Raw genomic sequence first — 54,513 nt, 5'->3', positions numbered from 1 at the left:
GCGGAGCACGACCCCATTCTGGGCCATCTCTGCCGTATGGGCGGTTCCACGCTTCGCGCGGGTCGAGCCGCGGACCTCGAACATGTCGCGGAAATCGGCTGCAAAACGCAGCGACAGCAGGATCGTCGAATGCTCCCGGCTGTAATTGGACAGCGTTATGCGCTCATAGAGCCTTTCCTCCCACAGCAGTCTGACGCGCTCGATGTGAATCGCACCTTGCGGAATCTGGCGACCCGCGGCGCTTTCAATCGGCAGATTGGTCAAATTGGTGGTGAACAGCACATTGTCCTGGCTAAGCGACGCGCCAAGCAACGACGTCGACCGCCCACCGACGGTGAGACGAAATTCAGAGAGCACGCGCGTGTCGTCGCGGAAGAACCCATCCCCGACACCGCGTATATCGCCATAGGCGTCGGCGACGACAAAGCAGTCGCCATGCTTGAGGGCGAACAGCCTGTGCGGCTCCCGTGGCGCGGTTTCGTCCAGGGAAGCCAGGGCTATTGCAGGATCAAGCGTGCGCTCGTCGAGTTGGGTGATGGTCAAGTGGCCTGTCCCTGTTCATTTCCGGAAGGAGTACCGCTACGAGGCCTTTACGTGACCGCCGGCGTCGACCAGCTCGGCATAGGCGGCGGCGTAGTCCTGAGCCATCCTGCGGGCTGAAAAGCGCCGCTCGAACACCGCCCGGACTCGCCGCCTGTCGAGTTGCAGGAGAGCCGGCATGGAGGCAACGGCATCCTCTATGGTCTCGACGACGAAACCGCTCACGCCGTGGTCGACGATCTCCGGCATGGCGCCACAACTCCAGGCCATGACAGGTGTCCCGCAGGCCATCGCCTCGATCACGGCAAGGCCGAATGGCTCCGGCCAATCGATCGGGAAAAGCAGGGCGGCGGCGTTTCCGAGGAACGCCGTCTTCTGCTGCTCATTGATCTCGCCGACATATTGGATCTGGTCGCCATCGATCATCGGTTGGACGACTTCCTCGAAATAGGCGCGATCGTCGTCACCGATCTTGGCCGCGAGCTTGAGCTTCAAGCCGGTGCGGCGAGCAATCTCGATCGCCCGGTCCGGGCGCTTGTCGCGCGACATCCTGCCGAGAAAAGCAAGATAGCCGCCATCCGAACCTGCCTCGAAATCGGGTTCGTAGAGATCGACCGGCAGGCCGTGGTGGATCGTCGCCAGCCAGTTCGCGGATGCGAACCGCGCCCGCTGGCTGCGCGATATCGAAATCATCGGGAAGCGTGGAAACCGATCATAGGCTTGTGCGAGATCCGCGTAGTCCAGCCTGCCATGTGGCGTCGTCACCGTGCGTTGCGGCATGTCGCGGAAAAACGGGAAATGCAGGAAATGGCTGAGATGGAAGTGAATGACGTCGAAATCGTCAGCCCGTTTCCTGACCTCATCGAGCATCGACAGATGCGCCGCGATCTCGGATTTCAACGGACGGGGATCAAGACGAAGCGCCCGCTCGCGGCAGGGCACGAGCCTGGCGGAGGTCTTGGTATCGCCGCTGGCGAACAGCGTCACGTCGTGGCCGAGGTCGACGAGAGCTTCGGTGAGGTAGGAGATGATGCGCTCCGTCCCGCCATAGAGCCTTGGCGGCACGGATTCGTACAATGGTGCGACATGGGCGATCTTCATGGCCCGGCCTTCCCTCAATGAGCTGGTCATGGAGCGAAATGCTTCAGCCGCAGGATCGTTCCGGCCTCATTGGCAGATGCGCCGAATGATCGAAGAGCGTTTGATGTCCGACCTGGCGGCCCTATTTCCTGTGGGCTGCTGAATTTGCACGCACGGCAGCCCAAGGAGGCCCCAAGTGCAGGAACCCAAGGATGTGCAGGAACCGAAGGATGCGCAAGAACCCAGGGATATTGCAGCCCGACGCCTGGGCATGATCATCGAGCAATATGTCGAGGCCAGAAAACGGCGGTATGACTTCGTGTCGACGGATCAGGCTGCCAGGGTGATCGGCAAGATCCTGAAACCCGCTGACCCAGCCCTCTCCGACCGTAAGCTCGACGATATGGTCGCCGCCCTCGCCGTCAAGAACGGCCTGGCAGTCGTCTTCGATCGCGGTGTCAGAGCACCGGCTGATGTTGACGAGGCCGGCCTGAACAGAAGGAACCGCCCATGCGAGCACCAACGGAGACCCCGGATGTTGCCGGCGCGGTGGATGCCATTCTGGGTGCCCAGCCCGCACCGCTTTCCCAAATCACCCCGCTGTCGATGAGCGCGGTGATCTCGCTGTTGCGCGAACGGACCGGCACCAAAAGGTCCGACGCGGATTTGGAAGGCCTGATCGCCAAGAAGGCCGCCGTTCTGGACGTGCATCTGTCGCGGAACGGCTGAGGGATAGCGAGCGTCTGTGGCTTCCAAAGGTTCATGGACGAAGGCGCTGGCATGTTCTTTGGCAATGGTGAGCGGATGGGATTCGAACGCACAAGACGTTGTGCTATTCGATGTAGGTCACCGCACCGGTTTGGAGGTCATAGATCGCCGCGACGATCTTCAGCTTTCCCGCTTTGGTGAGACCGGCCAATAGTTTGCTCGAAGCGGTCAGGCGCATCGCCGTCCTCCGCGCGCTCTCCTTGGCGGTGTTGTCGACGAAATCGCCCGCTTGGCTGCGAACTGCTATCGCCGCAGGCAGGATCGGCTCGATCATCGGGCCAATCGCGCCGGGATAGGTCGCGTTCTTGGTGACCACGTCGCACGCAGCCTTGACGGCTCCGCAACTTGTGTGCGCCAGAACGACAATCAAGGGTGAGCCGAGCACCGCCGCGCCGTATTCGACCGTGCCGAGCGTCGCGGTGTCGACGAGGTTGCCGGCATTCCGGGCGACGAACAGTTCTCCAACACCGTGGCCGCCGAAGATCAGCTCCGGCGGAACGCGACTGTCGGCGCAACTGATGATCGTGGCCCAGGGCGCCTGGTGTGCGGCGACAGCATTCCGTTGCGCGGCAAGGTCGATCGAGCAAAGTTCCGGGTGGCTGATATAGCGTTCATTGCCTGATTTCAGCGCAGCGAGTGATTCATCGAGGGTCTGCGGCGCCGCGCTCTCGTCCGCGCGCGCCGGCCATGACGCTCCACCAAGACCGAACGCAACGAGTCCCGCGCCGACTTTGAGGAAATCCCTCCGGCCAACCCCTTCACCGTCGCAGTTGCTGCACACTGTTTGGCTCCGCCGCCGAGACTTTGAGACTGCCTACGACAAGCATGCGCCTTCTCTAATATAGTCGCAAGGAGTTACGGAGCGCGGACGGTCAACAATGCCGTACGCCGCGGCCCGAAAACACTCCCTGATCAATGAAAAGCCCGCCGCAGGAGCGACCTGCGACGGGCTTTAGAGTGGCTACATCCCTGACGGAATCGACCGCTTGTAAGGTCACTATGAACTGCGCAATCGCGTTAGCCTATGGTGTGATCGCGGAAGCCTAATGCATGTTCCAAAAGTGGCCTCGGTTTTGGGAGGACGACGTGCATAAAACAAAGGCGGAGCTCGCAGCACCATAACCGCCAGCCAGAGAAGCACCCTTGCCGACCACAAGTGCTTTGCACCTCCGCGCCAGCGCGATAGCGAGCACAACCCAATAGTCTTAAAAAATGCAACAGCCCAGTTTACAACTAACATGTTAGTGAGTTATCACTGCTTGCAAGCTTCTTTTCGGAGACGTCCCGGTGACATCACGCTTTGGCCTTTCGGCCGCCCTCGCCACACCTTTTGATGCTTCGGGGCAGATCGCCATTGCCCCCATGATCGCCCAGGCCAGGCGTTGTCTGACCGAAGGTTGCGGCAGCGTCACGCTTTTCGGCACCACTGGTGAAGGCGCGTCGGTCGGCACCGCGGAACGACGGTCGGTGACCGATGCCATGCTGGCGGCCGGAATTCTGCCGCATCAATTCGTTGCCGGCGTGCTGGTCGATGCCGCCGAAGACGCCGCCGAACAGGCCCGGCATGCACTGCAGCGCGGCGCCCGCAACATTCTCCTTGCGCCACCGAGCTACTTCAAGAATGTCGGCGAGGACGGTCTTTTCGGCTGGTTTTCGGCGGTCTTTGCCGCGCTTGGTCCCCTCGCCCGTAACGTGCTGCTCTACAACATCCCCTCGGTCACCATGGTTCAGCTCTCGCTCGACCTGATCGGCCGGTTGCGCACCGCATTTCCGGATGTCGTTGCTGGCGTCAAGGATTCCGGCGGAAACTGGAGCTACAGCGAGGCCCTGCTTGGCGCCCATGGCGATCTGGTGATCCTGATCGGTGACGAGCGGCACCTGGCACGAGCGGTGCGGATGGGGGCTCAAGGCGCGATCTCCGGCATGGCCAATTTCGTTACCGGAGAAATCCGCGCCATGGCCGAGGACGGGCGTGACGATGCCCGCGTCGAGAATTTCGTGCTCGAATTGCTGAGATATCCGGTCACGCCGGCGGTGAAGGTCATGGTGGCGCGCAAGACCGGCGACGACCGCTGGCTGGCGGTTCGCCCACCGCTGGAGCCAATCGCTTTGCAGGGGCAGCAACAGCTTGCCGCGGCCTACGACAAATTGTTTGCGACGGAGCCGGCCTGACCGGCAAGGAAGCGCGATGAAATGGACGATAACAGCGAACCGGCGACCCTCAGGGAAAAGGCCTATGCCAGCTTCACGCGGCATTTGCTGGCCCGCGACCTGCGGCCGGGCCAGTTCGTATCGCAGCGCGAGCTGGTTGCCTTCACCGGCCTGCCGCTCGGCGCCATTCGCGAAATCGTGCCGCGTCTCGAGGCCGAAGGGCTTCTGACGACAATCCCACAGCGCGGCATGCAGATTGCTCATATCGACATCAGCCTGATCCGCGAGGCTTTTCAGTTTCGCCTGTTCATGGAGCGCGAAGCGGTGGCGCTGTTCACCGCCAGCGCTTCCGATGACGAACTGGCGCGGCTGCGGCACGAACACGAGGAGATGCTGGCGCAAGCCCTGTCGCAGACGCCAACGGCGGAGATGGAAGCCAGGGCGCAGAACATCGACTGGGCGATGCACGACACCTTCATCGATGCGCTGGGCAACGAGATCATCGCCAAGGCCTATCTGGTCAACTCGGTGAAGATCCGGCTGATCCATCAGGAGCGCTTCCGCATCGACGGGCGCGTCGTGCCGGTCATGCGCGAGCATCTCGCCGTCATCGAAGCCATGGAGAGCCGCGACCCGCAAAAGGCAGTCGAGGCGATCAGCCTGCATATCGACAAGGCGCGCCGGCTGGCGCTGCAAATTTGAGGAAGCATGAGCCGCGCCGCGGTCGCGACGCAATCGATTACGACAGCAATCGGGAGGAAGAAATGTCGTCCAATCTGTTCAACCCAACCAGGAGGCAACTGCTGCAAGGAACCGCGGCACTTGCCGCCGCCGGTATCGCCGGTATCCGCCCAGGCTTTGCCGCCGCCGTCGACTGGAAGCGCTTTGCCGGCACGACGCTCGACGTCAATCTGATCAAAAGCCCGCGCAGCGACACGCTCATAAAGTATCTCGCCGAATTCGAGGAGCTGACCGGGATCAAGGTCAATGCCGAGGCGACGCCCGAACAGCAGCAGCGCCAGAAGACGGTGATCGAGCTGAGCTCCGGCAAGCCGAGTTTCGACGTCGTGCATCTGAGCTACCATGTCCAGAAGCGGCAGTTCGAAAAGGGTAGCTGGCTGGCCGACATCTCCAGCTATATCACCGACCCCACACTTACCGATCCAGGGCTGGTCGAGAGCGATTTCGCCGATGCCGGCATGCTGTTCGCCAAGGATGGACAGGGCGTGCTGCGCTCGCTGCCGTTCTCGGTCGACTACTGGATCGTCTACTGGAACACGGAGCTGTTCGCGGCCAAGGGCCTCAAATATCCCGAAACGCTCGAGCAGCTGGTGGCCGCCGCCGAAGCGCTGACCGACCCGTCGACCAACACCTACGGCTTCGTCGCCCGCGGCCTCAAGAACGCCAACACCCCGGTGTGGACGTCGATCATGCTCGGCTACGACATGACGCCGCTCGACGACAAGGGCAAGCTGCGCACGACGTCACCCGAAGCGATCGAGGCCGCCGCTCTCTACCAAAGGCTGATGACCAAGTCCGCACCTCCAGGCGTCACCGGCTTCAATTGGGCCGAAGCGCAGTCCGCCTTCCTGCAAGGCAAGATCGGCATGTGGTTCGACGGCGTCGGCTTTGCGCCACCGATGGAAAATCCCGAAAAGTCACGGGTGGTCGGCAAGGTCGGCTACGGCGTCATGCCCAAGGGCCCCAAGGCACACGCGGCTGGGACCTTTGGCGACGGCATCGGCGTCACCGCCGCCAGTGAGAAGAAGGAGGCTGCCTATCTGTTCTGCCAGTGGGCAATCTCGCCCGCCATGGGCGCACGCCTGCTGCAGGCCGGCGCCGGCGTGCCGTTCCGCAAGTCGGTGCTGGAAGACCCCAAGGTGCGTGAAGGCGTCACCATGCCGGCCAGCTGGCTCGACGCGGTGGTCGGCTCCGGCAATGTCAGCCGGCTGTCGCTGCCGGTCATCATCCCGGTCACCGAGTTCCGCGACATCTACGGCGTGGCGCTGACCAATCTAATCGCCGGCGCCGATCCGGCCGAAGAACTGAGGAAGGCCACCGAACAGTTCCAGCCCGTCCTCGACAGGAGCGAGCAAGGCTGATGTCCGCCACCACCCCAGAACGCGCCGGGGTGACGACGCAAGCCATCGAAGGGAGCCAGGCGATCCGGCTGGCTCCCAACTACTGGCCTTTCGTCGTTCCGGCGCTCGTCGTCGTCGGCGCCGTGATCGTCTTCCCCTGGGCCTTTACGCTGTGGATGAGCGTCAACCGCTGGACGCTCGGCCAGTCGCGAAGCTTTGCCGGCATGGAGAACTATCTGCGGCTGGCGGGCGATCTGCGGTTCTGGGAATCTCTCTGGCACACGCTGACCTACACCTTCCTGTCGGTTGCGGCGCCGATGGTGCTTGGCACCATTGCCGCGCTGATCTTCGACGCCAAATTCCCGCTGCGCGGCCTGCTTCGTGGCGTCTTCGTGATGCCGATGATGGCAACGCCGGTCGCCGTGGCGCTGGTCTGGACGATGATGTTCCATCCCCAGCTCGGCGTCCTCAACTACCTCCTGTCGCTGGTCGGCATCCCGGCGCAGGAATGGATCTTCAACGCCAACACGGTCATCCCGTCGCTGGTTGCGGTCGAGACCTGGCAATGGACACCGCTGGTGATGCTGATCGTGCTGGGCGGGCTGGCGTCGGTGCCGCGCGAGCCGTTCGAGAGCGCCGAGATCGATGGCGCCAATGCCTGGCAGCAATTCCGCTATCTCACCTTGCCGATGATCGCGCCGTTCCTGATTGTCGCGGTGATCATCCGCACCATCGACGCGCTGAAGAGCTTCGACATCATCTACGCCATGACCCAGGGCGGACCCGGCACGGCCTCGGAAACCATCAACATCTATCTCTACAACACCGCCTTTTCCTACTACGACATCGGCTATGGCTCGGCCATGGCCGTGGTGTTCTTCATCGTCATCGTCGCCCTGTCCTTCATCCTGTTGATGTTGCGCCAGCGCTCCCAGTGGATCGGTGTGGAGGGCAAATAAATGAGTTCACGGCTGCTCAACCAGATCGGGCTGATTTTCGCGGCCCTGGTCTTCGTCTCGCCGGCGATCCTGTTCTTCCTCTGGATGATCTCGCTGTCGCTGAAATTCGAGATCGACAACGGCGCCTATCCGCCGATCTTGATCCCCGAACATCTTGCCTGGTCGAACTATGTGAAGGTGTTCGAGGAGAACAATTTCCTGCTCTATCTCTGGAATTCGGTCCTGGTCACCGGCACGGCGACGCTGCTGGCGCTGCTGATTGGCGTGCCGGCCGGCTATGGCATCGCCCGGCTCAAGGCCGAACGCTCGGCGGTTGTGATCATGATCGCCCGCATGACGCCGGGGCTTTCTTATCTCATCCCGCTGTTCCTGCTGTTCCAATGGGTCGGCATTCTCGGCACGCTGTGGCCGCAGATCATCATCCATCTGGTGGTGACGGTGCCGATCGTGGTCTGGGTGATGATCGGCTATTTCGAGACCACGCCGATGGAACTGGAAGAGGCAGCCAATATCGACGGCGCCAGTTCCTGGCAGGTGTTCCGCCTGGTTGCCTTGCCCATCGCCAAGCCGGGCATCGTCGTCGCCTTCATCCTCTCGGTCATCTTCTCGTGGAACAATTTCGTCTTCGGCGTGGTGCTCGCCAGCCGGGAGACGCGCACGCTGCCGGTGGCCGTCTACAACATGCTCTCCTACGAGCAGGTGAGCTGGGGGCCGCTCGCCGCCGCCGCACTGGTGGTGACGCTGCCGGTGCTGGTCCTGACCCTGTTTGCACAAAGGCAGATCGTCGCGGGATTGACCGCCGGCGCCGTCAAGGGCGGCTGAAGGCACGGTCCGGCATCACACTCTTTTCGAGGAAAACCCAATGGCATCGGTGACAATCAACAACGTGCAGAAGGCTTTCGGGGCCGCCAAGATCATCCACGATGTCAGCGTCGACATCGCCGACGGCGAGTTCGTCATCCTGGTCGGGCCATCAGGCTGCGGAAAGTCGACGCTGCTGCGCATGATCGCCGGGCTCGAAACCATCTCGGGCGGCAGGATCGCCATCGGCGATCGCATCGTCAACAATCTGCGGGCGCGCGACCGCAACATCGCCATGGTCTTCCAGAACTACGCGCTCTATCCGCACATGACGGTGGCCGACAATATGGGCTTTGCCCTGAAGATCAAGAAAGCCGATCCGGCCGACACCGCCAGCCGCGTCGGCAGGGCCGCCAATATTCTCGGCCTCGACAAGCTGCTCGACCGCTACCCGCGCCAGCTTTCCGGCGGCCAGCGCCAGCGTGTCGCCATGGGCCGCGCCATCGTGCGCGATCCGCAGGTTTTCCTGTTCGACGAGCCGCTCTCAAATCTCGACGCCAAATTGCGCGTCCAGATGCGCGGCGAGATCAAGGCGTTGCACCAGCGGCTGGGCACCACCACAATCTATGTCACGCACGACCAGATCGAGGCGATGACGATGGCCGACAAGATCGTCGTGCTGCATGACGGCCTTGTCGAGCAGATCGGCGCACCGCTCGACCTTTACGATCGTCCGGCCAATCTCTTCGTCGCCGGCTTCATCGGCTCGCCCGCCATGAACTTCATTGCCGGCCGCATCGAGGAAGGCATTTTCCGCAGCATCAGCGGACTGACCCTGCCGCTGCCGGAAGGCATCCATCCGGCGCATGCTTCAGGCGGCGACCTCGTCTACGGCATCCGCCCCGAACATATCCGTGCGACCGCCCAGGGCATCCCCGGCAAGGTCACGCTGCTGGAGGCGACGGGATCGGAAATCTTCGCCAAGGTGGATTGCGGCGGCGAGGAAATCTCCTGCCTTTTCCGCGAGCGGCTGGCGCTGAAGCAAGGTGAGCAAGTGCGCATCGAGATCGACCGCGCCTGCGCTCACCTGTTCGACGCCAAGACAGGTCGGCGGTTGTAGGGGGTCAGAATTTGATGGTGAGCGCGATGAGATTCGAACCCATGACCTACTGATTAAGTTATTTGATATATAAATAAAATCAATACGTTACAAAATCGGCCACGCAATGACACGCGATGATGTGTCGGATCATGGGTGCATGGGCGCGCTCGGCATTCTCGCCTATATGCCGGATCTCAAGATGTGCTCGTGTCGCGCCTTTTCTGCGCCCTCAAAGGCCGCGAACACTTCATCGACGATGTCGCCGAGCTCGCGCAGTGCATTCCTCGACAAAGGGACGCTGGCCATGCTTGTCTCCCCCGTGTGCGGGTGTGCAACGGTCGACGTCATCCGATCGCCCTCAATGACATTTGTGAGGGAATAGGAGGAGCCATCGGTGATCGTGATGTTTGGAGTTTCGAACTCACCTGCGTGTGTAATTCTTTCGGTTGCTGCTCTGTTGGAATGGCGCTCTGCGGCATGCCCAACTGCGTTTCGAGCCTGCTCATGGTTTCGGAAGGACTGTTTGAACCTGCTTCTCGCGCTACTTAGCCGCTTGCCGTCCACAGCGCGCGCCAAGGACGGAGATCCTTTGAAGCCGATTGCATCGAGTGTTTTGCCGAGGTGAAACACCGTCATCACAGCATCTCTACCTGCTATATTGACCCACCGGGCGTGGAGGTTCATTTCAGCAAGAATCTGATTTGCGTTATCTCGACCATCAGAGAATCCGATTCGAGCGGCTAGAGCAGCCTGCCGCTGTGGCAGCAATGTCTCGATGGATGCAGTTGACCTTTCGCCCAGGATCAATGCGGCTTCGTAGGCATCTAAATACAATGCAAGTTGACTTAACAGCCCAAGCTGGCTCCAGACGGCGGCCTGCTCGCTTTCTGTGTCGCCCAACCCTGCAAAACTTGGCGGAATTTTTGATGGCATTCTCCTAGTTAACTGAGAATTCATGGCTGCGAAAGCAGCGTGCCGATCATTCAGAAATGGTGCTTGGCGAAAATCACGCGGCCGCTTTCCTTCAAGACCGGCCCTCGAGGCCGGCCTTGGCTGCTCTTGCGGCCGGCAGCGTGAATCAGCAGAACAGTCTGTGCACCTTTTGCAGTCGCAAGGTTCCGCTCTACTCCAGAGGATTAAAGCCTAAGTATTTGGTATTTAAATGAAAAATGGTGAGCGCGATGGGATTCGAACCCATGACCTACTGATTAAAAGTCAGTTGCTCTACCGGCTGAGCTACGCGCTCCCGCGGGCGCGAAAGGCTGCCCTCGAAATTGCGCGAAACATAGGGAGAGTGCCTCGACCGGTCAACCGGAAAAACAGCGTCCGCGAGCCGGACTTCTCAAGCACTGCCACGCCCACTGCCACGCCGCCTCCCTGCCCGCTTCGATCGAGGGCGACACAGCCTTACGAAGCGATGGCACCGGGTCTCGTCGACACCGCCGACAAGCTGGAGAAACATTGCGAATCAGCAACTTGGTGTTTTGCGAGGAACCATCCTGTGTATCGCTCGTTGTCTCGCCACAAGGGACGTCAATCACCCTTTCGAAGGAGAAGACAATGAACAAGATCGTAACGGGTATACTGGCGACCACCCTGTCAGTTTCGTTTGCCGCTGCCGCCGCTATGCCGGCCAATGCTGCGCAGATGTTTGTGCCGCAGGCGCCAGACTTCTCGTCAAACATCATAAAGGTCGGAGAAGGTGGACTTCAATACCTCCGCCATTCGAACCGTAATTTCGGCAATCGCCACTTCAACCGTAACCGCAATTTCGGCGCTCGCAACTTTGCTCAAAACAATGACGGCGGCGGCTACTGGAACGGCCATCGCGGCTATCGCGACTACCATCGCGGTTATCGCCGTCACGGCGACTATTGGTTCCCGCTGGCAGCTTTCGCGACTGGTGCCTTGATCACCGGCGCGATCATCAACAACGAGAACAACCGCGTCTACGAAGGCAATTCGCACGTGCAGTGGTGCTATGACCACTATCGCAGCTACCGCTCTTCGGACAACACATTCCAGCCGAACTACGGTCCGCGTAAGGAATGCCGTTCGCCCTACTGATCCTGGATGAGTATCAGTAGCGGATAAGCTGGATGAGTATCAGTAGCGGATAAGTATGAGTAGACGACCCGCGTCGGAAACGGCGCGGGTCTTTTCCGTATGACTTTCAGCATCCCGATCAGCCGAATGAAGTTTCCGGTCAGTTCGCCCAGTCTACGCTTTTGAGGATCAGATAAAGACCGCCCCCTTCCCCGCGCGGAGAGCGGTAAGCCCCGAGTGCGTCGCATACACGCACCATCGCTGCCGTCAGTTCCCAGCCCAGCGCTTCCAGGTCGTCTTTCGTGTCGGTCACATAAGCCTGCTGAAGTTCGGCTATATCTTTCTCTTCGCCGAAGGAACGAACCCGTTTGGCGTCGGCGAGAAGTTCGGTGGGCAAGTTTGAATTCGACCATGCCCAAAGCCAGTTACCAGCTTTGGCGCTCGTCGAGCCTGCAATCTGGATCTCGGTAACGACTTTGACGGCACCTTGGTCCGAGAACAGAAGCCTGCCAGTCGTCAGGTCGTAGTCATAGCGCGGCCAGTGGCCGAGGCGAAACTCCTTCTCCAAACGAGCATTCTTGGCAGTTAGCTGTTCAAAAGCCTGGTCGCGCCAAGCAGGATACCAGTCCGGCTGCATGTCCCCCACCGTCAAATCTTTCTATAGCGACCGTTATGGCACGCTCAAGGTCCGGCGCACAGCATCGCGCCAGCCTGCCAGCTTGGCGGATCGTGTGGAGATATCCATCTCCGGCTTGAACCGCCGCTCGAGCGCCCAGCTCTTGGCGAATTCCTTCGCCTTCGGCCACACGCCGGCTTTCGAGCCGGCGAGCCAGGCCGCACCCAGCGCCGTCGTCTCCAGAATGGTCGGGCGATCGACCGGCGCGTCGAGAATGTCGGCCAGACGCTGCATGGTCCAGTCCGACGCCACCATGCCGCCATCGACACGGAGAACCGTTTTGGCCGAAGTGCCTTTCCAGTCCTTGCGCATGGCGTCGAGCAGGTCGCGGGTCTGGTAAGCGACGGATTCGAGCGCGGCGCGCGCGAACTCCGCCGGGCCGGAATTGCGGGTCAGCCCGAAGATGGCGCCTCGCGCTTCGGCGTCCCAATGCGGCGCGCCCAATCCGACAAAGGCCGGCACCAGATAGACGTTTTGCGAGGGATCAGCCTCAGCAGCCAGTTTGCCGCTCTGCTCGGCCTTGCCGATCACCTTGATGCCATCGCGCAGCCATTGCACGGCCGCCCCTGCGATGAAGATCGAACCTTCCAGCGCATAGGTGGTCTTGCCGTTCAGCCGATAGGCGATGGTGGTCAAAAGCCGGTTCTTCGAACGCACCAGATCGCTGCCGGTGTTGAGCAGCGCGAAGCAGCCGGTGCCATAGGTGGATTTCATCATGCCGGGCTCAAAGCAGGCCTGGCCGATGGTCGCGGCGTGCTGGTCGCCGGCGACACCGAGGATCTTTATCTCGGCGCCAAACAGATTTTTCTCGGTCACTCCATAATCATCGGCGCAATCTTTGACCTCCGGCAGCATTTTTGCCGGGATGTTGAGAATGGCCAAAAGCTCGTCATCCCAGACGTTTTTCTCGATGTTGTAGACCAGCGTGCGCGACGCATTGGTGGCATCGGTGGCGTGGACCTTGCCGCCGGTCAGCCGCCAGATCAAAAAGCTGTCGATGGTGCCGGCCAGCAATTCGCCTTTCTCGGCGCGCCTCCTCGCGCCCTTCACCTTGTCGAGCATCCAGGCGATCTTGGTGCCCGAGAAATAAGGATCGAGCAGCAAGCCGGTCTTGCGCGTGAACTTCTTCTCCAGCCCCAGCTTCTTCAGCTTCTGGCACAGCGGTGCGGTGCGCCGGTCCTGCCAGACGATGGCGTTGTGGATCGGCTTGCCCGTCTCCCTGTCCCAGATGACGACGGTTTCGCGCTGGTTGGTGATGCCGATCGCCGCCACTTCGGATGCTTCACAGCCTGCCTTTTTCAGCGCAGCCTTCACGGTCGTCACGACGCTTGCCCAGATCTCTTCCGGATCGTGCTCGACCCAGCCGGAGGCCGGATAGTGCTGGGTGAATTCCTTCTGCCCGCTGCCGGCGACTTTCATCTGGCCGTCGAACAGGATCGCCCGGGTTGATGTCGTTCCCTGGTCGATCGCCAGCACAAAACCGTTCATTCCCGCGTCCTCCACCTGGATACAAAGAAGGGAGACGGCAACGCGCCGCCTCCCCCAATTTCACACGGGCGCGAACGCCCGCATAGGCAGTCCTACTTCTGCCAGCTCTTCACCAGTTCATCGTAGTTGATGGTGATTGGCTTTTCCTTCTCGTTCTCGATCTTGAGCTGAGGCGCGAGATTGCCCTTCTTGACCGCGTCGGCGTTCCAGTAGGCAAGGTCATGCTCTTCGGCCATCTTCGGGCCGATATCGCCCTGGACGCCCGACTTCTCGATGCGGCTCATGACCTTTTCCTGCTCGCCGCAGAGCGAGTCCATCGCTTCCTGCGCCGTCTTGGCGCCCGACGACGCGTCGCCGATCGCCTGCCACCAGAGCTGTGCCAGCTTCGGATAATCAGGCACGTTGGTGCCTGTCGGCGACCACTGCACGCGGGCCGGCGAACGGTAGAACTCGATCAGACCGCCGAGCTTGGGCGCGCGTTCGGTGAAGCTCTTGTCGTGGATCGTGCTCTCGCGGATGAAGGTCAGGCCGACATGGCTCTTCTTCACGTCCACGGTCTTCGAGGTGACGAACTGCGCGTACAGCCAGGCGGCCTTGGCGCGATCGGTCGGCGTCGACTTCATCAGCGTCCAGGAACCGACGTCCTGATAGCCGAGCTTCATGCCGTCCTTCCAGTAGACACCATGCGGCGACGGCGCCATGCGCCACTTCGGCGTGCCGTCGTCGTTCAGCACCGCCTTGGCGCCGGCATCGACCATCGAGGCGGTGAAGGCGGTGTACCAGAAGATCTGCTGGGCAACCGCGCCCTGTGCCGGGACTGGTCCCGATTCGGAGAAGGTCATGCCCTGGGCTTCTGCCGGAGCGTAGGCCTTCAGCCAGTCGAGGTACTTCTGGATCGAGTAGACGGCAGCCGGACCATTTGTGTCGCCGCCGCGCGCGGTGCAGGAGCCGACGGGCCGTGAATTCTCGTCGACCTTGATGCCCCATTCGTCGACAGGCAGGCCGTTCGGCAGGCCCTTGTCGCCATTGCCGGCCATGGACAGCCAGGCATCGGTGAACCGCCAGCCGAGCGAGGGATCCTTTTTGCCGTAGTCCATGTGGCCATAGACTTTTTTGCCGTCGATCTCGCGGCCGGTGAAGAACTCGGCGATATCCTCATAGGCAGACCAGTTGACCGGCACGCCGAGGTCGTAGCCGTACTTGGCCTTGAAATCCGCCTTGTTCTTCTCGTCATTGAACCAGTCGTAGCGGAACCAGTAGAGGTTCGCGAACTGCTGGTCGGGAAGCTGGTAGAGCTTCTTGTCCGGAGCCGTCGTGAACGAGGTGCCGATAAAATCCTTCAGGTCGAGGTTCGGGTTGGTGACATCCTTGCCGTCGCCCGCCATCCAGTCGGTCAGGTTGCGCACCTGCTGGTAGCGCCAGTGCGTGCCGATCAGATCGGAATCGTTGACCCAGCCGTCATAGAGGTTCTGGCCGGTCTGCATCTGGGTCTGGATCTTCTCGACGACGTCGCCCTCCTGGATGACGTCATGCGTGATCTTGATGCCGGTGATGGCGGTAAAGGCCGGCGCCAGCACCTGCGATTCATACTGGTGCGTTGCGATGGTTTCGGAGACGACTTTGATGTCCATGCCGGCGAACGGCTTGGCTGCGTCGATAAACCACTGCATTTCGGCTTCCTGATCGGCGCGCGAAAGCGTCGAAAGCGGGCCTATCTCCTTGTCCAGAAAGGCTTTTGCTTCGTCCATCCCGGCGTAGGCATTGCCCGCGCCGAGCAATAGCACAAGGGCAGTTGTTGATGTTAAAAATTGCCGTCGCATTAGTTTCCTCCACTGTTTCAGGTTTCAAGTGCGATCTGGAGCGGTGGCCGGCACGCTGCCGCTCCAACAGTTTCCCCCTCTATACGTAGCGGAACACGCCAATGGCGTAGACCACGGAGAGAGCGAGAGCCCACCACAGGTTGGATCCGACAAGACCCAGCCAAGCGAGATGGATAAAGGCGCTGCCAAGCAGCGACAGGAAAAGACGGTCGCCGCGCGTCGTCTCGAAGCGCAGGATGCCGACGCGCGGATTGCCGCCCGGCGAGGCGTATTCCCAAACCGCCATACCGCACAGCAGCAGTAGAATAGTTGCGAAGAAGGCAGCCGTCGGCCACGTCCACGCCATCCAGGTGAGGTCGAAATTCATGATCACACCCTCCCCAGGGCAAAGCCCTTGGCGATATAATTTCGCACGAACCAGATGACGAGCGCGCCGGGGATCAGTGTCAGCACACCGGCGGCGGCGAGCAGACCCCAATCCATGCCGGCGGCCGAAACCGTGCGCGTCATGGTGGCGGCGATCGGCTTGGCATCGGTGGTCGTCAGCGTGCGCGCGATCAGCAGTTCGACCCACGAGAACATGAAGCAGAAGAAGCAGGCGACACCGATGCCGCTCGCAATCAGCGGCATGAAGATTTTGACGAAGAAGCGCGGGAACGAATAGCCATCGATATATGCCGTCTCGTCGATTTCCTTCGGCACGCCCGACATGAAGCCCTCGAGGATCCACACCGCCAGCGGCACGTTGAACAGGCAGTGCGCCAGCGCCACGGCGATATGCGTGTCGATCAGCCCGAAGGCCGAGTAAAGCTGGAAGAACGGCAGCGCGAACACCGCCGGCGGCGCCATGCGGTTGGTCAGCAGCCAGAAGAACAGATGCTTGTCGCCAAGGAAGCGATAGCGTGAGAAGGCGTAAGCCGCCGGCAGCGCCGCCGCCACCGAAATCACCATGTTCATCACCACATAGGTGATCGAGTTGATGTAGCCGGAATACCAGGACGCATCGGTGAAGATGGTGACGTAATTGGCGAGTGTCGGCGCGTGCGGGTAGAGCGTCAGCGACGAGACGATCTCGGCATTGGTCTTGAAGCTCATGTTGATGAGCCAGTAGATCGGCAGCAACAGCACGATGATGTAGAGCGTCGGCACGATCCACCACCAGCGCGATTCCTCGCCGCGCCGCCGCATGCGCCTGTCGAGATCGCTATGCGACAGCGTACTGGCGAGACCTTCCGCGGCAGAGGTCCCGTTCATCGCATTGCGCTCGGTTCGTTCATTGGCGCCGGCCATCTCAGCGCTCCGCGTCGTAATTGGTCATCACGGTGTAGAACACCCATGACAACAACAGGATGATGAGGAAGTAGACCAGCGACATCGCGGCCGCCGGACCGAGGTCGAATTGGCCGAGCGCCGTCTTGACCAGATCGATCGACAGGAACGTCGTCGAATTGCCCGGCCCGCCGCCGGTGACGACGAAGGGTTCGGTGTAGATCATGAAGGAGTCCATGAAGCGCAGCAGCACTGCGATCAAAAGCACCCGCTGCATCTTCGGCAGCTGGATGTAGCGGAACACCGCCCAGCGCGAGGCGCCGTCGATCTTGGCCGCCTGGTAGAAGGCATCGGGGATCGAGACCAGGCCGGCATAGCAGAGCAGCACGACGAGGCTGGTCCAGTGCCATACATCCATGACGATGATGGTCACCCAGGCATCGAGCGGATCCTGCACATAGTTGTAGTCGATGCCGATTGCGTTGACGTAGTAGCCGAGCAGGCCGATGTCGTTGCGGCCAAACACCTGCCAGATGGTGCCGACGACGTTCCACGGAATCAACAGCGGCAACGACATCAGCACGAGGCAGACCGGCACCCCCCAGCCCTTTTTCGGCATGTTGAGAGCGATGAAGATGCCGAGCGGCACTTCGATCGCCAGGATGATGAAGGAGAAGATCAGGTTGCGGCTCATCGCTTCCCAGAAGCGGCTCGACGACAGCAGTTCCTCGAACCACTCCGTGCCGGCCCAGAAGAAGACGTTGTTGCCGAATGTGTCCTGCACCGAATAGTTGACGACCGTCATCAGCGGGATGACGGCGGTGAAAGCCACCAGCACCAGCACCGGCAGCACCAGGAACCAGGCCTTGTTGTTCCAGGTCTTGTCCATCTATGCCCCCATCTCGACGCGCCAGGAATCGGCATAGATGTTGATGCCAGCCGGATCGAACCGCACCTTCGGTTCGGCGGGAACGGTCTCGTCCTCGCCGATGACGGCGGCGATATCGCGGCCTTCCAGCTTGGCGCGCACCACCTTGTGGCGGCCCAGATCCTCGACCTTGCTGATCGAAACGGCCATGCCGTCGCGGCCGAGCCTGATATATTCGGGCCGAATGCCGAGTTCGACGGCGCCGGCGGCTTTGGGTGCGCCCGGCAATTCGATCCGCTGCGAGCCGAGCGTCGCCGTCTTGCCTTCGATCACCACAGGCATGACGTTCATGCCCGGCGAGCCGATGAAGTAGCCGACGAAGGTATGGCGCGGCCGTTCGAACAGTTCCGCCGGCGTGCCGATCTGGACGATGCCGCCATCATACATGACCACGACCTGGTCGGCGAAGGTCAGCGCCTCGGTCTGGTCGTGCGTGACATAGACCATGGTGTAGCCGAAGCGGCGGTGCAGCTGCTTGAGCTGCGAACGCAGCACCCATTTCATGTGCGGGTCGATGACGGTCAGCGGCTCGTCGAAAAGGATGGCGTTGACGTCGGAGCGCACCAGCCCGCGGCCGAGCGAGATCTTCTGCTTCTGGTCGGCGGTCAGGCCCCTCGCCTTCTTCTTCGCCCAGGACGCCAGATCGATCATCTCCAGCGTCTCGCGCACCTTGCGGTCGACATCGGCCTCCGGCACGCCGCGATTGCGCAGCGGGAAGGCCAGATTGTCGTAGACGGTCATGGTGTCGTAGATGACCGGGAACTGGAACACCTGCGCGATGTTGCGCTCCTGCGTCGACAGATTGGTGATGTCCCTGCCGTTGAACAGCAACTGGCCGTGCGAGGGATGCAGCAGCCCCGAAATGATGTTGAGCAGCGTGGTCTTGCCGCAGCCGGACGGTCCGAGCAGCGCATAGGCGCCGCCATCCTCGAAGGTGTGATGCACTTCCCTGAGCGCGAAATCGGCATCCTTCTGCGGGTTCGGCAGGTAGGAATGCCTGACATGGTTGACGTCGATGCGCGCCATATCGCCCTCCTATGCCGCCAGCTTCGGTGCGGTCACGGCGCGGCCGTGCTCGTCGAAGACCATGATGTGACGCGGATCGATGAACACCTCGACCACTTCGTCGGTCTCGAAATCGCGGATGCCATGGGTCAGCATCACCCAGCGCACATCGGCGAAGTCGAGATGGATGAAGCTCTCGGACCCGGTGATCTCGGTGATGGTGACCTTGGCCCGCACCGGCACAGCCAAGGCGTTGGGCCGTTCGAGCGACAGATGATGCGGCTGAAAACCGATCGTGTAATTACCGTCGGCAATGCCGACGAGTTCGGACGGCACCGGCAGCTTCACCCCGCCTTCGAGCAGGAAGTCGCTGCCCTTCTTGGCCAAAACGATGGTGTTGAGCGGCGGATCGGCGAAGGTCCTCGCCGTCACCAGGTCGACCGGCTTGCGGAAGACGTCGATGGTCGGCCCGAACTGTGTGATGCGGCCTTCCGACAGCGTCGCGGTGTTGCCGCCGAGCAGCAGCGCCTCGTGCGGTTCTGTCGTGGCGTAGACGAAGATGGTGCCGGCGGCAGCAAAGATCCTCGGCAATTCGGCGCGCAATTCCTCACGCAGCTTGTAGTCGAGATTGGCCAATGGCTCGTCGAGCAGGACCAGGCTGGCATTCTTGACGATCGCACGCGCCAGCGCGGTGCGTTGCTGCTGGCCGCCCGACAGGCTGAGCGGCGTGCGGTCGAGATACGGCGTCAGCTTGAGCAACCCTGCGGCCTCGCGAACCTGGCTGTCGATCTTGGCTTGCTCGACACCCGCCACCCTGAGCGGCGAAGCGATGTTCTCATAGACGGTCATCGCCGGATAGTTGATGAACTGCTGGTAGACCATGGCGATCTTGCGCTTCTGCACCGGCGTGCCGGTAACGTTCTGGCCATCGAACCAGACCGAGCCGGAGGTCGGCACATCGAGGCCGGCCATCAGCCGCATCAGGCTGGTCTTGCCGGAAAGCGTCGGCCCGAGCAGAACGTTGAGCGAGCCATGCTGAAGCGTCAGCGACACGTCGCGTATGTGCTCGACCGCACCGACCGTCTTGGTGACGTTCCTCAATTCAAGCATGACGCCTCCTCCCAGGCTTTCTGCATCAGCTCAAAACCCTCTTCATTCGGCGGCCGCGACATGCCGCCGGCTTATGCCTTGCATGAATTCGTCGAGTGCCGCGACCTGCTCGCGGCTGAGATGCAGGCCGCGCTTGGTCCGGCGCCACAGCACATCTTCTGATGTGACGGCCCATTCATTTTCAACGAGATAGCGCACTTCCGCCTCGTAGAGATCGCCGCCGAAGTTGCGGCCGAGCTCGGCATTCGACTTGGCAAGGCCCAGCAGAGCCTGAGCGCGGGTCCCGTAAAGCCGCGTCAACCGGCGGGCGAGGCGCGCATCGAGGAACGGATAGGCCGTCTTCAGCTTCGCCACTTGCGCGTCGAAACCGGTGGCCGGGAAATCACCGCCGGGCAGCGGTGCGTCTGATGTCCACGGCTTGCCACGTTTGCCGAGAAAACCTTCGATCTTTTCCAGCATCGATTCYGACAGCCGGCGATAGGTGGTGATCTTGCCGCCGAAGGCGTTGACGATCGGGGCAGCGCCCTCGCCGCCATCGGCCTTGAGCACATAGTCGCGCGTCGCCTCCTGCGCCTTAGAGGCGCCGTCATCATAAAGCGGACGCACGGCCGAATAGGTCCAGACGATGTCGGAACGCTTGACGGGTTGCGCGAAATATTCGCTCGCCGCAGCACAGAGATAGTCGATCTCGGTGTCACTGATCTTCACATCGTGCGGATCGCCGGGATAATCTTGGTCGGTGGTGCCGATCAGCGTGAACTCTTCCTCGTAGGGAATGGCGAAGATGATGCGGCCGTCCCTGTTCTGGAAGAAATAGGCGCGCGGATCGTCGAACTTCTTGGCGATGACGATGTGGCTGCCCTGCACCAGGCGGACATTGTGCACATCGTTCAGGCCGACGACGCCGGACAGCACGTGATCGACCCACGGTCCGGCGGCGTTGACCAGGAGCCGGGCCTTGACCTCTTCGGTCTCGCCGCTCTGCAGGTTCTCGATCTTGATTGTCCAAAGGCCGTTTTCGCGACGCGCGCCGACCACCTTGGTGCGGGTCCGGATCGTTGCACCGCGGTCAGCGGCATCGCGAGCATTGAGCGCCACCAGCCGCGCATCATTCACCCAGCCGTCGGAATATTCGAACGCCTTTTTGAACAAGGGTTTCAAAGGCTTGCCCGCCGGATCGCTTGCCATGTCGAGCGTCCTGGTCGCCGGCAGCAATTTGCGCCCGCCAATATGGTCGTAGAGGAACAGGCCAAGCCTGATCAGCCAGGCCGGACGCAGGCCCTTGGCATAGGGCAGCACGAAACGCATCGGCCAGATGATGTGCGGCGCGTTCCTCCACAGAACCTCGCGCTCCATCAGCGCCTCGCGCACCAGGCGAAACTCGTAGAACTCAAGGTAGCGCAGGCCGCCATGGATCAGCTTGGTCGAACCGGAGGAGGTTCCGCTGGCGAGATCGTTCATCTCTGCTAGAAAAACCGAAAACCCGCGCCCAACGGCATCGCGGGCGATGCCGCAGCCATTGATACCGCCCCCTATGACGAAAATGTCCCGGACTGAAGACGTGTCCACTTAACTCCTCCACGATTTCGCATTGCACCATTTTTGTCTTTTGCGAAACCGTGGCGGAATTATTTCGAACTCATAACGAATGTCAAACGAAATATCACAAGGTTGTGAGATGATCGTGATGGGACCTCACCCAAGCGACGTCTCAATCAGTTGAACCTCGGCCTCCTGGCAGATCTTGCGCACCGACGGAATGTCGCAACGGTCGGTGATGAAGGTGTTGACCTGCGACAGATGGCCGATGCGCACCGGCGCCGTGCGCTCGAATTTGGTCTGGTCGGAAACCAGAATCACATGCCTGGCATTGGCGATGATCGCCTGCGCCACCTTCACCTCGCGAAAATCGAAGTCGAGCAAGGCGCCGTCATGATCGATGGCAGAGGCGCCGATGACGGCGTAGTCGACCTTGAATTGCCTGATGAAATCGACTGCCGCCTCGCCGACGACGCCGCCATCCGAACCGCGGACCACCCCGCCGGCGATCACCACCTCAATCGAAGGATAGACACGCATCCTATTGGCAACATTGATATTATTGGTAATGACCATGAGACCGTTATGGTCGAGCAACGCCTTGCTGACCGACTCCGTCGTGGTGCCGATGTTTATGAACAGCGAGGCGTTGTCGGGGATCAGCCTGGCCGCCGCACGGCCGATCGCTTCCTTCTCGTCCGCCGCGATCTTTCGCCTTGCCTCATACTCCATGTTCTCGATCCCGGACGGGAACAATGCGCCGCCATGGATGCGCGAAAGCAGCCGCTGATCGCAGAGATCGTTGAGATCCTTGCGGATGGTCTGCGGCGTCACGTTGAAATGCGTGGCCAGGTCATCGACCAGCACGCGGCCATGGTCCTTGGCCATCTGGATGATCTCGGCATGGCGCGGCGACAGATACATTGCAGGCTCCCGTTTTCGTTTTTCTTGTTTGTAGCCGAAAACGAAAGCAATGAAAAGGGAGACGCCGGCTAATGAAATGCCGATGATTGCAAAGGTGAAATCGGCGCAGCCAGGTTAAACCCGTTCCGCCACCTTGCGGTCGACGGCAGCGACTTTGCCCGGCGAGCGGATCATCAGGAATTTGCCGGACCAGCTTCCCCGGATTCGCCAGACGCCTTCGATCTCGGTGGCGTCGCCGTTGAGAATGCCGCTGTAATCGATCGGCTGCACGTTCAATCCTGCCTTGTCGTATGTCTTGATGAACGCGACCGAGTTGCCGTCGCGCTGCCCCAGTAAGGTTGCGTATATCACAGCGTCTGTCGCCGGACCGGCCGGTTCGTGGGTCGTCCCTGTCAACCTCTTTGCCGTCTCGATCAACGTCGCGACGAAGGAGATGGGCGCAAGCTCGCGCGGATAGAAATAGCGCCCATTCCAGACGCCCGTCAGGTTCTGGTTAGCCTCTTCGCCCTGCCCGGCCATATGCTTGCTCGCAAATCCCTGTCAGTCCCTTGGGGATCTTGCACAGTCGCAAATGACAGTGAAGGCTGTATCGACGTCACCTGCGGTCGCTTCGAATTGGCCGACCTGGAATCTTATTGCCACCTGCCCGTCGGCCCTCGTCTGCGTCAGGTAGATGCGGCCATCGTCGTTGATCGCGTTGACCAGCCGCAGATTGTGATCGTCGGCATCGGCGCTTGAGGCCGCTCTGTGCCGGAACGAAAACAGCGACAGCATCGGTTCGCTGACGATCTCGAAATCCGGCTCCTTCGCCAGCCGCGCGGCAAGGCCCTCGCTCCACGCGACATGGTTGCGGATCATCGCACGCAGGTTTTCCAGCCCGTGAGCGCGCAGCAGGAACCACAGTTTCAAGGCACGGAAACGCCGGCCGAGCGGCACCGACCATTCGGAATAGTTGATGATGCCGTCATGACCGTGCGTCCTCAGATAGTCCGGCTTGATCGCCAGCGTCCGGACATGGCTTTCGGGGTCGCGCAGGAACTGGATCGAGCAATCGAACTGCGCGCCCAGCCATTTGTGCGGATTGAAGACGATCGAATCGGCGCCGTCGACGCCGGTCCAGAAATGCCGGTACTCCGGACAGATCATCGCCGACCCGGCCCAGGCCGCATCGACATGGAGGTAGAGGCCGTGCCGCCTGGCGACCTCGGCGACCGCTGCAATGTCGTCCGTGCCGCCGGTGCTGGTGCCGCCAACGCAAGCGATGATGCCCGCCGGCAGCAAGCCGGCTTGCCGGTCGGCCACGATGGCTGCTTCCAGGGCGGCGGTGTCCATGGCGCGGAAGCGGCCGCTGACGGGAATGCGCACGAGATTGTCCTCACCGATGCCCGAAACCCAGATCGCCCGGTCGATCGACGTGTGCACCTGATCCGAGGAATAGATGCGCAACTGCCTCTGCCCGGCCAACCCCTTTTTGTTGCCTTGCCAGTCCAGCGCGCGCTCGCGCATGGTCAGCACGGCGTTCAGTGTCGCTGACGAGGCCGAATCCTGGATCGCCCCGGAAAACCCTTCGGGCAGGCCGAGCGCCTGCCGCATCCAGTCGACGGTGCGGGTCTCGAGTTCGGTCGCCGCCGGTGAGGTCTGCCAAAGCATGCATTGCGCGGCCATTGCGGAGACCAGGTACTCAGCCACCACCGAGACTGGCGCCGCGTTAGCCGGAAAATAGGCGAAGAAGCGCGGATGCTGCCAATGCGTCATGCCCGGCACGATCTTCTCCTCGAAGTCGGCGAAGATCCTGTCCATCGGTTCGGCGCCTTCGGGCGGCGACGCTTCTATGCTCCTGAAAATATCGCCGGGCTCGACCAGCGGCCGCACCGGCCGTTCGCGCAAAGTGTTGCGATAGTCGGCGCCCCAATCGGCGGCACGCTGCGACCACTGCCGGAACTCATCATTGTTCATCCTGTCCTCCCGACATGACCTTTCGCCGCCGGTCGTTGCCGCCGGCTCTTCAAGATCGAACATTAATTAACATGTGAAATATTTGCAACTACAAGCGGGCGGCGAGCCGCCGACTACCCCGGAAAATCCGGCAGGCTGGCAAAAGCCGTCTTAAGCGCATTCGACCAGCCATCGGAGATCGTGCGGTAATACTGGTCGTCCTGGCCAATGCGCTTCTTCAGGCCAACCTTGAAAGCATCCTTCTCCAGGAACAGCAGGTCGAGCGGCAGGCCGACCGACAGGTTCGACTTCAGCGTCGAATCAAACGACACCAGCAGCAGCTTCACCGTCTCGGCCAGGCTCATGGTCCGTTCATAGGCGCGGATGATGATCGGCTTGCCGTATTTGGTCTCGCCAATCTGGAAGAACGGCGTGTCGTCGGTCGATTCGATGAAATTGCCCTCGGGATAGATCATGAACAGCCGCGGCGGACTGCCTTTGATCTGCCCGCCCAGGATGAAGGAGGCGTTGAAATAGGAATCGGCCTTCTCACCGGCGGGTGAAGAGTGCGCGATCACTTCCTTGACCGTGTCGCCGACCAGCCGCACCGTCTGATACATGGATGGCGTTTCGAGCAATGTCGCGCGGCGGTCCGCCACCGCCTTGGTACGCTCTTCGAGCAGGCTGACCACGGCCTGCGTCGTCGCCAGATTGCCCGCCGACATCAAGACGATGACGCGCTCGCCGGGTTCCTCCCAGACATGCATCTTCTTGAAGGTCGAGATCGAATCCATGCCGGCATTGGTGCGCGTGTCCGACATGAACACGAGCCCCCGATCGATCTTGAGGCCGACGCAATAGGTCATGGAATCTCTTCTGGCGGCAATCCTTGCCGGATTACTGCTCTACCGTGACGGTGACCGCAAGCTGTTCTTCCGCCTGTCCCAGTCGAATTCCCGACACCGGCGTGGCATCGCGGTAGTCCCGGCCCGTCGCCACCTTCACATAGCGCTCGTCAGGCGAAATGCCGTTTGCCGCATCGAAGGCAACCCAGCCCAGCCCATAAACATGCGCTTCGGCCCAGGCATGGCTTGCCGCCTGCTCCACGGTCGCATCCAGCATCAGATAGCCGCTGACATAACGGGCTGGAAAGCCCATGCAGCGGGCGGCGGCGGCAAAGATGTGGGTGTGATCCTGGCAGACGCCGGTTTTCAGCGCCAAGGCCTCCTCGGCCGGCGTCGTCGCGTTGGTGGTGCCGGGCGTGTAGATGACGCGCTCGCCGATCATAGCCATCAGCCTGTGAAGCCGTTCGATATCGGTTCCGTTGCCGACTGAACCGGCGAGTTCGCGTATCCCGCCGCCAATCGTCGTCAGCGGCGTTTCATGGCTGTACAGCCAGAGCGGTGTAAAGCCCTGATGCGGTCCGGAGACGCCTGCGGTGTCGCGCGTCACCACCTCGCCGGCGGCCTCGACCGTGATGAAGTCGCGCTCGCCCTCGACGCTCAACAGCCGCGTATCGTTGCCGAAATGGTCGACAAAGCGAACCTCTTCGCGCGCACCCTCGATCGTCAGCGCCCAGGACAGCACGGTTTGCGTCGACCCGCTGACCGGGAGCAATCGCAGTCGCTGCAGCAGATATTGCACCGGCGCGTCGTAGCGATATTCGGTCCTATGGGTGATCTTCAGCCGCATATCAGTTGAACCGGTAATCTTGCGCGATCTCGTCGCCGAGCTTGGTGTTGTCGCGAATGAAGTTGGCCAGGAATTCGTGCAGCCCGGTGTCGAATATGTCCTTGATCGACCCTGCCCTCAGCATCGCCTGGGTTTTATCCGCCGTTGCGTGGCAGGCATGACGCTCACCGTAATCGTCGCTGAGGAATTTCAGGTGTTCTGACAGGAAGCGGTAGCAGAAGGTCAGCGAACGCGGCATGCGCACATTGAGGATCAGATAGTCGGCGATGTTGGTCGGCTTGTAGTCGGCATCGTAGACCCAGCGGTAGGAGCGATGCGCCGACACCGAGCGCAGGATCGATTCCCACTGATAGTTGTCGAGTGTCGAGCCGACCCACGAGATCGACGGCAACAGCACGTAATACTTCACGTCGAGGATGCGCGCCGTATTGTCGGCGCGCTCGACATAGGTGCCGAGCTGCGAGAAGTCGAAGATCTCGTTGCGCAGCATGGTGCCGTAGAACGAGCCGCGGATCAGCGCCGTTTCGCGCTTGATCGCATCTAGCACGCTTGGAAGGTCGCGCTCGTCGATCGGCCTCGCCAGCATCCGCTTCAGTGACATCCAGGCTTCGTTGATGCTTTCCCATGTCTCGCGCGTCAGCGCGGTGCGCACCATGCGGGCATTGTTGCGGGCCGTCTCGATCGACGACATCGTGCTCGACGGGTTAGACGTATCGCGCAACAGGAAATCGGAGACGCTGGCGGCCGTGTATTCCGAATATTTCTGCTTGAAGGTGATGTCGGAGCCGGCACTGAGCAGCACCGAATTCCACTCTTCCGAAGCACTCTGGGTCCGCGTCAGCGCCATGCGCAGTCCCGCATCAACCAGACGCGCCATGTTTTCAGCCCGCTCGATATAGCGGTTCATCCAGTACAGTCCGTTGGCGGTCCGGCCTAAAAGCATCCAAAACCCTTCACATGAAAATCAATCATCCAGCACCCAGGTATCCTTGGTGCCGCCGCCTTGTGAGGAATTCACCACCAGCGAGCCTTCCTTGAGCGCCACGCGCGTCAGTCCGCCAGGCACGATCTGGATACGATCAGACACCAGCACATAGGGTCGGAGGTCGACGTGGCGCGGCGCCAGTCCCTTTTCCGTCAAGATCGGACAGGTCGACAGCGCCAGCGTTGGTTGCGCGATATAATTCGACGGTTTCGCCGCGAGCTTCTTGGCGAAGGCCTCGCATTCCTTCTTGGTCGCTGCCGGCCCGACCAGCATGCCGTAGCCGCCCGAGCCATGCACTTCCTTGATCACCAGCTCGTGGATGTGCTCGAGCACATATTTCAAACTGTCCGGCTCCGAGCAGCGCCAGGTCGGGATATTGCCGAGGATCGCCTTGCGACCGGTGTAGAATTCGATGATCTCCGGCATATAGGAATAGATCGCCTTGTCGTCGGCGATGCCGGTGCCCGGCGCGTTGGCGATGGTGATGTTGCCAGCCCTGTAGACATCCATGATGCCGGGTATGCCAAGGGCTGAATCCGGCCGGAAGGTCAGCGGGTCGAGGAAAGAATCATCCACCCGGCGGTAAAGCACGTCGATCTGCTTGTAGCCTTCAGTCGTGCGCATCGCGACATGACCGTCGACGACGCGCAGATCCTGGCCCTCGACCAGTTGCACGCCCATCTGGTCGGCAAGGAAGGCGTGTTCGAAATAGGCGGAGTTGAAACTGCCGGGCGTCAGTACCGCGATGGTCGGCGCGCCCTTGGTGCTCTGCGGCCGCACCGCCGCCAGCGACTGGCGCAGCAGCTGCGGGTAGTTCTCGACCGGCCGCACCTTGATCTTCTGGAACAGCTCGGGGAACAGCTGCATCATCGTCTCGCGGTTCTCCAGCATGTAGGAGACACCGGACGGTGTGCGTGCATTGTCCTCCAGCACATAGAACTCGTCTTCACTGATGCGGACGATATCAACGCCGATAATGTGGGTATAGACTCCGGCCGGCGGGCGCACGCCGATCATTTCCGGCAGGAAGGCCTCGTTCTTGGCGATCAATTCCCTGGGGACGCGGCCGGCGCGCAGGATTTCCTGGCGATGGTAGATATCGTCGAGGAAGGCATTCAGCGCCTGCACGCGCTGCTCGATGCCTTGCGTCAGGCGCCGCCACTCATTGCCTGAAATGATGCGTGGAACGATGTCAAACGGGATCAGCCGTTCGGACGCCTCCTGCTCGCCATAGACGGCGAAGGTGATGCCGGTCTTGCGGAAGACGCGTTCGGCGTCCTGCATCTTCTCGGTAAGCCTGGCTGGATCCTGCTCCTTCAGCCAGCGATCATAAGCCGAATACGGTCTTCTCAATCCGGAGACTTCCGGAAGCATTTCATCGAACGCAGCCAATCGCATACTCCCCTGTGACGCCATTTCACTGGCGTCGCCGGAGAAAATCAAGCGCAATCGGTGATTTGGGAGGTCCGAGCGATCAGTATGTTACGACTGCCTAGAATTTAGGCAGCCGAAATATGACCTTGATCAGGCTTTGCCTCGTGCCCGGGCAGATGCCTTTCTGGCTAGAAGGCGCGGAAGGTGACGACCGTGAAAGTGTCCTTGATGCCGGGGAGAATCTGCACCTTCTCGTTGACGAAATGGCCGACATCTTCCTCGTCGTCGACATAGAATTTGGCGAGCAAATCGTAATTGCCGGCGGTGGAGTAGATTTCCGAGGCAATCTCGGCGTCGGCAAGCGCGCTGGCAACCTCATAGGATTTGCCGAGCTCGCATTTGATCTGCACGAAAAACGCCTTCATGGCTTCGTCCCGCTAAACGTCCAAGTCCAAGCGGCCCTTCTGGCAGACTGGAGGCGGCCTTTCAAGCACTGGAATCCGCACTTAGCCGGCGCGGACCCTGGCCATGGCCTCACACAGCTCCGCAATCGGCATGACATTCCCGTGGCGAATATTCGCAATCGGTGAAACCGGGATGCACCGCCAAGCGTATGTTAGAATGTGTCCTGGAACAGCTTTTTCCGGAGGCATCTTTCGAGGGACAGTGGAGACAGGTCATGCGCCGCGCCTTTTTCGCATTCGCGTTCGTCATGCTGGCGTCCTCGGCGTTTGCCGGAGATGCCGAGGTCAAGGCCGGCCAGGCTGTCATCGACGGTCAGTTGAAGGCCCTCATCGCCAATGACGGCGCCAGGGCCTACAGCTTCGCTGCCCCGAACGTGAAGCAGGTGTTCCCGACCGTCGATGCCTTCATGAACATGGTGACCAATGGCTACCCGCCGGTGCGCAAGCCACAGTCCTATGCTTTCGGCAAGGTCGAGCAGACGGGTCCGGGCTCGATTATCCAGCAGGTGCTGATCGTCGGCCCCGACGGCAAGGATTATGAGGCGGTCTATACGCTGCAGCAGCAGCCCGACGGTACGTTTCAGATCACCGGCTGCAGCTTGCGCGCATCGAATTCGCTGAGCACCTGAGGTTTTACAGGACGGGGATATCGCCCCTCGCCCAGCCTTCGCTGATTTCAGCCCCACGCGCGTCGAAGGTTTGGCTCTCGATCGCGCCACGAATATCGTGCATAAGTTTTTGATAATACGAAAGATTGTTCCACGTCAGCAGCATCGCGCCGAGCGCCTCTTGCGAGCGCACGAGATGGTGGAGATAGGCGCGCGAATAGTCCCGCGCCGCGGGACAGTCGCTTTCCTCGTCCAACGGGCGCGGATCGTCGCCGTGTCGCGCATTGCGCAGATTGACCTTGCCGCGCCTGGTGTAAGCCAGGCCGTGCCGGCCGGCCCGCGTCGGCATCACGCAGTCGAACATGTCGATGCCGCGCGCCACCGATTTCAGGATATCGTCGGGCGTGCCGACACCCATGAGATATCTAGGCTTGTCATCAGGCAGCTCCGGACAGGTGATCTCGAGCATTTCGAGCATTACTGCTTGCGGCTCGCCGACGGCCAGCCCACCGACCGCATAGCCCTTCAGATCCATCGCGCTCAAAGCCTGCGCCGACCGTACCCTGAGCGCTGCATTGTCGCCGCCCTGCACGATGCCGAACATCGCCTTGCCCGGCTGGTCGCCAAACGCCGTCTTGCAGCGTTCGGCCCAGCGCAGCGACAGCTCCATGGCGCGCTCGATCTCCTTCAGTTCGGCCGGCAGCGCCGTGCATTCGTCGAGCTGCATCTGGATGTCGGAATCGAGCAGGCCCTGGATCTCGATCGAGCGTTCCGGCGACATTTCGTAGGCGGCGCCATCGATATGCGAGCGGAAGGTCACGCCCTTCTCGGTCAATTTCCTCAGCTTAGATAGCGACATCACCTGAAAACCGCCGCTGTCGGTCAGGATCGGATGCGGCCAGCGGGCGAATTCATGCAAACCGCCAAGCCGCGCCACGCGCTCGGCGCCGGGCCGCAGCATCAGGTGGTAGGTGTTGCCCAGGATGATGTCGGCGCCGACGCCGCGCACCTGGTCCATATACATCGCCTTGACGGTGCCGCCGGTGCCGACCGGCATGAAGGCCGGGGTACGGATTTCGCCGCGCGGCATGTCGATCACGCCGCGCCGCGCCTTGCCGTCGGTGGCGAGGACCTTGAAGCTGAACGGCTTAGCCATTGAATTCCTTATCGTGGACCGGCGCGCCGGGCGCCTGCCTGTCGAGCGACTGGCGATATTGCACGCAGCCGCGCATGAATTTGGGCCAGGGCGGCACGGCGATCGCTGGCTCGGTCTTTTCCGGCAGCAGGTCCCAGAGATCGGGGTGATGCCAGCACAGATCATGGCCTGACGTGTCGCGGTGCGCACGAATGCCGGCACGCAGCTTTTTCACTTCGGCAATCAGGCTTTCGCGGTCAAGGGTCTGCAGATCATCGTCCATCGCTCGTCTCCGCTCGATACAGCAGGCTTGCGTCGCCATACGAATAGAACCTGTAACGGTTCGCAATGGCATGCGCATAGGCCGCGCGCATCGTCTCGAGCCCGCTGAAGGCCGAAACCAGCATGAACAGCGTCGAGCGCGGCAGATGGAAATTGGTCATCAGCATGTCGGCAGTGCGAAAGCGGTAGCCGGGCGTGATGAAGATGTCGGTCGGTCCTGACCACGCAGGCACTGTACCGTCTTCACGCGCCGCACTCTCCAGCAGGCGTAGAGAGGTCGTGCCGACAGCAATGATGCGCCCACCCCTTGCCTTGGCCGCGTTCAACGCGTTGGCTGTGGCAGCGCTGACCGAACCGATCTCGGCATGCATCTTGTGGTCGGCGGTGTCGTCAGCCTTGACCGGCAGGAACGTTCCGGCGCCGACATGCAAGGTCACGAAGTGGCGTTCGACACCCCTGGCGTCGAGAGCCGCAAAAAGCTCCGGCGTAAAATGCAGACCTGCCGTAGGCGCGGCAACGGCGCCTTCCTCTCTGGCATAGATGGTCTGGTAGTCGGCCCGGTCGCGCTCGTCGTCATCACGCTTCGACGCGATGTAGGGTGGCAGCGGAATATGGCCGACGGCATGCAGCGCCTCATCAAGGAAAGGCCCCGACAGGTCGAAACCAAGCAGCGCCTCGCCGCCCTCGCCCTTCTCGATCACCGTGGCGTCGAGTTGGCCGAGGAAGCAGGAATTGCCGTCATGGCCGAAATGGATGCGGTCGCCGGCGGCGATGCGCTTGCCCGGCCGCATGAAGGCCAGCCAACGGTCCGGCGCCACGCGCATGTGCAGCGTCGCTTCGACCTGCGCCTGTGCTTCGCCGCGCCGCCTTATACCTTTGAGCTGCGCCGGAATGACCTTGGTGTCGTTGAAGACCAGCACGTCGCCGGCTTTCAGCATGGATGGCAGGTCACCAACCCTGCGATCGTCGAGCGCCTCGCCCGGCTTGACCACCAGCATCTTGGCGCTGTCGCGCGGCTCTGCCGGACGAAGCGCGATGCGCTCCTCCGGCAGGTCGAAGTCGAAGAGATCGACGCGCATCAGTAGAGCCGGACGAGCAGCGCTCCGGCCAAGAGCAGCACCGCACCGGCAACGCGGCCGAGCGAGATTTCACGCACCGCAACGCCGAGGAAGCCAATGCGGTCGATGAGCATGCCGGCCAGCAACTGACCAGCCACCAGGAACGCCATCAGCGCAGCGGCGCCGATGCGCGGCGTCAGGATTGTGGAGAGCGTGACATAGAAGCCGCCGAGCATGCCGCCCGCGACGAACAGCCAGGGCGCCGGCGCCTTCCAGTCGAGCGTGATGCCTTGCAGCTTCACCACCGCGACGGAGATGATGCCGAGCACGACAGCGCCAGACAGGAACGAAAACGCAGCCGCCGCGACCGGGAGACCCAAGCCGCGCGCGAGCTGCGAATTGATCGGTGCCTGAATGGCAATGAAGGCGCCGGACAGGATGCCGAGAAGCGACCAGACGACGCCCATCATTGTCGTTTACCTTACTTGACGTCAGCAGCGACCTTCAGCGACACGATCTTGTCGGGATCAACCACCGGCTCGCCGCGCTTGATCTTGTCGACATTGTCCATGCCTTCGATGACCTGGCCCCAGACCGTGTACTGGCGGTTGAGGAAGGCGGCATCGTCGAAGCAGATGAAGAACTGCGAATTGGCCGAGTTCGGGTTTTGCGAACGCGCCATCGAGCAGGTGCCGCGGCCGTGGTTGGCATTGGAGAATTCAGCCTTCAGGTCAGGCTTTTCCGAGCCGCCCATGCCGGCGCGTGACGGCGCAAAGGTCGGCTTGCTCGAATTGCCGAACTTGACGTCGCCGGTCTGCGCCATGAAACCTTCGATGACGCGGTGGAAGACGACGCCGTCATAGGCGCCTTCCCTGGCCAGTTCCTTGATGCGGGCGACATGGCCGGGGGCCAAATCGGGGAAAAGTTCGATGACGACCTTGCCCTTGGTCGTTTCCAGGATGAGCGCGTTCTCGCGGTCCTTGATCTCAGCCATGTCAGTTATCCCTTTCTCTAAAACAGAATTATTTGTCAGCGCCGATGCGCACTTTGATCATCCGGTCGGGGTCGGAGACCGTACCGTTGTCCGCCTCGTCACCCTTCTTGATCTTGTCGACCAGTTCCATGCCGCTGACGACATTGCCGACGATGGTGTACTGGCCATCGAGCGGCGGCGCCGGCGCGAACATGATGAAGAACTGCGAATTGGCGGAGTTCGGATCCTGCGAGCGAGCCATGCCGACCACGCCGCGCTTGTAGTGCTCGGTCTGCGAGAATTCGGCCGGCAGGTCGGGCAGGTCGGAACCGCCGGTGCCGACGGCCTGGGCGTTGAAACCCTTCTTCATGTTGCCGAACTTGACGTCGCCGGTCTGCGCCATGAAGCCGTCGATGACGCGGTGGAACGCGACATTGTCATAGGCATGATCACGCACCAGCTTCTTGATCTGCGCGACATGCTTGGGCGCCAGATCGGGCCGCAGCGCGATGGTGACGTCGCCGTCCTTCAGCGTGATGATCATGGTGTTTTCCGGGTCTGCGGCATAGGCAGAGACGGACGCGGTCAAAAGACCGGCGAGCACAACAAAGAACGAGGCGAGCCTTTTGAGCTGCATGAGGATTTTCTCCGGGCTTATTTCGCGAATTTGGCGGTGAGCGCGCCGGCAACAGCGGCTGGCACGAAGGGGCGGATGTCGCCTCCCATCGAAGCTATCTGGCGCACAAGTGTGGCGGTAATGGTGCGTACCGAAGGGCTGGCGGGCAGAAACACCGTCTGCAGCTCGGGCGCCATGGTCTCGTTCATGCCGGCCATCTGCATTTCGTAATCGAGATCGGTGCCGTCGCGCAGGCCGCGGATCATGATCGAGGCGCCCTGCTTCCTGGCGGCATCGATGACCAGCCCATCGAAGGCAACAACCCTGATGCGGGCGCCATCGCGACCGAATTCGGCTTTCGTGGCGGCTTCGATGAGTTGCACGCGCTCCTCGAAGGAGAACAGCGGCTTTTTGCCGGGATGAATGCCGATCGCGGCATAAACAATGTCGGCAACCGCCAACGACGCCTTCAGCACATCGAGATGGCCGTTGGTCAGCGGGTCGAAGGAGCCGGCATAGAGGGCGGTGCGTTCAGTCATGGCAGGTGCTTCTAGCGAGCCTCTAGCGCAAAGGCAAATCCGATTGGCGCGAAGGCCGTGAACCTTTTCCGGCACATGAACGACAGATGAACACGCTGATCACGAAGCCTTCACGCAGCGTTCACTAGGTTGCCCCTTAATAAGATGAAACCAAAATCCCATCTATCCGTTGTAAGGCGCAGGAGAACACGCACATGCTGATCTACATGCTCGCCACCGCAATGACCGCCGCCATGCTGATCGCCACCGTATTTGGGCTGCATCAGGAGGCACAACGCGTCCGCGTCAGGGCAACCACCAAGCGCTTCGAAGGCTTCGGCCCGCGCAAGCCGTATCGTCACTACTAAGACTACGTCTGAACTTGCTGCCACGCCGGCCATGGGCCGGCGTTTCTATGTCAAATCCGGTCCATGGCTTATTCTGCGTTTCCCGGACCAGCATCAGTTTCGGGAGCAGACTCGGCGCCGCCCTCGATAATCTCTTCGCTTTCCTCGTCAGCTTGCGGCTCCGAGATCCGCTCGACCGACACGACCTTCTCACCTTCAGCCGTGTTGAAGATGGTCACGCCCTTGGTGGCGCGGCTGGCGAAGCGGATGCCGTTGACCGGCACCCGGATGACGGTGCCGCCGTCCGACACCAGCATGATCTGATCGTCATTGCCGACCGGGAATGTCGCGACCAGCCGGCCGATTTCGGCCACTTTCGATACATCGGTGGCGCGGATGCCCTTGCCGCCGCGGCCGGTCAGGCGGAAGTCATAGGACGACGACCGCTTGCCGTAGCCATATTCGGTCACCGTCAGCACGTACTTCTCATGTGCCTTGAGGAATTCGTAGCGTTCGTCGGAAAGCTCCGTCTCCTCGCCGACCTCTTCATTGGTCAGCGCGATTTCTTCTTCTTCGCCGGCAGCGATGCCGGCGGCAAGCCGCCGTTCGGCCGCTGCTCGCTTGAGATAGGCGGCGCGTTCGGCCGGCGGCGCATCGACATTCTCGATCACCGACATCGAGATGATGCGGTCGGTCTCGGCCATGGTGATGCCACGCACGCCGACCGAGTTGCGGCTCTGGAAGACGCGCACATCGCCGACAGAGAAGCGGATGCACTGGCCGGAACTGGCGGTCAAAAGCACGTCATCATTGTCGGTGCAGGTCTCGACGCCGAGAATCTCGTCGCCCTCCTCCTCCAGCTTCATGGCGATCTTGCCGTTGCGGTTGACCTGGACGAAGTCGGACAGCTTGTTGCGCCGCACGGTGCCGCGCGTGGTGGCGAACATCACGTCGAGTTCGCCCCAGCTCGTCTCGTCCTCGGGCAGCGGCATGATGGTGGTGATTCGCTCGCCCTGTTCGAGCGGAAGCATGTTGATCAACGCCTTGCCGCGTGACTGCGGGTTGCCGATCGGCAGCCGCCAGACCTTTTCCTTGTAGACGATGCCGCGCGAGGAGAAGAACAGCACCGGCGTGTGCGTGTTGGCCACGAACAGCCGGGTGACGAAATCCTCTTCCTTGGTCGACATGCCGGAGCGGCCCTTGCCGCCGCGGCGCTGCGCCCGGTAGAGCGACAGCGGCACGCGCTTGATGTAGCCGGAATGGCTCACCGTCACGACCATGTCCTCCCGCTGGATCAGGTCCTCGTCTTCCATGTCCGCGCCACCGTCGGTGAGCTCGGTGCGGCGTGGCGTGCCGAACTCGTCGCGCACGGCGGCGAGCTCGTCCTTGACGATCTGCTGGACGCGCGCGCGCGACGACAGGATGTCGAGGTAATCCTTTATCTCGTCGCCGATCGTGTTCAGCTCGTCGGCGATTTCGTCACGGCCGAGCGCGGTCAGGCGCTGTAGGCGCAGTTCGAGGATGGCGCGCGCCTGTTCCTCGGACAGGTTGTAGGTGCCGTCCTCATTGATGCGGTGGCGCGGGTCGTCGATCAAAAGGATCAGCGATTCGACATCACCCGAGGGCCAGCGCCGCTCCATCAACTGCTCGCGCGCCGTCTGCGGATCCGGCGCGGTGCGGATCAGCTTGATGACCTCGTCAATATTGGCGACGGCGATGGCGAGACCCACCAGCACATGGGCGCGGTCGCGCGCCTTGCGCAGCAGGAATTTCGTCCGCCTGGTGATGACCTCTTCGCGGAAGGAGACGAACGCCTTCAGCATGTCGGTCAGGTTCATCACTTCCGGCTTGCCGCCGTTGAGCGCCACCATATTGGCGCCGAACGAGGTCTGCAGCGGCGTGAAGCGGTAAAGCTGGTTGAGGATGACGTCGGCGACGGCATCGCGCTTCAACTCGATGACGACGCGATAACCCTGGCGGTCGCTTTCGTCACGGATGTCGGAAATGCCTTCGATGCGCTTGTCGCGCACCAGTTCGGCCATCTTCTCGATCATCGACGACTTGTTCACCTGGTAGGGAACCTCGGTGATGATGATCGATTCACGGTCGTTGCCGCGCTGTTCGATGTTGACCTTGCCGCGCATGACGATGGAGCCGCGGCCGGTCGAATAGGCGCTGTAGATGCCGGAGCGGCCAAGCACGATGCCGCCGGTCGGGAAATCGGGACCAGGAATGATCTCCATCAGCGCCGGCAGGTCGATCGCCGGATTGTCGATGATGGCAATGGCGCCGTTGCAGACTTCGCCCAGATTGTGCGGCGGGATGTTGGTGGCCATGCCGACGGCGATGCCGCCGGAGCCATTGACCAGCAGATTGGGGAAGCGCGCCGGCAGGACCTTCGGTTCGGTATCCGAGGCATCATAAGTGTCCTGGAAATCGACAGTGTCCTTGTCGATATCCTCCAGAAGCTCATGCGCGACCTTGGTCAGCCGCGACTCCGTGTAGCGCATCGCCGCCGGCGGATCGCCGTCGATCGAGCCGAAATTGCCCTGTCCGTCGATCAGCGGCACGCGCAGCGACCAGTCCTGCGCCATGCGCACCAAGGCGTCATAGATCGAGGCATCGCCATGCGGATGGTATTTACCCATCACGTCGGCGACCGGACGCGCCGACTTCACATATTTGCGGTTCCAGTGGTAGCCGCTCTCATGCGCCGCATAGAGGATGCGGCGATGCACCGGCTTGAGGCCATCGCGCACGTCGGGCAGCGCACGGCTGACGATCACGCTCATGGCGTAAGAGAGATAGGAGCTCTGCATCTCCTCGATGATGGAGATCGGCTCGATGCCGGTGGGGCCGCCGTCGGCGCCGCGCGGTGTCTTTTGGTCGGTCAAATTGGATCACAATCTAATCAGGAATCACTGACCGCTTATATAGGAAGCACGGGCGAAACTCCAACATTCGCGGCACTTTTCCAGTGTCATTTTTGGTGGTAATTTCAAAAGGATACCGCTGATTGCGACGATATGGCCATCACGCTTTTCGCCGCCACCAAGGCAAAAGCCGGCAATGGACCAAATTCCCCAAGCAAAAGCCGCGAGCACCGTGAATTGGCGGTCGTGGTTGCCTTTGCGGGCGCTGAGCGGATGGCAGCCCCGGGATCTCAATGGCGATCTGATCGCCGGCCTGACACTGGCCGCGATCGCCATTCCCGAGCAGATGGCAACGGCCCGGCTCGGTGGCTTTGCTCCCGAGGTCGGCTTCTTCGCTTTTGTCGCCGGTTCGGTCGCGTTCGCGTTGTTCGGCGCCAATCGTCACCTCTCGGCCGGCGCGGATTCGACCATCACGCCGCTGTTTGCGGGCAGCCTGGCTCTGCTCGCCACATCCGGCTCGCCGCATTATCTGGCCCTGGCGGCCATGCTGGCATTGATGGTCGGGCTGATCGTGACGCTGAGCGGTGTCTTTCGCCTTGGCTGGATTGCTGATCTCCTGTCGGTGCCGGTGACGACAGGGTTCCTGGCTGGTATTGCCGTCCACATCATCGTTTCGCAAATGCCCGGACTGCTTGGCCTGCCTTCCGAGAGCGGTGAAACGCTGCGACGTATCGGTGAGATCGCCGGCAGTCTTCATCTCACCAATCCCTGGAGCTTGGGACTCGGCCTCGGCGTGTTTGCAATCGTGTTCGGTGCCGAGCGCATCAGTGCTCGTATTCCCGGCGCCTTGATCGGCATGGTGCTTGCCACGACAGCGGTCGCCGTCTTCGGCCTCAAGGGTCGCGGCGTCGAAGTGCTCGGCGCCCTGCCCAACGGCTTGCCGCAGGCCGGACTGCCGATCGTCAGCCTCGAAGACGTGCAGTCGCTGGTTCCGCTGGCGTTGCTGATTTCGATCGTCGTCATGGTTCAAACGGCGGCGACCTCGCGCTCCTTCGTGCCGCAACAGGGCGACCCCGACGTCAACCGCGATTTTGTCGGCGTCGGCGCCGGCAGCATCTTGTCCGGCCTGTTCGGCGCCTTTGCCGTCAATGCCAGCCCGCCGCGCACGGCAATCGTCTCCCAGTCGGGCGGCCGCTCGCAACTGTCGGGTCTCATTGCCGCGGCCATCGTGCTGGCGCTCGGCGCCTTTGGCGGCGGTCTGCTCGCCAATGTTCCGCAGGCCGCTCTTGCCGGCGTTCTGATGTTCGTCGCCCAGCACATTCTGCGCTGGAAGGTGTTCGCCAGTGTCTACCGGCAGGCGCCGGTCGAATTCGTGTTGATCCTGATCACCATGGCGGCGATCGTCGTGTTGCCGATCGAAACCGGCGTGGCGGTCGGCATCGGACTGTCGCTGCTGCACGGGATCTGGAGCGCGACCCGCACGCTGCCGATCGAGTTGGAACAGGTGCCGGGCACATCCGTTTGGTGGCCGCCGGGCAAGCCAAGTGCCGGCGAACAGCTCTCGGGCGTGCTGGTGGCGGCGTTCCAGGCGCCGCTGTCCTTCGTCAACGCCGACCGCTTCAAGCGCGGCCTCTGCGATCTCATCGATGCCCGCAACGAAACCGTGAAACTGGTCGTGCTCGAGGCCAGCAACATCGTTGAAATAGACTACACCGCCGCGCAGGCGCTGATCGACACCATCCTTCATTGCCGCAAAGCGGGCGCGGTCTTTGCCATTGCGCGGCTGGAATCGCTGCGCGCCCAGGCGGCGCTAACGCGGTTCGGCATCGCTGACATGGTCGGCACGCAGCGCATATTCCACAGCGTCGACGCGGCGATCAAATCACTTGGTCCGGGGAAACAGCAGCAGCAAGAACAGGATGGAGTGCCATGATCGACCCACGAGAACCCATTGTCACGCCGGTTCCGGTCGAGGACCTTCGACCGACCCAGATAACGGTCGGCATGAGAGAAGTTGCGTTGAAGCGCCAGATGATCCGGGCGCAGGACGCCAGGAAGAGGACCGGCGCTTTTCTCGGCAAACACATGGTGCCGGTCGTATTGGGTCCCAAAAATCGCAACTACGTCACCGATCACCATCACCTCGCTCGCGCCCTGCTCGAGGAAGGCGTCAAGGACGTGCTTGTGACCGTGATCAGCGACCTCTCCGCTCTCGACAAGGATGCGTTTCTGTTCGTGCTCGATAACAGAGGCTGGATGCACCCGTTCGATGAGAACGGCCGGCGCCGCGATTACTCGGCAATTCCGAAGACAATCGGCGAGTTGATCGACGATCCTTACCGAAGCATGGCGGGCGAACTGCGCCGGCAAGGTGGCTTTGCCAAGGACACGACGCCGTTCAGCGAATTCATCTGGGCGGATTTTTTGCGCCGGCGCATCGACCGCGATGCGGTGGCGAAGAACTTCGACAAGGCGATGAAAGAGGCGTTGACGCTCGCCAAGGGCAAGGACGCGGACTATCTGCCGGGATGGTGCGGCCCCACATCCGATTGAGCCTGCCTCAGCCTAGGCGCAGGCAAGCCGGGGCTACTTGACCGGCGAGCGCGATAATCGCCTGGTGTCTCGCCCATGACGCGTCGAAACCGGCGGTTGAAAGTCGACAAGTCGTTGAAGCCGGCCTCGAAGGCGATCGTCGAGATCGCATCGTCCGACAGGCGCAACCGCACCGCTGCTCTGTGTAATCGCGTCTTGAGCAGGAACTGGTAGGGCGTCATGCCGGCGACCTGCCGGAAGGTGCGCAGGAAATGATAGGGACTGGTCGCCGCCTCATCCGCCAGTCCCGACAGTGAAATCGGCCCGTCGGCATCCAGTTCGATCCGCCGCACCGCTTCCGCAACCCGTTTCTGATCACGACGGTTCGGTCCGCGTCTGACAAGCGTGGTGCCGGCAACCGTGCCCACAGCGGCGGCGGCAATGCGCAGGGAAAGTTCCTCGAAGGCGTCCTTGTCGGCCATTTCGCGCGCGGCTTCCGCCTCGGCCAGCAGGGATGCCAGCGCCGGCAAGGGCGGCAGGCGTGGCGCCGCGAAAGTGAGCGTCCTGGCGCCCGGCACGCCGGCGACGATCCGCTCCATGTAGGCCGGCCCAAAATGGAACGAGAGACAGCGGTCGCCGCTGCCATGCTCGTGCCCGCATTCATAGCAGGTGCCAGAATTGCCGAGCAGGAGCGCCCCCGGCGCCAGCATCGCCGTGCCTTGTTGCGCGCGGTAGCGGAACGTGCCGGAGGTCACCGCGGCGACGCAGAAATCCCGATGGGATTCCTCGAACGGCCGGTCGCCAGCGCCAGCCGTGCAGATGACATCCGCCACGTGCCAGCCGGGTCCGGATGCGAGAGTGCGGGTCGTCGCTGTCATAGCTAAAATATAGCAATTTTTCCCAAGCCCAGAACCCCGTCGGCGCATACTCCTCCCGGTCTCCTGACAGAAAGAGACCACCGCCATGTTCGACCCCTTTGCCGAAGCCCTGCACAGTCCCGGACCGATCGCCGGGCTCGCCGAAAAACTGAACCTTTACGGCCGCTTCGTCGGCGCCTGGACGTTTGACGCCTCACGTCACCTCGAGGATGCCACCGTGCTGACCGGGCGTGGCGAGGTGCATTTCGGCTGGGTGCTGGAAGGCCGCGCCATCCAGGACGTCTGGATCCTGCCCGCACGGAACACAGGTGACCAGCCTTCCCTCGGCAAATGGACGTTCTACGGAACGACGCTGCGGGTCTATGATCCCGGTGCGGACGCCTGGCACATCTTCTGGAGCGATCCGCGCAACCAGTATTTTAGCCGCCAGCTCGGTCGCGCCGAGGGCGACACCATCGTGCAGGTCGGCGCCGACGGCACCGGCTCTTCGGTGCGCTGGAGTTTTTCGCGGATCACCGAAAATTCCTTCCGCTGGCTCGGCGAGCGCTCGCACGACGGCGCGGACTGGCACCTCGAAGTCGAATTCCTCGCGCGCCGAGCCGTGACAACCTGACGCAGCAACCCTTTGTAACAATGGAGAAAACCATGTTCGATCATATCTCGATCGGCGTCCGCGACGCCAACACCTCGAAGCGTTTCTATGACACGGCACTGAAGCCGCTCGGCTATACCTGTCTCAGCCAGTCACCGGGGTCACTGGGTTACGGTGCCAAGAGCGTCGCGCTATGGGTCAATGAGGCCGCGCGGCCGGTGCCAGCGGACGAAAAATCCGGCCTGCATTTCTGTTTCGCCGCGCCGACGCGGGACAGCGTCGACGCCTTCCATGTCGGCGCCATGCGCGAAGGCGGTAGCGACAATGGCGCGCCGGGCCTGCGCGCTGACTATGGCGACCACTACTACGCCGCCTTTGTCATCGACCCGGACGGCTATCGCCTCGAGGCCTATTGCGACGCTGCCGCCTAAGTCACCAGTTTCGCTGTCCCGACAGTTCCCACCGACCGGGCTTTGCTCTACCAATATCGGGGCGCGGGCTCGGCCCGGCGGGAGGGGTCAGCGATGCCGAGTTTCGACAGCCTGTTCAATGCCTTCGTCACCATTCTCGTGACCATCGATCCGCCCGGCCTGGCGCCATTGTTCCTCGCCGTGACACGCGGCATGAACCGCGAGGAGCGTCAGCAGGTTTCGGTTCGCGCCTCGATCATCGGCTTCCTGGTGATGGCGCTGTTCGCGGTCGCCGGCGCCTCGATCCTGTCGGTGTTCGGCATCACGCTGCCGGCCTTCCGCGTCGCCGGCGGCTTTTTGCTGTTCTTCATCGCCTTCGAAATGGTGTTCGAGCGCCGGCAGGACCGCAAGGAAAAGATCGGCGACGTCGCCATCACCAAGGACATGATCCACAACATCGCCGCCTTCCCACTGGCGATCCCGCTGATCGCCGGCCCCGGCGCGATTTCGGCAACAGTGCTGCTTTCCGGCTCGTTTCAGGGCTTTGCGGCACAGGCCGCACTGGTCGGCATCATCTTCGTCTGCCTCGCCATCACCTATCTGGTGTTCGTGCTGTCGGAACGCATCGACCGCATCCTCGGCCAGACCGGCCGCTCGATCCTGACCCGCCTGCTCGGCGTCATCCTGGCGGCGCTGGCCGTGCAGTTCGTCGCCGACGGCATCAAGGCATTGATGGCCGGCTGAACGGCAGTCCCTACTGCCTACTGCCTACTGCCTACTGCCTACTGCCCTACTTCGCCGTCGTATCGATGACCTCGAAATCATGCGTGATCGTGGCTGTCTTGGCCAGCATTGCCGAGGCCGAGCAGTATTTTTCGATCGAAAGATTGATCGCGCGTTGAACCTTGTCCGACGACAGCGCCCTGCCCTTGACGATGAAATGCATGTGGATGCGCGTGAACACTTTTGGCTCCGTCTCGGCCCGCTCGGCATCGAGTTCGACCACGCAGTCCTCGACCGCCTCACGGCCTTTTTCGAGGATGTAGACGACATCATAGGCCGAGCAGCCGCCGGTGCCGATCAGCACCAGTTCCATCGGGCTCGGCCCCGGCGTCTTGCCTTCCGGCCCGAACGCCGTTCCCAGCACGACCTTATGACCACTGCCGGACTCGCCAACGAAGGTGCGTTCCTCGACCCATTTTACGCGTGCTTTCACCGTAGCAGTCCTTTCCCGTATTTCCTTGATCGCTAATCAGCGTTCAATTCGACAATGCAAAACCCCGAAAGTCCATGCGGGACTCTCGGGGCGTGTATCGATCGCGCGGCATCAGCCGCTTGCTGTTGCTTTCGATCAGAACGGGATTTCGTCGTCCAGTTCGCGCGAAGAACCGCCGCCGCCGCCGCCGCCCCTGGGAGCGCCGCCGCCACGGTTGAAGCTTTCAGTCGGGCTGGACTGGCCGAAATCGGAACCGCGGCTGCTGCTGCCGCCACCGGAATAGCTGCCGACCTGGCCGCCCTCACCCTGGCCGCGCGCGTCGAGCATCTGCAGCTCGCCGCGGAATTTCTGCAGCACGACTTCCGTCGTGTACTTGTCGGCACCAGTCTGGTCCTGCCATTTGCGCGTTTGCAGCTGGCCCTCGACATAGACCTTCATGCCCTTCTTCAGATACTGCTCGGCCACCTTGGCGATGCCCTCATTGAAGATGACGACATTGTGCCACTCGGTCTTTTCCTTGCGTTCGCCCGAATTCTTGTCGCGCCAGCTTTCCGACGTGGCGATGCGGATGTTGACGACCGGTTCGCCCGAGTTCAGGCGACGGATTTCAGGGTCCGCGCCGAGATTGCCGACCAGAATGACCTTGTTGACGCTACCCGCCATGATTTTTCTCCGCGCTCATCCGAGACAATTTTTGTTGGCGCACCTTACAGGCTCCGGACAATCCTCGCCTGCAGTGGCTACCTTTTCCCACAAGGTTTTTGTTCTCTTTTCGTTCTAGGTGACAGGACCCGCGTTGTCAATAGTTGTCAGCAACAGGTAGTGTGTTGGCCGTAAAATTTCCACGATATCTGGAGCAAGACCAAAGGGGCAGGTGATGACGATGATTACGCATGACGACTGGCCGCGAGAGGAGTGGCGAGCGGGCGTACAAACCCGGATGCTTGTCTCGGCTCGTAACGGCGCGGATCAACTCTGCATATTCGAGCAATGGGTGGAGCCTATGGTCGGTGCCCCGACACATTGGCACCCAGTGGAAGAAGTCCTCAACGTCATCACCGGCAAGGCCGAGATGTGGATCGACAACGAGCACAACGTCCTGACCGCCGGACAGTCGCTCATTGTCCCCGCACAGAGAAGACATGGCTTTCGGAATGTCGGCTCCGAAACGCTTCACATACATGCCGTGCTCGCGTCCTCGATCTTCGAGGCCACGTTTGACGGCTCGGCCGAACCAGTGAGGCGCTGGCAAACGGCAGGACCGTAAAACAGCGCTTGCCAAATCAATAAGTATCGACTTATGCTTTTGTCATGATCGAAGCAGAGATTTTCCGTGCCCTGGCCGACCCGACGCGACGCGCCGTCTTCGAGCGTCTCGCCGCAGCTGAGATGAGCGTATCGGAATTGCGCAGCGGCCTGACGGTATCGCAACCGGCGGTGTCGCAGCATCTGGCGGTGCTGCGTGGCGCTGGCCTCGTGGTCGAGCGGCGGACCGGCCGCAACGCATACTACCGCGCCGATCCGGCAGGACTTGCCCCTTTGCTCTCCTGGATCGAGCGCTACCGGACCTTCTGGCCGGAGCACATCGAAAGGCTAAAGACGGTTTTGAAGGACATGGATCAGTGAAGGATTTGGGATCAATGAACACCCAAAGCGAAGCCGCCCCTGACACGCTCGAGTTTGAATACGACCTCGCCGAACCGCCGGAAAAGGTGTGGCGGGCGCTGACAGTGCCGGAACTGCTTGCCGCCTGGATGATGCCGAACGACATCAAACCGCAGACCGGCAGCAATTTCACCTTTGCCGGGCCGGACACAGCGATCGAGTGTGAAATCCTCGAAGCCAAGCCGGAGCAGCTGCTGCGCTATTCCTGGCGCGAGCAGCCACGCGATGCCACTCGGCAGGATCCGCTCGACAGTGTCGTCACCTTCACACTCGCCCGTACCGTCTCCGGCGGCACGCATCTGCGCATTGTCCATGACGGTTTTGCCCGCAAGGCGATGCCTGCCGTCGCCATGGCGGGCGCCGGCTGCCGGCTTTCGCTTGGGTTGCGCGTGTCTGCGAAGCCCGCCGCCGCGAACACACCGCGCGCCCTGCTGCGCGCCGCCTGAACCTGGAAATCGGAGACAAAAAATGAGCGGTATTGCCAGTCTGGTGCCGATGGTGATCGAGCAATCGAGCCGCGGCGAACGCGCCTTCGACATTTTCTCGCGGCTGCTGCGCGAGCGCATCGTCTTCATCAACGGCGAGATCAACGACGACGTCTCGGCGCTGGTCTGCGCGCAACTCTTGTCGCTGGAGTCGGACAATCCCGACAAGGAGATCTCGCTCTACATCAACTCGCCGGGCGGCGTGGTCACCAGCGGCTTCGCCATCTACGACACGATGCAATATATCAGCTGCCCGGTGTCGACCGTATGCATGGGGTTTGCCGCGTCGATGGGGTCGTTCCTGCTGATGGCCGGCACGCCGGGGCGCCGCATCGCGCTGCCGAACGCCACCATCCTGCTGCATCAGCCACTCGGCGGCTTCCAGGGCCAGGCTTCCGATATCCAGCGCCATGCCGAGCGCATCGGCAAGACCAAACGCCATATGGCCGAACTCTATGCCCAGCATTGTGGCCGCAGCTATGAAGAGGTCGAGCGCACGCTCGACCGCGACCATTTCATGACCGCCCGCGAGGCGCAGGCATGGGGCATCGTCGACCACGTCTTCGACACGCGCAAAAAGGCGGCGTGAAGCCGGGGCCGATCGGAATCCTGGCCGCTGTCGAAGATTTGACGATGCCGGTCTGGCCGCATCGGCAGCGTGTCACTATAATCCCGGAATGACCGACACTCATTCGCCCCGGACATCGCATCGCGTCATCGCCGCCGCGGTGCTCGCTTTTGCCAGTATTGTGAGCGTCACGGCACTTGCCGACGACAGTTCGGCGCAGGCGCAGAAAGGCGCCCTGCCTGGCGTAACCAGTGATTACCGCATCGCCAAGCCGGCACCACAGCCCGAGCCTGACGATGCGCTGCCCGCTGGCGAGAACGGCTCGTTCAAGATCGGCAATACCGATGTCAGGATTTCCGGCAGCATCGCGGTCGATATCGCCACTGGCGGATTCAAGCCACGGAATTAAGCTGCCTCCGCCTCGGACAGCTCAGCCATTCCCCAAAAAAACAGCCCCGCCGTGCCTGGGGCAAACGGACGGGGCTTTTATGGATCTCAAATCCATTTTTGCCGGGAGTGTACTGCCGGCGTTTGATTTCGGATGCTTCGCGGCGTCAGCCGACGATCCGACTAGCAGTCTCTGATTTTTGGGAAATACGGCAAGTCACGGTTTGTCGGGTGGCGCAAACGCTAAACCCTGGCACTTATGCCTGCCGCGGCTCCAACGAGACGTGGAGCCCTTGGGGACTATCCGGTGGCGTCATGCTCCGCTCCTGTGTCCGTTGCGACATTGTCGTCCCGAAGCGCAAATCGCGAATGCCTGCGGCGTCTCGCAGGCCGCCTTGGGGCGGCGAGGCCATCGAAAGACGGCCGGCTTCGTTGACAATCGGAGACTGCTCCCGTGAGCCGGCCACGTCAACCATCAATAGCCGGTTACGGAAAAACGTGATCGCCGGGAGGTTACGTCAGGTCAGTTTTTACACAGCTTTGTCAGGAGCGTGTTCGGCCTTTGTTCTTTCCGCTTGCCCCTTCGCGCGAAAGACGGTTAAACGAATTCGTCGAGAATTGTGGCGTCTCTCGACGCGGCGGCAAAAACACCTACATAGGGGATGGTCGGGAAAACCCGCCAATCCCACGAATTCCAGATCTGAGGCGGCGACCGGCGATGGCCGACCATAAATTCCTTTCCATTCGCGGGGCGCGCGAACACAATCTGAAGAACGTCGATCTCGACCTGCCGCGTGACAGCCTGATCGTCATGACCGGCCTGTCCGGCTCCGGCAAATCGTCGCTCGCCTTCGACACCATCTATGCCGAAGGCCAGCGCCGCTATGTCGAGAGCCTGTCGGCCTATGCCCGGCAATTCCTCGAAATGATGCAGAAGCCTGATGTCGACCAGATCGACGGCCTGTCGCCTGCCATCTCCATCGAGCAGAAGACCACGTCGAAGAACCCGCGTTCGACGGTCGGGACCGTCACCGAGATCTACGACTACATGCGCCTGCTGTTCGCGCGTGTCGGCATCCCCTATTCGCCGGCCACCGGTCTGCCGATCGAGAGCCAGACGGTCAGCCAGATGGTCGACCGGGTGCTGGCGGTCGAGGAAGGCACCCGCCTGTTCCTGCTGGCGCCAATCGTGCGCGGGCGCAAGGGCGAGTACCGCAAGGAACTGCTGGAGCTGCAGAAAAAAGGGTTCCAGCGCGTCAAGGTCGACGGCGTCTTCTATGAAATCGCGGACGTTCCCTCGCTGGACAAGAAGTACAAGCACGACATCGACGTCGTCGTCGACCGCATCGTCGTGCGCGGCGATCTTGCCACAAGGCTTGCCGACTCCATCGAAACAGCGCTGAAGCTCGCCGAGGGGCTGGCGGTGGCCGAGTTTGCCGACAAGCCGCTCGATTCCAGCCAGACTGGCGAGGATTCGGTCAACAAGTCGAAGAACGAGACGCATGAGCGCATCCTGTTCTCGGAAAAATTCGCCTGTCCGGTGTCCGGCTTCACCATTCCGGAAATCGAGCCGCGGCTGTTCTCGTTCAACAACCCGTTCGGCGCCTGCCCGACCTGCGATGGCCTCGGCAGCCAGCGCGCTATCGACCCCAACCTCGTCGTGCCTGACGAAAACGCATCGCTGCGCGACGGCGCCGTCAGCCCTTGGGCGAAGTCGACCTCGCCCTATTACGTGCAGACGCTTGAGGCATTGGGCAAGGCCTACAACTTCAAGCTCGGCGACAAGTTCAAGGATTTGAGCACGGAAGCCCAGGACGCGATCCTGCGCGGCACCGGCGAGCGCGAAGTCACCTTCCAGTATGATGACGGGCTGCGCTCCTACAAGACGACCAAGACCTTCGAAGGCGTCATCCCCAACCTCGAGCGGCGCTGGAAGGAAACCGAATCCGCCTGGATGCGCGAGGAGATCGAGCGCTTCATGTCCGCGACGCCCTGCCCGGTCTGCAAGGGTTATCGGCTGAAGCCCGAGTCGCTGGCCGTGAAAATCGCCGGCAAGCATATCGGCGAAGTCACCGAGCTTTCGATCCGCAAGGCCGACCAGTGGTTCACCGACCTGCCGCCACATCTCAACGACCAGCAGAACGAGATTGCGGTGCGCGTGCTCAAGGAAATCCGCGAGCGCCTGCGCTTCCTCAACGATGTCGGTCTCGACTACCTCACCCTGTCGCGAAATTCCGGCACGCTGTCGGGCGGCGAAAGCCAGCGCATCCGGCTGGCCTCGCAGATCGGTTCGGGCCTGACCGGCGTGCTTTATGTGCTGGACGAGCCGTCGATCGGCCTGCATCAGCGCGACAATGCGCGCCTGCTCGACACGCTGAAGCACCTGCGCGACATCGGCAACACGGTGATCGTCGTCGAGCATGACGAGGATGCCATCCTGCATGCCGACTATGTCGTCGACATGGGTCCGGCCGCCGGCATCCATGGCGGCGAGATCATCGCCCAGGGCACGCCGCAGCAGGTGATGGCAAACCCCAATTCGATCACCGGCAAGTATCTGTCGGGCGCGCTTGAAGTGGCGACGCCCGGCGTGCGTCGTGAAGCTAAGAAGAACCGGCGCCTGAAAATCGTTGGCGCGCGCGGCAACAATTTGAAGAACGTCACCGCCGAAATCCCGCTCGGCACCTTCACCGCCGTCACCGGCGTATCGGGCGGCGGCAAGTCGACCTTCCTGATCGAGACGCTGTTCAAGGCGGCGTCGCGCCGCATCATGGGGTCGCGCGAGCATCCCGCCGAGCACGATCGCATCGAGGGCCTGGAATTCCTCGACAAGGTCATCGACATCGACCAGTCGCCGATCGGCCGTACGCCACGTTCGAACCCCGCCACTTATACCGGCGCCTTCACGCCGATCCGCGACTGGTTCGCGGGCCTGCCGGAAGCCAAGGCGCGCGGTTATCAGCCGGGACGCTTCTCGTTCAACGTCAAGGGCGGCCGCTGCGAGGCCTGCCAGGGCGACGGCGTCATCAAGATCGAGATGCACTTCCTGCCCGACGTCTACGTCACCTGCGACGTCTGCCACGGCAAGCGCTACAACAGGGAGACGCTCGACGTGCAATTCAAGGGCAAGTCGATCGCCGACGTGCTCGACATGACGGTCGAGGAAGGCGTCGACTTCTTCGCCGCCGTGCCCGGCGTGCGCGACAAGCTCGAGACGCTGAAGCAGGTCGGCCTCGGCTATATCCATATTGGCCAGCAGGCGACGACACTGTCCGGCGGCGAAGCGCAGCGCATCAAGCTGGCCAAGGAACTGTCGCGCAAGGCGACCGGCAAGACGCTCTACATCCTCGACGAGCCGACCACTGGCCTGCATTTCCACGACGTCGCCAAGCTGTTGGAAGTGCTGCACGAGCTGGTCGACCAAGGCAACACGGTGGTTGTCATCGAGCACAATCTCGAAGTCATCAAGACCGCCGACTGGGTGCTCGATCTCGGTCCAGAGGGTGGCGATGGCGGCGGCGAGCTGGTCGCCCAGGGCACCCCGGAAGCGATCGTGCGCGAAAAGCGCAGCTATACCGGACAGTTTCTCAAGGAACTGCTGGAGCGCCGCCCCGGAGGCAAACGCGAAGCGGCGGAGTGATGGCTGGGGATGGTCTCATCACGGTCCAGAGCCGTTTTGGCGTGACCGAAACCATCGATCGCCTGGTTGAGGTGATCAAGCGCGCGGGGCTGCTTGTGTTTGCCCGCATCAATCATGCAGCCGGCGCGCGCGATGTCGGCGCCTCGCTGCGGCCGACCGAATTGCTGATCTTCGGCAACCCGAAAGGCGGCACGCCGCTGATGCAGGACAGGCAGCTTGCCGGCATCGACCTGCCGGTGAAGGCGCTGGCCTGGGAGGATGAGCAAGGCAAGGTCTGGCTGTCCTACAACGATCCGCAGTGGATCGCCGAACGCCACGGCCTGGGCGACGCCAGCCGTGCTGCGGTCGCGGCGATTGCCGCCGGCATGGAAAAGGTGATCGTCGCTGCCGCTGGAATGGATCAATCATGAGGCTTGCCCGCTCCGAAGAGCTCGCCGCGATCGTCGCGCTGACGCAAGCGGCCTACGCCCCCTACAACGCCATACTCGACGCGCCGCCGATCCCCGTGACCGAAGACTATGCGCCGCGCATCGCGCGCGGCGAAGTCTGGCTGCTGGAGAGCGGCGGCGAACTTGCCGGTGTGCTCACGCTGGAGCGGCATGAGGATCACGCCATGATCTTCTCCGTCGCGGTGTCGCCCGCCTTCCAGGGCAAGGGTTTTGGCATAAAGCTGCTCAGTCACGCGGATCAACAGACGCGCTTGTGGCGCCTGCCGGAGATACGGCTCTACACCAATGCAAAGATGGAACGGAACATCGCGCTCTATCTTGCTTACGGCTATCGCGAAACGGGTCGCAGGCCCAATCCTTACCGGCCAAGATGGGTGCTCGTCGACATGGCGAAGGCGATGTGAATGCAGGCCGGCAGCGCTATGGAAAACCAACTGACCTTGGGTGGCGTGGTCCGCTCGTCGCAGGCTTATGGCGCCGACTATTTGTCGGAGTTCCAGCGCATCCTGCTGCAACATGTGAAGCCTGACACGCGCGCCTTCCTGGAATGGGGCATGGGCCACACGACGCTGGCGATCCTTGAGTTGAGGGACAGACTGGCCATCGACAATCTCTTTTCGATCGACGACAGCCAGCCCTTCCTCGATCAACTCCTGCCGCAGCTGCCGCAGTGGGGCGGTTTCCATCCGATCTGCCTGGACCTCCAGGGACCCAAGTTTGGCGACCGCGATCCAGAGCTCAATTATTCGACCTGGCCGCTAAGCCTGAAGCGCAAATTCGACTTTATCTTCATCGACGGCCGACGGCGCATGGAATGCGCGTTCATGGCTTCGCTGCTTTGTCATGCCGATACGATCGTGATGCTGCACGACTATCGCCGTGCACGCTATCAGCCGATCAAGGCTCTCTACGACATCGTCGAGGACGGAAACCAGTTTCGCGTCATGCGACCGCGGAAGGACCTTTACCCCTCTGGGACGCCGACGATCTTTTCCCCGGATTGGTCACCGCCCACTTGACCGAAATTGCCAGTTGCGGATCGATTTTACCAACGCAAGCCCCTCGCGACAAAACACATTGGAGGAGAAATCCATGAGCAAATCGGGAACAATCCGCTCCGGCATGGGCGGCTGGACCTTCGAGCCCTGGGACACGTCCTTCTATCCCGAGAAACTTTCCAAGGCTAAACAGCTGCAATATGCCAGCCGGCAGGTGCCGAGCATCGAGGTCAACGGCACCTACTATTCCAGCTTCAAGGAGCCGACCTTCGTCAAATGGGCTGGTGAAGCGCCGGACGGTTTCGTCTATTCGCTGAAGGGCAACCGCTTCGTCACCAACCGGCGCGTGCTGGGCGAGGCCGGTGAATCGATGGCGCGCTTTCTCGGCTCGGGCGTTGCCGCGCTCGGCGAGAAGCTCGGGCCGATCCTGTGGCAGTTCGCGCCGACCAAAAAGTTCGATCCGGACGATTTCGAGGCCTTTTTGAAACTGCTGCCGGAAAAGCAGGATGGCGTCGCGCTGCGCCACGCGCTCGAAGTGCGCAACGACAGTTTCATCGTGCCGGAATTCGCCGCACTTGCCCGCAAATACAAGGCGGCGATCGTCTATGCCGACCATGCCAAATATCCTGATATCGCCGATGTCACCGGTGACTTCGTCTATGCACGGCTGCAGACTGGCTCGGACGACAATCCCGATTGCTACACACCAAAGGGCCTCGACGAATGGGCTGCGCGGGTAAAAACCTGGGCGGAAGGCAAGCAGCCGGCCGATTTGCGGCGCGCCGATCCCACCACAGACGCGCCGGTGCAGCCACGCGACGTCTTCGTCTACTTCATCACCGAGGGTAAGGTACGCGCGCCATTCGGGGCGATTGCCCTGATGAAGCGGCTGGCCGACTGACAACCATACGTTGTTGTCCGGCTACATGCTGTAAGCGCATCATCTATGCGTTTTGCGCGTAGCAAAGCGCCTATTCGTGGCATCTTCATCGCCATCGTAACGTTATCGACACTTCCTTGCCGCATGAATACGGCGACGCCAAGCCGCAGAGCTGGAGCCGCCGCCGGCAGGGAAAGAGGGGCATGTCGCTCGACTACACTTCACTTCTGCTGGCAGTCGGTTTCTCCGCCGCTTGCCTGAGCCTGACATTGTTCGGCATGTGGCTGACCGCGCGCTCGGAAAAATTCCTGCTGACATGGGCGATCAGCCTGGTGTTCGTGGTCGGCGATATCTTTGTCTATGACGCCTATATCGATATGCCCGGGCGCCTGCTCGGCATCGCCACCCTGGCCCTGTTGCTGCTCGGCTTCTCGACGATGCGGGGAGCTGCCTACCAGTTCAGAACCGGCGGCTCGCCGCTGCCACGGGCACTGTTGGGTTGCGTTTCGCTAGCGGTGGCGCTGCCTGCCATGGCTCTGGGCTATGACGGCCTCGGCTTCATGTTCGAGAACCTTTTCGCCGCTCTGCTCCTGGTCGCGACAGCGCTCGAATACTGGAAAGGCCGCGACGAAGCCCCTGCCCTGACGATCGGCCTCACCGCACTCTATGCTGCCACGGCCGCGTCCTTCGCGCTCTGTGCCATGGTTCTTATTGAGGACGGCAAGCTGGTTCTCGGCCATGCGCCCAGCAACTGGGCCGAGGAATTGAGCCTCATTGTCGTCATCGCGAGCATGACGGGTATTGGCGCCCTGTCGCTTGCGCTCAACCAGGGGCGTCTGGCCCGGCACCACCGCCGCAATGCTTTGACCGACCCCCTAACCGGCCTGCTCAACCGGCGCGCGCTGTTCGACATGCATGGCCATGTCCCGGTTGGCGCCTTCACCGCCGTGATCGTCTTCGACCTCGACAATTTCAAAGCCATCAATGACGAGTTCGGCCACGCGGCCGGGGACGAGGTGCTGAAGGTGTTTGCTGGCGAACTCGCCGGCAATCTTCGCCAGACCGACGTTGCCGCGCGCATGGGCGGCGAGGAATTCGCACTGGTGCTGAAGCGCACTTTGCCGGAGACGGTCGAGGAAGCAGCGGAGCGCATCCGGACCGCTTTCGCGACGCGCCTGATCGAAACCGAGACCGGATCCCTGAGCTGCACGGTCAGTGCCGGGTTCGCGTTCGGCAGCAAAGAGGGCCTCAGCTTCGACAAGGTGCTCAGCGCCGCCGACAGGGCGCTCTATGACGCCAAGCGCGGCGGCCGCAACCGCGTCACCGCCTCGCCATTCCGGCGCGCGAGCTGACCTCGCGTATCAGTGCCGAGCCCGTCATGCTGATAGGCGAAGGCGGCTCTATGCCGCCATGACGATTTCATTGAAGGTATCGAGATCGACGTAGAACACCTTGGTGATCTCCTCGATCAAGTCGTCGTAGTCGCAGCCCTGTGATCTCAGGATGTTGATGGCAGCGATGATATCGACGCGTTCGGTAAGCCGTCGCTTCTGGTAGTCCTCGACGTAACGTTCCATGGCTGTCCCTTAGCCTGTGTGCCCAAACGCGTTGAACGACAGAGATCGCAGGAGGGAAGCTAGGAAGCCTTGCTTGCGTGGAACTTGCCGGCCTTCGCCGCGCCCTCGATCTGCGATAACCAGACTGATACGGAAGCGGCCGACTCACAAAGCCAAGAAAAGACTAACATGCAGCCTCTGGCGCGCCAGAGATGCGGATAGCTGAATGGAAGAAATATTGGACTTGCCAAAGACTTTGGATCGTCGGCCGAAGTCCAGAACCGATTCTAGACGGTCAGGAATTTGCGAACATCAGCCCGGTCTAAATCTTCCGCCGGGCCGGTATGAACGATCTGGCCACGATCCATGATGTTGACCTCATCGGCGAGTTCACGGCAGAAGTCGAGATACTGTTCGACCAGCAGCACCGCAATGCCGGCCTGATCGCGCAGGTAACGGATGGCGCGGCCGATGTCCTTGATGATCGAGGGCTGGATGCCTTCCGTCGGCTCATCGAGCACCAGCAGCTTCGGCCGCATCACCAGCGCCCGGCCGATCGCCAGTTGCTGCTGCTGCCCGCCGGAAAGATCGCCGCCACGGCGGCCGAGCATCTGCTTCAGCACTGGAAACAGCTCGAAGACATGCGCCGGCACGTTGCGGTCGGCACGCTTCAACGGCGCGAAGCCGGATTCCAGGTTTTCGCGCACCGTGAGCAGGGGAAATATCTCCCTGCCCTGCGGTACGAATGCGATGCCCGACCGGGCGCGGTCATACGCCGCGCTCCGGTCGAGCGCCTTCCCCTCGAAGGCAACGCTTCCGCTCGTCAGCCGATGGTGGCCGACGATCGATCTCATCAAACTGGTCTTGCCGACGCCGTTGCGGCCGAGCACGCAAGTGATCTTGCCGGCCCCCGCCTTCAGCGAAACGCCGCGCAGCGCCTGGGCGGCGCCGTAGTGGAGCGTGGCGTTGGAAACTTCGAGCATGTCTCAGCGCCTTTTCCAGAATCGGAGAAACGACAGATCGAAGCGATGGAATTGAACCCGCCAGACCATGCTCATCTCCCCAGATAGACTTCGACGACGCGCTCGTCGGCCGAAACGAAATCGAGTG

General features: G+C 61.7%; 62 protein-coding genes and 1 tRNA gene (2 of these 63 only partly in view). 26 read left to right on the top strand and 37 right to left on the bottom strand.

Going from position 1 to position 54,513, the window contains the following annotated elements; all coding sequences use genetic code 11:
- The 3 genes from AC1DX4_RS11500 to AC1DX4_RS11490 all read right to left on the bottom strand — a co-directional run.
- A protein-coding gene (locus AC1DX4_RS11500; protein WP_477220697.1) for an amylo-alpha-1,6-glucosidase crosses the window boundary here: on the bottom strand, positions 1-537 show its 5' portion. 1,626 nt of this gene lie to the left of the window's left edge; the window shows 537 of its 2,163 coding nt (coding positions 1-537); it begins with the start codon at positions 535-537; its stop codon lies beyond the left edge, outside the window.
- A gap of 42 nt (positions 538-579) precedes the next feature.
- Positions 580-1,641: a glycosyltransferase family 4 protein gene (locus tag AC1DX4_RS11495; RefSeq protein ID WP_477220696.1), complete on the bottom strand. Its 1,062-nt coding sequence runs from the start codon at positions 1,639-1,641 to the stop codon at positions 580-582.
- A gap of 121 nt (positions 1,642-1,762) precedes the next feature.
- On the bottom strand, positions 1,763-2,143 hold the full coding sequence (locus tag AC1DX4_RS11490) for a hypothetical protein (RefSeq protein WP_477220426.1): 381 nt from the start codon (positions 2,141-2,143) through the stop codon (positions 1,763-1,765).
- On the opposite strand from AC1DX4_RS11490, the gene AC1DX4_RS11485 reads away from it, so the two are divergent.
- Positions 2,131-2,349 (top strand): hypothetical protein, encoded by a 219-nt coding sequence (locus AC1DX4_RS11485; RefSeq protein WP_477220425.1) that lies wholly within the window; start codon positions 2,131-2,133, stop codon positions 2,347-2,349. The genes AC1DX4_RS11490 and AC1DX4_RS11485 overlap by 13 nt on opposite strands.
- A 103-nt stretch (positions 2,350-2,452) precedes the next feature.
- Here the strand turns inward: AC1DX4_RS11485 and AC1DX4_RS11480 are convergent, their stop codons facing one another.
- Positions 2,453-3,169 (bottom strand): carbonic anhydrase, encoded by a 717-nt coding sequence (locus AC1DX4_RS11480; protein WP_477220424.1) that lies wholly within the window; start codon positions 3,167-3,169, stop codon positions 2,453-2,455.
- A gap of 506 nt (positions 3,170-3,675) precedes the next feature.
- Between AC1DX4_RS11480 and AC1DX4_RS11475 the strand changes: the two genes are divergently transcribed.
- The 6 genes from AC1DX4_RS11475 to AC1DX4_RS11450 all read left to right on the top strand — a co-directional run bounded on the left by AC1DX4_RS11475 (position 3,676) and on the right by AC1DX4_RS11450 (position 9,500).
- Positions 3,676-4,560, top strand: coding sequence for a dihydrodipicolinate synthase family protein (locus AC1DX4_RS11475; RefSeq protein ID WP_477220423.1), 885 nt, complete (start codon positions 3,676-3,678; stop codon positions 4,558-4,560).
- A gap of 21 nt (positions 4,561-4,581) precedes the next feature.
- Complete coding sequence (locus AC1DX4_RS11470; RefSeq protein ID WP_477220422.1) at positions 4,582-5,241, top strand: GntR family transcriptional regulator; 660 nt, start codon at positions 4,582-4,584, stop codon at positions 5,239-5,241.
- Between the two features lie 62 nt (positions 5,242-5,303).
- Complete coding sequence (locus tag AC1DX4_RS11465; protein WP_477220421.1) at positions 5,304-6,641, top strand: ABC transporter substrate-binding protein; 1,338 nt, start codon at positions 5,304-5,306, stop codon at positions 6,639-6,641.
- Positions 6,641-7,579, top strand: a complete 939-nt coding sequence (locus AC1DX4_RS11460) for a carbohydrate ABC transporter permease (RefSeq protein ID WP_477220420.1) — start codon at positions 6,641-6,643, stop codon at positions 7,577-7,579. The genes AC1DX4_RS11465 and AC1DX4_RS11460 overlap by 1 nt, the downstream gene beginning before the upstream one ends.
- Entirely contained in the window at positions 7,580-8,401 is an 822-nt protein-coding gene (locus AC1DX4_RS11455; protein WP_477220419.1) for a carbohydrate ABC transporter permease, read from the top strand.
- A 40-nt stretch (positions 8,402-8,441) separates the two neighbouring features.
- Positions 8,442-9,500, top strand: a complete 1,059-nt coding sequence (locus tag AC1DX4_RS11450) for an ABC transporter ATP-binding protein (protein ID WP_477220418.1) — start codon at positions 8,442-8,444, stop codon at positions 9,498-9,500.
- 162 nt (positions 9,501-9,662) lie between these two features.
- On the opposite strand, the gene AC1DX4_RS11445 is transcribed toward AC1DX4_RS11450, so the two are convergent.
- Positions 9,663-10,415, bottom strand: coding sequence for a hypothetical protein (locus AC1DX4_RS11445; RefSeq protein WP_477220417.1), 753 nt, complete (start codon positions 10,413-10,415; stop codon positions 9,663-9,665).
- A 237-nt stretch (positions 10,416-10,652) separates the two neighbouring features.
- A tRNA-Lys gene (locus AC1DX4_RS11440) sits at positions 10,653-10,728 on the bottom strand.
- 314 nt (positions 10,729-11,042) lie between these two features.
- Between AC1DX4_RS11440 and AC1DX4_RS11435 the strand changes: the two genes are divergently transcribed.
- Positions 11,043-11,549, top strand: coding sequence for a BA14K family protein (locus tag AC1DX4_RS11435; protein ID WP_477220416.1), 507 nt, complete (start codon positions 11,043-11,045; stop codon positions 11,547-11,549).
- Between the two features lie 139 nt (positions 11,550-11,688).
- On the opposite strand, the gene AC1DX4_RS11430 is transcribed toward AC1DX4_RS11435, so the two are convergent.
- From AC1DX4_RS11430 to AC1DX4_RS11350, 17 genes are all read right to left on the bottom strand, one after another.
- Entirely contained in the window at positions 11,689-12,165 is a 477-nt protein-coding gene (locus tag AC1DX4_RS11430; protein WP_477220415.1) for a DUF6882 domain-containing protein, read from the bottom strand.
- Between the two features lie 33 nt (positions 12,166-12,198).
- Positions 12,199-13,692 (bottom strand): glycerol kinase GlpK, encoded by a 1,494-nt coding sequence (gene glpK / locus AC1DX4_RS11425; RefSeq protein WP_477220414.1) that lies wholly within the window; start codon positions 13,690-13,692, stop codon positions 12,199-12,201.
- Between the two features lie 92 nt (positions 13,693-13,784).
- Entirely contained in the window at positions 13,785-15,512 is a 1,728-nt protein-coding gene (locus AC1DX4_RS11420; protein ID WP_477220413.1) for an ABC transporter substrate-binding protein, read from the bottom strand.
- Positions 15,513-15,591: 79 nt separating this feature from the next.
- Positions 15,592-15,879, bottom strand: a complete 288-nt coding sequence (locus tag AC1DX4_RS11415) for a DUF2160 domain-containing protein (RefSeq protein ID WP_256750320.1) — start codon at positions 15,877-15,879, stop codon at positions 15,592-15,594.
- 2 nt (positions 15,880-15,881) lie between these two features.
- Complete coding sequence (locus AC1DX4_RS11410) at positions 15,882-16,766, bottom strand: carbohydrate ABC transporter permease (RefSeq protein WP_477220695.1); 885 nt, start codon at positions 16,764-16,766, stop codon at positions 15,882-15,884.
- Positions 16,767-16,803: 37 nt separating this feature from the next.
- Positions 16,804-17,670, bottom strand: a complete 867-nt coding sequence (locus tag AC1DX4_RS11405) for a carbohydrate ABC transporter permease (RefSeq protein ID WP_477220412.1) — start codon at positions 17,668-17,670, stop codon at positions 16,804-16,806.
- Complete coding sequence (locus AC1DX4_RS11400) at positions 17,671-18,735, bottom strand: ABC transporter ATP-binding protein (protein WP_477220411.1); 1,065 nt, start codon at positions 18,733-18,735, stop codon at positions 17,671-17,673.
- 9 nt (positions 18,736-18,744) lie between these two features.
- Positions 18,745-19,824, bottom strand: coding sequence for an ABC transporter ATP-binding protein (locus tag AC1DX4_RS11395; RefSeq protein WP_477220410.1), 1,080 nt, complete (start codon positions 19,822-19,824; stop codon positions 18,745-18,747).
- A 42-nt stretch (positions 19,825-19,866) separates the two neighbouring features.
- On the bottom strand, positions 19,867-21,393 hold the full coding sequence (gene glpD, locus AC1DX4_RS11390) for a glycerol-3-phosphate dehydrogenase (protein WP_477220409.1): 1,527 nt from the start codon (positions 21,391-21,393) through the stop codon (positions 19,867-19,869).
- Between the two features lie 126 nt (positions 21,394-21,519).
- Entirely contained in the window at positions 21,520-22,287 is a 768-nt protein-coding gene (locus tag AC1DX4_RS11385; RefSeq protein ID WP_477220408.1) for a DeoR/GlpR family DNA-binding transcription regulator, read from the bottom strand.
- A 114-nt stretch (positions 22,288-22,401) separates the two neighbouring features.
- The gene (locus tag AC1DX4_RS11380) at positions 22,402-22,806 is read right to left on the bottom strand and encodes a hypothetical protein (protein ID WP_477220407.1); all 405 of its coding nucleotides are present in this window, start codon (positions 22,804-22,806) and stop codon (positions 22,402-22,404) included.
- A 21-nt stretch (positions 22,807-22,827) separates the two neighbouring features.
- On the bottom strand, positions 22,828-24,243 hold the full coding sequence (locus AC1DX4_RS11375) for a pyridoxal phosphate-dependent decarboxylase family protein (protein WP_477220406.1): 1,416 nt from the start codon (positions 24,241-24,243) through the stop codon (positions 22,828-22,830).
- A 113-nt stretch (positions 24,244-24,356) separates the two neighbouring features.
- On the bottom strand, positions 24,357-25,088 hold the full coding sequence (locus tag AC1DX4_RS11370; RefSeq protein WP_172228726.1) for a proteasome-type protease: 732 nt from the start codon (positions 25,086-25,088) through the stop codon (positions 24,357-24,359).
- Positions 25,089-25,119: 31 nt separating this feature from the next.
- Entirely contained in the window at positions 25,120-25,914 is a 795-nt protein-coding gene (locus AC1DX4_RS11365; protein ID WP_475450676.1) for a transglutaminase family protein, read from the bottom strand.
- A gap of 1 nt (position 25,915) precedes the next feature.
- Positions 25,916-26,857: an alpha-E domain-containing protein gene (locus tag AC1DX4_RS11360; RefSeq protein WP_477220405.1), complete on the bottom strand. Its 942-nt coding sequence runs from the start codon at positions 26,855-26,857 to the stop codon at positions 25,916-25,918.
- A 21-nt stretch (positions 26,858-26,878) separates the two neighbouring features.
- Entirely contained in the window at positions 26,879-28,291 is a 1,413-nt protein-coding gene (locus tag AC1DX4_RS11355; protein ID WP_172228720.1) for a circularly permuted type 2 ATP-grasp protein, read from the bottom strand.
- A 170-nt stretch (positions 28,292-28,461) separates the two neighbouring features.
- Positions 28,462-28,698, bottom strand: a complete 237-nt coding sequence (locus AC1DX4_RS11350; RefSeq protein WP_010909609.1) for an Lrp/AsnC family transcriptional regulator — start codon at positions 28,696-28,698, stop codon at positions 28,462-28,464.
- A 254-nt stretch (positions 28,699-28,952) separates the two neighbouring features.
- Between AC1DX4_RS11350 and AC1DX4_RS11345 the strand changes: the two genes are divergently transcribed.
- Entirely contained in the window at positions 28,953-29,366 is a 414-nt protein-coding gene (locus AC1DX4_RS11345; RefSeq protein ID WP_477220404.1) for a DUF4864 domain-containing protein, read from the top strand.
- Positions 29,367-29,370: 4 nt separating this feature from the next.
- Here the strand turns inward: AC1DX4_RS11345 and tgt are convergent, their stop codons facing one another.
- From tgt to coaD, 7 genes are read right to left on the bottom strand one after another with little or no spacing between them, the layout of a single operon-like run.
- Positions 29,371-30,501 carry a tRNA guanosine(34) transglycosylase Tgt gene (gene tgt, locus AC1DX4_RS11340; RefSeq protein WP_477220403.1) on the bottom strand — a complete coding sequence of 377 codons (1,131 nt, stop codon included), beginning with the start codon at positions 30,499-30,501 and terminating at the stop codon, positions 29,371-29,373.
- Complete coding sequence (locus AC1DX4_RS11335) at positions 30,494-30,763, bottom strand: hypothetical protein (RefSeq protein ID WP_477220402.1); 270 nt, start codon at positions 30,761-30,763, stop codon at positions 30,494-30,496. Before AC1DX4_RS11335 ends, tgt begins: the two co-directional genes overlap by 8 nt.
- Positions 30,753-31,841, bottom strand: coding sequence for a tRNA preQ1(34) S-adenosylmethionine ribosyltransferase-isomerase QueA (gene queA, locus AC1DX4_RS11330; protein ID WP_477220401.1), 1,089 nt, complete (start codon positions 31,839-31,841; stop codon positions 30,753-30,755). The genes AC1DX4_RS11335 and queA overlap by 11 nt, the downstream gene beginning before the upstream one ends.
- Complete coding sequence (locus AC1DX4_RS11325) at positions 31,841-32,290, bottom strand: DMT family transporter (RefSeq protein WP_477220400.1); 450 nt, start codon at positions 32,288-32,290, stop codon at positions 31,841-31,843. Before AC1DX4_RS11325 ends, queA begins: the two co-directional genes overlap by 1 nt.
- Before the next feature lie 11 nt (positions 32,291-32,301).
- On the bottom strand, positions 32,302-32,814 hold the full coding sequence (locus AC1DX4_RS11320) for a peptidylprolyl isomerase (RefSeq protein ID WP_023696509.1): 513 nt from the start codon (positions 32,812-32,814) through the stop codon (positions 32,302-32,304).
- A gap of 28 nt (positions 32,815-32,842) precedes the next feature.
- Positions 32,843-33,430: a peptidylprolyl isomerase gene (locus AC1DX4_RS11315; RefSeq protein WP_477220399.1), complete on the bottom strand. Its 588-nt coding sequence runs from the start codon at positions 33,428-33,430 to the stop codon at positions 32,843-32,845.
- 17 nt (positions 33,431-33,447) lie between these two features.
- Positions 33,448-33,948 carry a pantetheine-phosphate adenylyltransferase gene (gene coaD, locus AC1DX4_RS11310; RefSeq protein ID WP_477220398.1) on the bottom strand — a complete coding sequence of 167 codons (501 nt, stop codon included), beginning with the start codon at positions 33,946-33,948 and terminating at the stop codon, positions 33,448-33,450.
- Between the two features lie 194 nt (positions 33,949-34,142).
- Here coaD and AC1DX4_RS11305 point away from each other — a divergent pair, with 194 nt between their 5' ends.
- Entirely contained in the window at positions 34,143-34,295 is a 153-nt protein-coding gene (locus AC1DX4_RS11305; protein ID WP_477220397.1) for a hypothetical protein, read from the top strand.
- 68 nt (positions 34,296-34,363) lie between these two features.
- Here AC1DX4_RS11305 and gyrA read toward each other — a convergent pair whose 3' ends face one another.
- Positions 34,364-37,168, bottom strand: a complete 2,805-nt coding sequence (gene gyrA / locus AC1DX4_RS11300; RefSeq protein ID WP_477220396.1) for a DNA gyrase subunit A — start codon at positions 37,166-37,168, stop codon at positions 34,364-34,366.
- Positions 37,169-37,343: 175 nt separating this feature from the next.
- On the opposite strand from gyrA, the gene AC1DX4_RS11295 reads away from it, so the two are divergent.
- Positions 37,344-39,080, top strand: a complete 1,737-nt coding sequence (locus AC1DX4_RS11295; RefSeq protein ID WP_477220395.1) for a SulP family inorganic anion transporter — start codon at positions 37,344-37,346, stop codon at positions 39,078-39,080.
- Positions 39,077-39,700, top strand: a complete 624-nt coding sequence (locus AC1DX4_RS11290) for a ParB-like protein (protein ID WP_477220394.1) — start codon at positions 39,077-39,079, stop codon at positions 39,698-39,700. Before AC1DX4_RS11295 ends, AC1DX4_RS11290 begins: the two co-directional genes overlap by 4 nt.
- Here AC1DX4_RS11290 and AC1DX4_RS11285 read toward each other — a convergent pair.
- Positions 39,664-40,557 (bottom strand): helix-turn-helix transcriptional regulator, encoded by an 894-nt coding sequence (locus tag AC1DX4_RS11285; RefSeq protein ID WP_477220393.1) that lies wholly within the window; start codon positions 40,555-40,557, stop codon positions 39,664-39,666. The genes AC1DX4_RS11290 and AC1DX4_RS11285 overlap by 37 nt on opposite strands.
- An 85-nt stretch (positions 40,558-40,642) precedes the next feature.
- Here AC1DX4_RS11285 and AC1DX4_RS11280 point away from each other — a divergent pair, with 85 nt between their 5' ends.
- The 3 genes from AC1DX4_RS11280 (at position 40,643) to AC1DX4_RS11270 (ending at position 42,303) form a co-directional block, all read left to right on the top strand.
- Positions 40,643-41,170 carry a hypothetical protein gene (locus tag AC1DX4_RS11280; RefSeq protein WP_477220392.1) on the top strand — a complete coding sequence of 176 codons (528 nt, stop codon included), beginning with the start codon at positions 40,643-40,645 and terminating at the stop codon, positions 41,168-41,170.
- A 32-nt stretch (positions 41,171-41,202) separates the two neighbouring features.
- Positions 41,203-41,580 (top strand): VOC family protein, encoded by a 378-nt coding sequence (locus tag AC1DX4_RS11275; RefSeq protein ID WP_477220391.1) that lies wholly within the window; start codon positions 41,203-41,205, stop codon positions 41,578-41,580.
- Between the two features lie 93 nt (positions 41,581-41,673).
- Positions 41,674-42,303 carry a MarC family protein gene (locus tag AC1DX4_RS11270; protein WP_023670949.1) on the top strand — a complete coding sequence of 210 codons (630 nt, stop codon included), beginning with the start codon at positions 41,674-41,676 and terminating at the stop codon, positions 42,301-42,303.
- A 46-nt stretch (positions 42,304-42,349) separates the two neighbouring features.
- Here the strand turns inward: AC1DX4_RS11270 and AC1DX4_RS11265 are convergent, their stop codons facing one another.
- Entirely contained in the window at positions 42,350-42,775 is a 426-nt protein-coding gene (locus AC1DX4_RS11265; protein WP_477220390.1) for an OsmC family protein, read from the bottom strand.
- A 135-nt stretch (positions 42,776-42,910) separates the two neighbouring features.
- Positions 42,911-43,438, bottom strand: a complete 528-nt coding sequence (locus AC1DX4_RS11260; protein WP_477220389.1) for a single-stranded DNA-binding protein — start codon at positions 43,436-43,438, stop codon at positions 42,911-42,913.
- Positions 43,439-43,658: 220 nt separating this feature from the next.
- Here AC1DX4_RS11260 and AC1DX4_RS11255 point away from each other — a divergent pair, with 220 nt between their 5' ends.
- The 11 genes from AC1DX4_RS11255 (at position 43,659) to AC1DX4_RS11205 (ending at position 53,199) form a co-directional block, all read left to right on the top strand.
- Entirely contained in the window at positions 43,659-44,042 is a 384-nt protein-coding gene (locus AC1DX4_RS11255; RefSeq protein ID WP_477220694.1) for a cupin domain-containing protein, read from the top strand.
- 44 nt (positions 44,043-44,086) lie between these two features.
- The gene (locus AC1DX4_RS11250) at positions 44,087-44,401 is read left to right on the top strand and encodes an ArsR/SmtB family transcription factor (RefSeq protein ID WP_477220388.1); all 315 of its coding nucleotides are present in this window, start codon (positions 44,087-44,089) and stop codon (positions 44,399-44,401) included.
- 14 nt (positions 44,402-44,415) lie between these two features.
- Positions 44,416-44,886, top strand: a complete 471-nt coding sequence (locus tag AC1DX4_RS11245; RefSeq protein WP_477220387.1) for an SRPBCC family protein — start codon at positions 44,416-44,418, stop codon at positions 44,884-44,886.
- A gap of 22 nt (positions 44,887-44,908) precedes the next feature.
- Positions 44,909-45,514, top strand: a complete 606-nt coding sequence (locus AC1DX4_RS11240; RefSeq protein WP_477220386.1) for an ATP-dependent Clp protease proteolytic subunit — start codon at positions 44,909-44,911, stop codon at positions 45,512-45,514.
- 88 nt (positions 45,515-45,602) lie between these two features.
- A complete protein-coding gene (locus AC1DX4_RS11235; RefSeq protein WP_477220385.1) occupies positions 45,603-45,902 on the top strand; it encodes a hypothetical protein in 300 nt (99 codons plus the stop codon).
- Positions 45,903-46,598: 696 nt separating this feature from the next.
- Positions 46,599-49,520 carry an excinuclease ABC subunit UvrA gene (uvrA, locus tag AC1DX4_RS11230; protein ID WP_477220384.1) on the top strand — a complete coding sequence of 974 codons (2,922 nt, stop codon included), beginning with the start codon at positions 46,599-46,601 and terminating at the stop codon, positions 49,518-49,520.
- Entirely contained in the window at positions 49,520-49,930 is a 411-nt protein-coding gene (locus tag AC1DX4_RS11225; RefSeq protein ID WP_477220383.1) for a DUF302 domain-containing protein, read from the top strand. Before uvrA ends, AC1DX4_RS11225 begins: the two co-directional genes overlap by 1 nt.
- On the top strand, positions 49,927-50,373 hold the full coding sequence (locus AC1DX4_RS11220; RefSeq protein WP_477220382.1) for a GNAT family N-acetyltransferase: 447 nt from the start codon (positions 49,927-49,929) through the stop codon (positions 50,371-50,373). The genes AC1DX4_RS11225 and AC1DX4_RS11220 overlap by 4 nt, the downstream gene beginning before the upstream one ends.
- Complete coding sequence (locus AC1DX4_RS11215) at positions 50,374-50,988, top strand: hypothetical protein (protein ID WP_477220381.1); 615 nt, start codon at positions 50,374-50,376, stop codon at positions 50,986-50,988. It abuts the gene before it with no gap.
- Between the two features lie 73 nt (positions 50,989-51,061).
- Positions 51,062-51,868: a DUF72 domain-containing protein gene (locus AC1DX4_RS11210; RefSeq protein ID WP_477220380.1), complete on the top strand. Its 807-nt coding sequence runs from the start codon at positions 51,062-51,064 to the stop codon at positions 51,866-51,868.
- Positions 51,869-52,050: 182 nt separating this feature from the next.
- Positions 52,051-53,199, top strand: a complete 1,149-nt coding sequence (locus AC1DX4_RS11205; RefSeq protein WP_477220379.1) for a GGDEF domain-containing protein — start codon at positions 52,051-52,053, stop codon at positions 53,197-53,199.
- A 48-nt stretch (positions 53,200-53,247) separates the two neighbouring features.
- On the opposite strand, the gene AC1DX4_RS11200 is transcribed toward AC1DX4_RS11205, so the two are convergent.
- The 3 genes from AC1DX4_RS11200 to urtD all read right to left on the bottom strand — a co-directional run.
- Positions 53,248-53,424, bottom strand: a complete 177-nt coding sequence (locus AC1DX4_RS11200; RefSeq protein WP_013531844.1) for a hypothetical protein — start codon at positions 53,422-53,424, stop codon at positions 53,248-53,250.
- Positions 53,425-53,690: 266 nt separating this feature from the next.
- The gene (gene urtE / locus AC1DX4_RS11195; RefSeq protein WP_013895283.1) at positions 53,691-54,386 is read right to left on the bottom strand and encodes an urea ABC transporter ATP-binding subunit UrtE; all 696 of its coding nucleotides are present in this window, start codon (positions 54,384-54,386) and stop codon (positions 53,691-53,693) included.
- Between the two features lie 71 nt (positions 54,387-54,457).
- Positions 54,458-54,513 carry the 3' end of an urea ABC transporter ATP-binding protein UrtD gene (urtD, locus tag AC1DX4_RS11190; protein ID WP_095200084.1) on the bottom strand. 691 nt of this gene lie beyond the right edge of the window, so 56 of the gene's 747 nt are visible here — the last part of the coding sequence; its start codon lies off the right edge, out of view — the gene reads right to left on this strand; its stop codon occupies positions 54,458-54,460.

This window comes from Mesorhizobium sp. P3_A8 (genome assembly GCF_056402995.1).
The sequence above is the reverse complement of the archived record's forward strand: the minus strand, read 5'-3'. Positions and strand labels throughout refer to the sequence as shown.

Bases quoted from the DNA above. Each gene is read 5' to 3' on its own strand.
- AC1DX4_RS11255 (WP_477220694.1), top strand. From the start codon at position 43,659: ATGATTACGCATGACGACTGGCCGCGAGAGGAGTGGCGAGCGGGCGTA.
- uvrA (WP_477220384.1), top strand. From the start codon at position 46,599: ATGGCCGACCATAAATTCCTTTCCATTCGCGGGGCGCGCGAACACAAT.
- AC1DX4_RS11275 (WP_477220391.1), top strand. From the start codon at position 41,203: ATGTTCGATCATATCTCGATCGGCGTCCGCGACGCCAACACCTCGAAG.
- AC1DX4_RS11220 (WP_477220382.1), top strand. From the start codon at position 49,927: ATGAGGCTTGCCCGCTCCGAAGAGCTCGCCGCGATCGTCGCGCTGACG.
- AC1DX4_RS11350 (WP_010909609.1), bottom strand. From the start codon at position 28,698: ATGAAGGCGTTTTTCGTGCAGATCAAATGCGAGCTCGGCAAATCCTAT.
- glpK (WP_477220414.1), bottom strand. From the start codon at position 13,692: ATGAACGGTTTTGTGCTGGCGATCGACCAGGGAACGACATCAACCCGG.
- AC1DX4_RS11250 (WP_477220388.1), top strand. From the start codon at position 44,087: ATGATCGAAGCAGAGATTTTCCGTGCCCTGGCCGACCCGACGCGACGC.
- AC1DX4_RS11395 (WP_477220410.1), bottom strand. From the start codon at position 19,824: ATGCTTGAATTGAGGAACGTCACCAAGACGGTCGGTGCGGTCGAGCAC.
- AC1DX4_RS11410 (WP_477220695.1), bottom strand. From the start codon at position 16,766: ATGAACGGGACCTCTGCCGCGGAAGGTCTCGCCAGTACGCTGTCGCAT.
- AC1DX4_RS11495 (WP_477220696.1), bottom strand. From the start codon at position 1,641: ATGAAGATCGCCCATGTCGCACCATTGTACGAATCCGTGCCGCCAAGG.
- AC1DX4_RS11295 (WP_477220395.1), top strand. From the start codon at position 37,344: ATGGACCAAATTCCCCAAGCAAAAGCCGCGAGCACCGTGAATTGGCGG.
- AC1DX4_RS11485 (WP_477220425.1), top strand. From the start codon at position 2,131: ATGCGAGCACCAACGGAGACCCCGGATGTTGCCGGCGCGGTGGATGCC.
- AC1DX4_RS11270 (WP_023670949.1), top strand. From the start codon at position 41,674: ATGCCGAGTTTCGACAGCCTGTTCAATGCCTTCGTCACCATTCTCGTG.
- AC1DX4_RS11225 (WP_477220383.1), top strand. From the start codon at position 49,520: ATGGCTGGGGATGGTCTCATCACGGTCCAGAGCCGTTTTGGCGTGACC.
- AC1DX4_RS11385 (WP_477220408.1), bottom strand. From the start codon at position 22,287: ATGTATCTGTCGCCGCGCCATGCCGAGATCATCCAGATGGCCAAGGAC.
- AC1DX4_RS11370 (WP_172228726.1), bottom strand. From the start codon at position 25,088: ATGACCTATTGCGTCGGCCTCAAGATCGATCGGGGGCTCGTGTTCATG.
- AC1DX4_RS11450 (WP_477220418.1), top strand. From the start codon at position 8,442: ATGGCATCGGTGACAATCAACAACGTGCAGAAGGCTTTCGGGGCCGCC.
- AC1DX4_RS11320 (WP_023696509.1), bottom strand. From the start codon at position 32,814: ATGGCTGAGATCAAGGACCGCGAGAACGCGCTCATCCTGGAAACGACC.
- queA (WP_477220401.1), bottom strand. From the start codon at position 31,841: ATGCGCGTCGATCTCTTCGACTTCGACCTGCCGGAGGAGCGCATCGCG.
- AC1DX4_RS11335 (WP_477220402.1), bottom strand. From the start codon at position 30,763: ATGGACGATGATCTGCAGACCCTTGACCGCGAAAGCCTGATTGCCGAA.
- AC1DX4_RS11375 (WP_477220406.1), bottom strand. From the start codon at position 24,243: ATGAACAATGATGAGTTCCGGCAGTGGTCGCAGCGTGCCGCCGATTGG.
- AC1DX4_RS11470 (WP_477220422.1), top strand. From the start codon at position 4,582: ATGGACGATAACAGCGAACCGGCGACCCTCAGGGAAAAGGCCTATGCC.
- AC1DX4_RS11465 (WP_477220421.1), top strand. From the start codon at position 5,304: ATGTCGTCCAATCTGTTCAACCCAACCAGGAGGCAACTGCTGCAAGGA.
- AC1DX4_RS11415 (WP_256750320.1), bottom strand. From the start codon at position 15,879: ATGAATTTCGACCTCACCTGGATGGCGTGGACGTGGCCGACGGCTGCC.
- AC1DX4_RS11345 (WP_477220404.1), top strand. From the start codon at position 28,953: ATGCGCCGCGCCTTTTTCGCATTCGCGTTCGTCATGCTGGCGTCCTCG.
- AC1DX4_RS11260 (WP_477220389.1), bottom strand. From the start codon at position 43,438: ATGGCGGGTAGCGTCAACAAGGTCATTCTGGTCGGCAATCTCGGCGCG.
- AC1DX4_RS11200 (WP_013531844.1), bottom strand. From the start codon at position 53,424: ATGGAACGTTACGTCGAGGACTACCAGAAGCGACGGCTTACCGAACGC.
- AC1DX4_RS11365 (WP_475450676.1), bottom strand. From the start codon at position 25,914: ATGCGGCTGAAGATCACCCATAGGACCGAATATCGCTACGACGCGCCG.
- AC1DX4_RS11210 (WP_477220380.1), top strand. From the start codon at position 51,062: ATGAGCAAATCGGGAACAATCCGCTCCGGCATGGGCGGCTGGACCTTC.
- AC1DX4_RS11420 (WP_477220413.1), bottom strand. From the start codon at position 15,512: ATGCGACGGCAATTTTTAACATCAACAACTGCCCTTGTGCTATTGCTC.
- AC1DX4_RS11430 (WP_477220415.1), bottom strand. From the start codon at position 12,165: ATGCAGCCGGACTGGTATCCTGCTTGGCGCGACCAGGCTTTTGAACAG.
- AC1DX4_RS11455 (WP_477220419.1), top strand. From the start codon at position 7,580: ATGAGTTCACGGCTGCTCAACCAGATCGGGCTGATTTTCGCGGCCCTG.
- AC1DX4_RS11285 (WP_477220393.1), bottom strand. From the start codon at position 40,557: ATGACAGCGACGACCCGCACTCTCGCATCCGGACCCGGCTGGCACGTG.
- AC1DX4_RS11360 (WP_477220405.1), bottom strand. From the start codon at position 26,857: ATGCTTTTAGGCCGGACCGCCAACGGACTGTACTGGATGAACCGCTAT.
- urtE (WP_013895283.1), bottom strand. From the start codon at position 54,386: ATGCTCGAAGTTTCCAACGCCACGCTCCACTACGGCGCCGCCCAGGCG.
- AC1DX4_RS11445 (WP_477220417.1), bottom strand. From the start codon at position 10,415: ATGCCATCAAAAATTCCGCCAAGTTTTGCAGGGTTGGGCGACACAGAA.
- AC1DX4_RS11305 (WP_477220397.1), top strand. From the start codon at position 34,143: ATGCTGATCTACATGCTCGCCACCGCAATGACCGCCGCCATGCTGATC.
- AC1DX4_RS11460 (WP_477220420.1), top strand. From the start codon at position 6,641: ATGTCCGCCACCACCCCAGAACGCGCCGGGGTGACGACGCAAGCCATC.
- AC1DX4_RS11235 (WP_477220385.1), top strand. From the start codon at position 45,603: ATGACCGACACTCATTCGCCCCGGACATCGCATCGCGTCATCGCCGCC.
- coaD (WP_477220398.1), bottom strand. From the start codon at position 33,948: ATGACTGAACGCACCGCCCTCTATGCCGGCTCCTTCGACCCGCTGACC.
- AC1DX4_RS11435 (WP_477220416.1), top strand. From the start codon at position 11,043: ATGAACAAGATCGTAACGGGTATACTGGCGACCACCCTGTCAGTTTCG.
- tgt (WP_477220403.1), bottom strand. From the start codon at position 30,501: ATGGCTAAGCCGTTCAGCTTCAAGGTCCTCGCCACCGACGGCAAGGCG.
- AC1DX4_RS11400 (WP_477220411.1), bottom strand. From the start codon at position 18,735: ATGGCGCGCATCGACGTCAACCATGTCAGGCATTCCTACCTGCCGAAC.
- AC1DX4_RS11205 (WP_477220379.1), top strand. From the start codon at position 52,051: ATGTCGCTCGACTACACTTCACTTCTGCTGGCAGTCGGTTTCTCCGCC.
- AC1DX4_RS11290 (WP_477220394.1), top strand. From the start codon at position 39,077: ATGATCGACCCACGAGAACCCATTGTCACGCCGGTTCCGGTCGAGGAC.
- AC1DX4_RS11405 (WP_477220412.1), bottom strand. From the start codon at position 17,670: ATGGACAAGACCTGGAACAACAAGGCCTGGTTCCTGGTGCTGCCGGTG.
- AC1DX4_RS11380 (WP_477220407.1), bottom strand. From the start codon at position 22,806: ATGGCCGGGCAGGGCGAAGAGGCTAACCAGAACCTGACGGGCGTCTGG.
- AC1DX4_RS11325 (WP_477220400.1), bottom strand. From the start codon at position 32,290: ATGATGGGCGTCGTCTGGTCGCTTCTCGGCATCCTGTCCGGCGCCTTC.
- AC1DX4_RS11315 (WP_477220399.1), bottom strand. From the start codon at position 33,430: ATGCAGCTCAAAAGGCTCGCCTCGTTCTTTGTTGTGCTCGCCGGTCTT.
- AC1DX4_RS11240 (WP_477220386.1), top strand. From the start codon at position 44,909: ATGAGCGGTATTGCCAGTCTGGTGCCGATGGTGATCGAGCAATCGAGC.
- AC1DX4_RS11215 (WP_477220381.1), top strand. From the start codon at position 50,374: ATGCAGGCCGGCAGCGCTATGGAAAACCAACTGACCTTGGGTGGCGTG.
- AC1DX4_RS11245 (WP_477220387.1), top strand. From the start codon at position 44,416: ATGAACACCCAAAGCGAAGCCGCCCCTGACACGCTCGAGTTTGAATAC.
- AC1DX4_RS11280 (WP_477220392.1), top strand. From the start codon at position 40,643: ATGTTCGACCCCTTTGCCGAAGCCCTGCACAGTCCCGGACCGATCGCC.